General features: G+C 67.8%; 53 protein-coding genes (1 of these 53 running past the window's edge). 28 read left to right on the top strand and 25 right to left on the bottom strand.

Annotated features, from left to right (window positions below):
• The 3 genes in view from ACOMG5_RS10105 to ACOMG5_RS10095 are tightly spaced (each overlapping or abutting the next) and all read left to right on the top strand, a layout consistent with a single transcriptional unit that may run on beyond the window.
• On the top strand, positions 1-247 hold the 3' portion of the coding sequence (locus ACOMG5_RS10105) for a TatD family hydrolase (protein WP_420343675.1). The gene continues 551 nt to the left of window position 1, outside the view; the window shows 247 of its 798 coding nt (coding positions 552-798); its start codon lies off the left edge, out of view; it ends in the stop codon at positions 245-247.
• Positions 244-1,044 (top strand): MBL fold metallo-hydrolase, encoded by an 801-nt coding sequence (locus ACOMG5_RS10100; RefSeq protein ID WP_420343674.1) that lies wholly within the window; start codon positions 244-246, stop codon positions 1,042-1,044. The genes ACOMG5_RS10105 and ACOMG5_RS10100 overlap by 4 nt, the downstream gene beginning before the upstream one ends.
• The gene (locus ACOMG5_RS10095; RefSeq protein WP_420343673.1) at positions 1,041-1,985 is read left to right on the top strand and encodes an AEC family transporter; all 945 of its coding nucleotides are present in this window, start codon (positions 1,041-1,043) and stop codon (positions 1,983-1,985) included. The genes ACOMG5_RS10100 and ACOMG5_RS10095 overlap by 4 nt, the downstream gene beginning before the upstream one ends.
• Here ACOMG5_RS10095 and ACOMG5_RS10090 read toward each other — a convergent pair.
• Positions 1,982-2,200: a hypothetical protein gene (locus tag ACOMG5_RS10090; RefSeq protein WP_420343672.1), complete on the bottom strand. Its 219-nt coding sequence runs from the start codon at positions 2,198-2,200 to the stop codon at positions 1,982-1,984. The genes ACOMG5_RS10095 and ACOMG5_RS10090 overlap by 4 nt on opposite strands.
• A 385-nt stretch (positions 2,201-2,585) precedes the next feature.
• Here ACOMG5_RS10090 and ACOMG5_RS10085 point away from each other — a divergent pair, with 385 nt between their 5' ends.
• Positions 2,586-2,849, top strand: a complete 264-nt coding sequence (locus tag ACOMG5_RS10085; RefSeq protein WP_420343671.1) for a hypothetical protein — start codon at positions 2,586-2,588, stop codon at positions 2,847-2,849.
• A 169-nt stretch (positions 2,850-3,018) separates the two neighbouring features.
• Here ACOMG5_RS10085 and ACOMG5_RS10080 read toward each other — a convergent pair whose 3' ends face one another.
• Together ACOMG5_RS10080 and ACOMG5_RS10075 are read right to left on the bottom strand one after the other, a co-directional pair.
• Positions 3,019-3,702: a YjbF family lipoprotein gene (locus ACOMG5_RS10080; protein ID WP_420343670.1), complete on the bottom strand. Its 684-nt coding sequence runs from the start codon at positions 3,700-3,702 to the stop codon at positions 3,019-3,021.
• Positions 3,702-5,855: a YjbH domain-containing protein gene (locus ACOMG5_RS10075; protein WP_420343669.1), complete on the bottom strand. Its 2,154-nt coding sequence runs from the start codon at positions 5,853-5,855 to the stop codon at positions 3,702-3,704. Before ACOMG5_RS10075 ends, ACOMG5_RS10080 begins: the two co-directional genes overlap by 1 nt.
• Positions 5,856-6,086: 231 nt before the next feature.
• Between ACOMG5_RS10075 and ACOMG5_RS10070 the strand changes: the two genes are divergently transcribed.
• Positions 6,087-6,434 carry a DMT family protein gene (locus tag ACOMG5_RS10070; protein ID WP_420343668.1) on the top strand — a complete coding sequence of 116 codons (348 nt, stop codon included), beginning with the start codon at positions 6,087-6,089 and terminating at the stop codon, positions 6,432-6,434.
• Between the two features lie 62 nt (positions 6,435-6,496).
• Here the strand turns inward: ACOMG5_RS10070 and argF are convergent, their stop codons facing one another.
• Both argF and ACOMG5_RS10060 read right to left on the bottom strand, forming a co-directional pair.
• On the bottom strand, positions 6,497-7,423 hold the full coding sequence (argF, locus tag ACOMG5_RS10065; protein ID WP_420343667.1) for an ornithine carbamoyltransferase: 927 nt from the start codon (positions 7,421-7,423) through the stop codon (positions 6,497-6,499).
• Between the two features lie 8 nt (positions 7,424-7,431).
• A complete protein-coding gene (locus ACOMG5_RS10060; protein WP_420343666.1) occupies positions 7,432-8,607 on the bottom strand; it encodes an aspartate aminotransferase family protein in 1,176 nt (391 codons plus the stop codon).
• A 276-nt stretch (positions 8,608-8,883) separates the two neighbouring features.
• Between ACOMG5_RS10060 and ACOMG5_RS10055 the strand changes: the two genes are divergently transcribed.
• Positions 8,884-9,753 (top strand): 50S ribosomal protein L11 methyltransferase, encoded by an 870-nt coding sequence (locus tag ACOMG5_RS10055; RefSeq protein ID WP_420343665.1) that lies wholly within the window; start codon positions 8,884-8,886, stop codon positions 9,751-9,753.
• A gap of 127 nt (positions 9,754-9,880) precedes the next feature.
• Here ACOMG5_RS10055 and ACOMG5_RS10050 read toward each other — a convergent pair whose 3' ends face one another.
• On the bottom strand, positions 9,881-10,069 hold the full coding sequence (locus ACOMG5_RS10050) for a DUF1127 domain-containing protein (protein ID WP_420343664.1): 189 nt from the start codon (positions 10,067-10,069) through the stop codon (positions 9,881-9,883).
• Positions 10,070-10,407: 338 nt separating this feature from the next.
• Here ACOMG5_RS10050 and ruvC point away from each other — a divergent pair, with 338 nt between their 5' ends.
• From ruvC to ACOMG5_RS10030, 4 genes are all read left to right on the top strand, one after another.
• Positions 10,408-10,980, top strand: coding sequence for a crossover junction endodeoxyribonuclease RuvC (gene ruvC / locus ACOMG5_RS10045; protein WP_420343663.1), 573 nt, complete (start codon positions 10,408-10,410; stop codon positions 10,978-10,980).
• On the top strand, positions 10,977-11,624 hold the full coding sequence (gene ruvA, locus ACOMG5_RS10040) for a Holliday junction branch migration protein RuvA (protein ID WP_420343662.1): 648 nt from the start codon (positions 10,977-10,979) through the stop codon (positions 11,622-11,624). The genes ruvC and ruvA overlap by 4 nt, the downstream gene beginning before the upstream one ends.
• 1 nt (position 11,625) lies before the next feature.
• Positions 11,626-12,654, top strand: a complete 1,029-nt coding sequence (gene ruvB, locus ACOMG5_RS10035) for a Holliday junction branch migration DNA helicase RuvB (protein ID WP_420343661.1) — start codon at positions 11,626-11,628, stop codon at positions 12,652-12,654.
• Positions 12,655-12,791: 137 nt separating this feature from the next.
• A complete protein-coding gene (locus ACOMG5_RS10030) occupies positions 12,792-13,202 on the top strand; it encodes a group III truncated hemoglobin (RefSeq protein ID WP_420343660.1) in 411 nt (136 codons plus the stop codon).
• Between the two features lie 22 nt (positions 13,203-13,224).
• Here the strand turns inward: ACOMG5_RS10030 and ACOMG5_RS10025 are convergent, their stop codons facing one another.
• Positions 13,225-14,226 carry a YcjF family protein gene (locus ACOMG5_RS10025; RefSeq protein WP_420343659.1) on the bottom strand — a complete coding sequence of 334 codons (1,002 nt, stop codon included), beginning with the start codon at positions 14,224-14,226 and terminating at the stop codon, positions 13,225-13,227.
• Positions 14,223-15,626 carry a YcjX family protein gene (locus ACOMG5_RS10020; RefSeq protein WP_420343658.1) on the bottom strand — a complete coding sequence of 468 codons (1,404 nt, stop codon included), beginning with the start codon at positions 15,624-15,626 and terminating at the stop codon, positions 14,223-14,225. Before ACOMG5_RS10020 ends, ACOMG5_RS10025 begins: the two co-directional genes overlap by 4 nt.
• Positions 15,627-16,070: 444 nt before the next feature.
• Between ACOMG5_RS10020 and truA the strand changes: the two genes are divergently transcribed.
• A complete protein-coding gene (gene truA / locus ACOMG5_RS10015; protein WP_420343657.1) occupies positions 16,071-16,835 on the top strand; it encodes a tRNA pseudouridine(38-40) synthase TruA in 765 nt (254 codons plus the stop codon).
• Between the two features lie 232 nt (positions 16,836-17,067).
• On the opposite strand, the gene ACOMG5_RS10010 is transcribed toward truA, so the two are convergent.
• The 3 genes from ACOMG5_RS10010 to ACOMG5_RS10000 form a co-directional block, all read right to left on the bottom strand.
• Positions 17,068-18,993 carry a polysaccharide biosynthesis protein gene (locus tag ACOMG5_RS10010; protein WP_420343656.1) on the bottom strand — a complete coding sequence of 642 codons (1,926 nt, stop codon included), beginning with the start codon at positions 18,991-18,993 and terminating at the stop codon, positions 17,068-17,070.
• A 127-nt stretch (positions 18,994-19,120) separates the two neighbouring features.
• Positions 19,121-19,726, bottom strand: coding sequence for a sugar transferase (locus ACOMG5_RS10005; RefSeq protein WP_420343655.1), 606 nt, complete (start codon positions 19,724-19,726; stop codon positions 19,121-19,123).
• Positions 19,723-20,553, bottom strand: coding sequence for an NAD-dependent epimerase/dehydratase family protein (locus ACOMG5_RS10000; protein ID WP_420343654.1), 831 nt, complete (start codon positions 20,551-20,553; stop codon positions 19,723-19,725). Before ACOMG5_RS10000 ends, ACOMG5_RS10005 begins: the two co-directional genes overlap by 4 nt.
• Before the next feature lie 138 nt (positions 20,554-20,691).
• Here ACOMG5_RS10000 and ACOMG5_RS09995 point away from each other — a divergent pair, with 138 nt between their 5' ends.
• From ACOMG5_RS09995 to ACOMG5_RS09935, 13 genes are all read left to right on the top strand, one after another.
• The gene (locus tag ACOMG5_RS09995) at positions 20,692-21,816 is read left to right on the top strand and encodes a polysaccharide biosynthesis/export family protein (RefSeq protein ID WP_420343653.1); all 1,125 of its coding nucleotides are present in this window, start codon (positions 20,692-20,694) and stop codon (positions 21,814-21,816) included.
• A 91-nt stretch (positions 21,817-21,907) separates the two neighbouring features.
• A complete protein-coding gene (locus ACOMG5_RS09990; protein ID WP_420343652.1) occupies positions 21,908-22,774 on the top strand; it encodes a branched-chain amino acid aminotransferase in 867 nt (288 codons plus the stop codon).
• 64 nt (positions 22,775-22,838) lie between these two features.
• Positions 22,839-23,294: a universal stress protein gene (locus tag ACOMG5_RS09985; RefSeq protein ID WP_420343651.1), complete on the top strand. Its 456-nt coding sequence runs from the start codon at positions 22,839-22,841 to the stop codon at positions 23,292-23,294.
• Positions 23,295-23,370: 76 nt separating this feature from the next.
• Positions 23,371-23,928, top strand: a complete 558-nt coding sequence (locus tag ACOMG5_RS09980) for a NifU family protein (RefSeq protein WP_420343650.1) — start codon at positions 23,371-23,373, stop codon at positions 23,926-23,928.
• The gene (tsaB, locus tag ACOMG5_RS09975) at positions 23,915-24,526 is read left to right on the top strand and encodes a tRNA (adenosine(37)-N6)-threonylcarbamoyltransferase complex dimerization subunit type 1 TsaB (protein ID WP_420343684.1); all 612 of its coding nucleotides are present in this window, start codon (positions 23,915-23,917) and stop codon (positions 24,524-24,526) included. Before ACOMG5_RS09980 ends, tsaB begins: the two co-directional genes overlap by 14 nt.
• Complete coding sequence (gene rimI / locus ACOMG5_RS09970; RefSeq protein WP_420343649.1) at positions 24,526-24,957, top strand: ribosomal protein S18-alanine N-acetyltransferase; 432 nt, start codon at positions 24,526-24,528, stop codon at positions 24,955-24,957. Before tsaB ends, rimI begins: the two co-directional genes overlap by 1 nt.
• 161 nt (positions 24,958-25,118) lie before the next feature.
• Positions 25,119-26,105, top strand: a complete 987-nt coding sequence (locus ACOMG5_RS09965) for a BMP family lipoprotein (RefSeq protein ID WP_420343648.1) — start codon at positions 25,119-25,121, stop codon at positions 26,103-26,105.
• Positions 26,105-27,661, top strand: a complete 1,557-nt coding sequence (locus ACOMG5_RS09960) for an ABC transporter ATP-binding protein (RefSeq protein ID WP_420343647.1) — start codon at positions 26,105-26,107, stop codon at positions 27,659-27,661. Before ACOMG5_RS09965 ends, ACOMG5_RS09960 begins: the two co-directional genes overlap by 1 nt.
• A gap of 34 nt (positions 27,662-27,695) precedes the next feature.
• Positions 27,696-28,778: an ABC transporter permease gene (locus ACOMG5_RS09955; RefSeq protein ID WP_420343646.1), complete on the top strand. Its 1,083-nt coding sequence runs from the start codon at positions 27,696-27,698 to the stop codon at positions 28,776-28,778.
• Positions 28,778-29,746, top strand: a complete 969-nt coding sequence (locus ACOMG5_RS09950; RefSeq protein ID WP_420343645.1) for an ABC transporter permease — start codon at positions 28,778-28,780, stop codon at positions 29,744-29,746. The genes ACOMG5_RS09955 and ACOMG5_RS09950 overlap by 1 nt, the downstream gene beginning before the upstream one ends.
• Positions 29,730-30,533, top strand: coding sequence for a purine-nucleoside phosphorylase (locus ACOMG5_RS09945; protein ID WP_420343644.1), 804 nt, complete (start codon positions 29,730-29,732; stop codon positions 30,531-30,533). The genes ACOMG5_RS09950 and ACOMG5_RS09945 overlap by 17 nt, the downstream gene beginning before the upstream one ends.
• 88 nt (positions 30,534-30,621) lie before the next feature.
• Complete coding sequence (locus ACOMG5_RS09940) at positions 30,622-31,539, top strand: sulfite exporter TauE/SafE family protein (protein ID WP_420343643.1); 918 nt, start codon at positions 30,622-30,624, stop codon at positions 31,537-31,539.
• Complete coding sequence (locus tag ACOMG5_RS09935; protein ID WP_420343642.1) at positions 31,539-32,306, top strand: TIGR02186 family protein; 768 nt, start codon at positions 31,539-31,541, stop codon at positions 32,304-32,306. Before ACOMG5_RS09940 ends, ACOMG5_RS09935 begins: the two co-directional genes overlap by 1 nt.
• Here ACOMG5_RS09935 and ACOMG5_RS09930 read toward each other — a convergent pair.
• From ACOMG5_RS09930 to ACOMG5_RS09915, 4 genes are all read right to left on the bottom strand, one after another.
• Positions 32,303-32,539 carry an Lrp/AsnC ligand binding domain-containing protein gene (locus ACOMG5_RS09930; RefSeq protein ID WP_420343641.1) on the bottom strand — a complete coding sequence of 79 codons (237 nt, stop codon included), beginning with the start codon at positions 32,537-32,539 and terminating at the stop codon, positions 32,303-32,305. The two genes, ACOMG5_RS09935 and ACOMG5_RS09930, sit on opposite strands and share 4 nt — an antisense overlap.
• Positions 32,540-32,594: 55 nt before the next feature.
• Positions 32,595-34,133: an ATP-dependent DNA helicase gene (locus ACOMG5_RS09925; protein ID WP_420343640.1), complete on the bottom strand. Its 1,539-nt coding sequence runs from the start codon at positions 34,131-34,133 to the stop codon at positions 32,595-32,597.
• 40 nt (positions 34,134-34,173) lie between these two features.
• Positions 34,174-36,147 carry a methylmalonyl-CoA mutase family protein gene (locus tag ACOMG5_RS09920; protein WP_420343639.1) on the bottom strand — a complete coding sequence of 658 codons (1,974 nt, stop codon included), beginning with the start codon at positions 36,145-36,147 and terminating at the stop codon, positions 34,174-34,176.
• A gap of 77 nt (positions 36,148-36,224) precedes the next feature.
• Positions 36,225-36,833, bottom strand: a complete 609-nt coding sequence (locus ACOMG5_RS09915; protein WP_420343638.1) for a VPLPA-CTERM sorting domain-containing protein — start codon at positions 36,831-36,833, stop codon at positions 36,225-36,227.
• Positions 36,834-37,051: 218 nt separating this feature from the next.
• On the opposite strand from ACOMG5_RS09915, the gene ccrA reads away from it, so the two are divergent.
• Positions 37,052-38,347 carry a crotonyl-CoA carboxylase/reductase gene (gene ccrA, locus ACOMG5_RS09910; protein WP_420343637.1) on the top strand — a complete coding sequence of 432 codons (1,296 nt, stop codon included), beginning with the start codon at positions 37,052-37,054 and terminating at the stop codon, positions 38,345-38,347.
• Between the two features lie 119 nt (positions 38,348-38,466).
• Here ccrA and ACOMG5_RS09905 read toward each other — a convergent pair whose 3' ends face one another.
• The 6 genes from ACOMG5_RS09905 to ACOMG5_RS09880 all read right to left on the bottom strand — a co-directional run bounded on the left by ACOMG5_RS09905 (position 38,467) and on the right by ACOMG5_RS09880 (position 44,395).
• Positions 38,467-38,868, bottom strand: coding sequence for a F0F1 ATP synthase subunit epsilon (locus ACOMG5_RS09905; protein ID WP_420343636.1), 402 nt, complete (start codon positions 38,866-38,868; stop codon positions 38,467-38,469).
• Positions 38,869-38,878: 10 nt separating this feature from the next.
• Entirely contained in the window at positions 38,879-40,297 is a 1,419-nt protein-coding gene (gene atpD / locus ACOMG5_RS09900; protein ID WP_420343635.1) for a F0F1 ATP synthase subunit beta, read from the bottom strand.
• 18 nt (positions 40,298-40,315) lie between these two features.
• Positions 40,316-41,191, bottom strand: coding sequence for a F0F1 ATP synthase subunit gamma (locus tag ACOMG5_RS09895; protein ID WP_420343634.1), 876 nt, complete (start codon positions 41,189-41,191; stop codon positions 40,316-40,318).
• Between the two features lie 21 nt (positions 41,192-41,212).
• Entirely contained in the window at positions 41,213-42,742 is a 1,530-nt protein-coding gene (atpA, locus tag ACOMG5_RS09890; RefSeq protein ID WP_420343633.1) for a F0F1 ATP synthase subunit alpha, read from the bottom strand.
• Positions 42,742-43,302, bottom strand: coding sequence for a F0F1 ATP synthase subunit delta (locus tag ACOMG5_RS09885; RefSeq protein WP_420343632.1), 561 nt, complete (start codon positions 43,300-43,302; stop codon positions 42,742-42,744). The genes atpA and ACOMG5_RS09885 overlap by 1 nt, the downstream gene beginning before the upstream one ends.
• A 334-nt stretch (positions 43,303-43,636) precedes the next feature.
• On the bottom strand, positions 43,637-44,395 hold the full coding sequence (locus ACOMG5_RS09880) for a methyltransferase domain-containing protein (protein ID WP_420343631.1): 759 nt from the start codon (positions 44,393-44,395) through the stop codon (positions 43,637-43,639).
• 101 nt (positions 44,396-44,496) lie between these two features.
• On the opposite strand from ACOMG5_RS09880, the gene gloB reads away from it, so the two are divergent.
• A complete protein-coding gene (gloB, locus tag ACOMG5_RS09875; RefSeq protein WP_420343630.1) occupies positions 44,497-45,264 on the top strand; it encodes a hydroxyacylglutathione hydrolase in 768 nt (255 codons plus the stop codon).
• A 313-nt stretch (positions 45,265-45,577) separates the two neighbouring features.
• On the opposite strand, the gene ACOMG5_RS09870 is transcribed toward gloB, so the two are convergent.
• Complete coding sequence (locus tag ACOMG5_RS09870) at positions 45,578-46,891, bottom strand: chloride channel protein (RefSeq protein WP_420343629.1); 1,314 nt, start codon at positions 46,889-46,891, stop codon at positions 45,578-45,580.
• A gap of 271 nt (positions 46,892-47,162) precedes the next feature.
• On the opposite strand from ACOMG5_RS09870, the gene clpA reads away from it, so the two are divergent.
• Positions 47,163-49,484, top strand: a complete 2,322-nt coding sequence (gene clpA, locus ACOMG5_RS09865; RefSeq protein WP_420343628.1) for an ATP-dependent Clp protease ATP-binding subunit ClpA — start codon at positions 47,163-47,165, stop codon at positions 49,482-49,484.
• 273 nt (positions 49,485-49,757) lie between these two features.
• The gene (locus tag ACOMG5_RS09860; protein WP_420343627.1) at positions 49,758-51,035 is read left to right on the top strand and encodes a DUF3422 family protein; all 1,278 of its coding nucleotides are present in this window, start codon (positions 49,758-49,760) and stop codon (positions 51,033-51,035) included.
• Between the two features lie 1,143 nt (positions 51,036-52,178).
• Here ACOMG5_RS09860 and ilvD read toward each other — a convergent pair.
• The 3 genes from ilvD to ACOMG5_RS09845 all read right to left on the bottom strand — a co-directional run.
• A complete protein-coding gene (gene ilvD / locus ACOMG5_RS09855) occupies positions 52,179-54,011 on the bottom strand; it encodes a dihydroxy-acid dehydratase (RefSeq protein WP_420343626.1) in 1,833 nt (610 codons plus the stop codon).
• Between the two features lie 109 nt (positions 54,012-54,120).
• Positions 54,121-54,816, bottom strand: a complete 696-nt coding sequence (locus tag ACOMG5_RS09850) for an energy-coupling factor ABC transporter ATP-binding protein (RefSeq protein ID WP_420343625.1) — start codon at positions 54,814-54,816, stop codon at positions 54,121-54,123.
• Positions 54,813-55,274: energy-coupling factor transporter transmembrane component T family protein (locus ACOMG5_RS09845; protein WP_420343624.1), on the bottom strand; the 462-nt coding region annotated here is incomplete at its 5' end. The genes ACOMG5_RS09845 and ACOMG5_RS09850, both read right to left, overlap by 4 nt.

Here is a 55,274-nt window from a genome sequence, read left to right as displayed (position 1 = left end):
CATCGCCACCTTCCCAAAATCGCAGGAGCTGCGCGACATCTTCGCCGCCGCCCCCCTGGACCGGATCCTGGTGGAGACCGACAGCCCCTACCTCGCCCCGCCGCCCCATCGCGGCCGGCGCAACGAGCCCGCCTATACCGCCTTGACCGCCCGCATCGGCGCCCAGGTCTATGGCCTCGACTACGCCGATTTCGCCGCCCATACCCGCGCGAATTTCGACCGCCTGTTCTGGAAGGCCAAGCCATGAGCCGGCTGCGTTTCACCATCCTCGGCTGCGGCTCCTCGGGCGGCGTGCCGCGCATCGGCAACATGTGGGGCGATTGCGACCCCGCGAACCCGAAGAACCGGCGGCTGCGCTGCTCGATGCTGGTCGAGCGCATCACCCGCAGCGGCACCACCCGGGTGCTGATCGACACCACCCCCGACATGCGCGAGCAGCTGCTGCGCGCAGGCGTGGGCGAGCTCGATGCCGTGGTCTATACCCACAGCCACGCCGACCATACCCACGGCCTCGACGACCTGCGCCAGATCACCTTCAATACGCGCCGCCGCCTGCCGGTCTGGGCCGATGCCGATACCCAGGAATCGCTGATCTCCCGCTTCGGCTATGCCTTCGTGCAGCCCCCCGACAGCAACTACCACCCGATCTGCGACCTGCGCGGCATCCATGGCCCGTTCGAGATCACCGGCGCGGGCGGCACCATCGGCTTCACCCCGTTCCGCGTGGTGCATGGCAATATCGACGCGCTCGGCTTCCGCATCGGCGGGCTGGCCTATCTGCCCGATGTGAACGAGATCCCCGAGCCGGTCTGGGCGCATCTGCAGGGGCTGGATTGCTGGGTGCTGGACGCGCTGCGCCGCACCCCGCACCCGACCCATGCGCATCTGGCCCTCGCGCTGGAATGGATCGCGCGGGCAGAGCCCGCCTCGGCGATCCTCACCAACATGCACATCGACCTCGACTACGACGCCGTCGATGCCGAAACCCCCGATCATATCCGCCCCGCCTACGATGGCCTGACCCTGGAATTCCCGGCCCCATGAACACGCTCTTCAACGTCCTGCTGCCGGTCTTCCTCGTGATGGGGTTCGGCTATCTGGCGGCATGGCGGGGGCTGTTCAACGAAGGCGCCATTGCCGGGCTGATGAAATTCGCCCAGGCCTTCGCGATTCCGGTGCTGCTGTGCATGCAGATGGCCCGGATCGACGTGCTCGCGAGCTTTCATCCGGGGCCGCTGCTGGCCTTCTATACCGGTGCCTTCCTGTCCTATGCGATCGGGATGGTGCTGGCGCGGCTCTGGCTGAAGCGCTCGCCCGCCGATGCCGCAGCGATCGGCTTTTGCTGCCTGTTCTCGAACTCGCTCCTCCTCGGCATCCCGATCATGGAGCGCGCCTATGGCCCGGGCTCGCTCGATGGCAATATCGCCATCATCGCGATCCACTCGCCGCTGCTGTTCACCGTGGGCATCCTGATGATGGAAATCGCGCGCAACCGCGGCGGCGGCATCGGTGCGGTCGCGCTGAACGCGATCAAGGGCGTGTTCCATACGCCCATGGTCATCGGCATCCTGTGCGGCTTCGTGCTCAATGCCGGCATCTCCCTCACCGGCCACGACCTGCCGGAGCCGATCTGGGCCGCGATGAAGATGATCGGCGGCGCGGGTGTGCCGGCGGCGCTCTTCGGCCTCGGCGGCGTCCTGCACAAGTACAAGCCCGAGGGCGACGGCCGCGCCATCGCCATGGTCGTGATCTGCTCGCTGATCGTGCATCCGGGCACGGCCTATGTCCTCGGCCGCTGGGGCGCAGGGCTCGACAGCGCCGGGCTGCGCTCGGCCGTGCTCACCGCCTCGATGGCGCCCGGGGTGAATGCCTATCTCTTCGCCGATATGTACGGCGCGGCCAAGCGCGTGGCCGCCTCCTCTGTCCTGATCGCCACGGCCGTCTCGCTGCTCACGATCTGGGCCTGGATCGCGATCCTGCCCTAGGGCGCCGGGCACACCGCCTCGAACACGGCGATGAACCGCGCGCCGGAGGCCAGCGTCTGCGCCGTATCCCGGCGCGACCAGCTCGGCAGATCCGCGCGCAGCTCGCGGCAGATGGTATGCTCAGTCGCGGAGCCGTCCGGCCTCGCGCAGCCGCTCCACAGGAGCGGCAGGAGCAGCGCGGGCAGCATCCGCCCGAACCTCGATCTTGCGTGCATTGCGTCGGTCCTCCTCGCTGATCCGGGCGCTGGCCGCCCGGTCCCCGTCGCGCCGCCCGAGCCCCCATGCCGCCACGAGCGACATCAGGAAAACCAGCGCCCCCGCGGCGGCGCGTGCAATCGTGTTCAGGAACATCGCGACTCCCCCCGGGCCCAGGCCCTTCGATCCGGTGACGGCGCCGATCCTGACAGAGCAATCCCAGCAAGCGGTTAGCGCAGCGCGCGCCGGTAAATCGCCTGAAAACAGAACTTTGGCGGATCCGTGCCGGTAATGCGGCATTTTCCCGGGCCAATCGTGCTATTCTGCAACAGTCAGCCGCGCCCCAAGGCCGCAGGGCCAAATTCTCTCTTTGATTTTACCGCTCTCTGTGCAACCCTCTCCCTGATGCTGCTGGCATGGCGGCTGTCTAAGCAAATGACGGAGATCATCATGAAGAAACTCGCTACTATCGCCCTGGCCCTCGGCCTGTCGGCTTCGACCGCTTTCGCTGGTGGCTACACCGCTCCGGTCGTGGAAGCCGAGCCGGTTGTCGTGAAGTCGGCCTCGTCGTCGACCCCGGCGATCGTGATCCCGGCGCTGCTGCTGGTCGCTCTGGCCGTCGCCGCTTCGGACTCGTCGTCGGACTCCTCGTCCTCGTCGACCAACTGATCGGGTCTGGGGCCGATCCGGCCCCATCGCCACCCGGCCATGATATTTCCGGTCTGCCGCCCCTTCGGGCGGCAGACCTTTTTCATGCCCCCTCTTATCCCCCACGCCCCGCAGCGGCATGAAAAAAGGCGGGCCGAAGCCCGCCCCCAATCATAAGCCTGCGGCCCGCTCAGGGCCGGACGGTCTGGATCGTCAGATAGCCCACCTGCGGCATCAGATACTGCCGCGACGCGAGAATCGCGCCCTGCGCCGAGACCACATAGCTGTTGGCATAGCTCACGCCATGGCCTTCGCAGCGCTCCACCACCTGCTGCCCGGACCAGGTCTTGCCGATGAACGGATAGCTGGTCATCGGCCCCGGCGTCACCGTGCAGCTCAGCGGCAGCGGCCGCTCCAGCCCGAGCCCGTCGAGATACCGCGCCACCTTCTGCGCCGTCCCCGCCTTGCGCCCGTGAATGAGCCGCCCGACCTCGCCCACCTCGGTCGACATCACGTCATAGCCGAAGCCCCGCGTCCCCGCGAGCAGCCCGTCGCGCAGGATGATCGCGCGCTGGCCCGGCGAATTGTAGGTCCGCATGGTGCCGTTCTCGCCGACCATGCCGAAAATATCGGTATAGCCGGTCTCGAAGCTCGCCAGGATCAGCGGCCCCTTGTTCAGCTCCAGCGCGCTCTTCGCCATCGCCTCGCCATCCACCGTGCCCGGCACCGGCTTCGGCTTCCAGAACATCGCCATCTCGGCCACCGCCGAGGCGGTTTCCTTCATCAGGTTCGACGTCGCGAGCTCCTCGTTCTGAGATCCGCACCCCATCAGGGCCGCCGCAGCCAGCCACAGCCCCGTCCTGCGCAGGGACATCATCTCCAGAACCTCCCCCAGCCGTCATAGAGATCGCCGGCATGGGCGCTCCGGACGGTGTCATAAAGCCGCCCGTCGATATCCAGCCGCGCGCCGCCATCGCGTTGCAGCGGCCGCACGATCGCGGACACATTGCTGATCGAGGGCTTGCCCGTCGCCCAGGCGATCGGGATCTCGAGGGTGATGCCCTTGTCGAACGAGCCCTCGCCGTAATCCTTCGCCGACATGTCGGTGACCGTGGCGAAAGCGCCGACCTTCCAGCCGTTCTCGAACACGCGGTCGATGGTGATCGTCGTGCCCCAGTCCTTGGCCAGGTAGCGTCCCATGGCGACTTCGGCAGTATAGCCCAGCCCCATGTCATAATAGATCGAGGCGTGGCCGGTCACCGTCTGATAGTCGCGGAAGGCGAAGCGCTGCTCGAACTCGCGCTGCTGCACCCAGGCCGCCTCGACCCCGAAGCCCCAGCGGCTGTCCACCGGCTTCCACAGCACCTCGCCCGACACCCCGCCATACATCCGCTCGAGCAGACCGGCCGTGACCCGCGTATAGATGTCGTCCATCGGATGCGCGTACCAGGCGCCCTGCAGCCGCTGAATGGTCAGATCGCCGTTCTGGTTGTATTCGGTCAGGTCCGAGCGCACATGCGGCACCTGCGAATTCGAGGACCGGTCGCTCTGGTCGCGGTTGCCCGCGATCTTCTGCTGCACCACGCCCGAGAGGATGAGCCCCGGCGTCAGCTCGTAGCGCGCCGCGAACTGGGCGCCCACGTCGATCATGAACGGCTCGTCCGGGTCGAACAGCGACACCGCCGTATAGGGCGTCAGCGCCCATTGATAGCGCGGATAGAACCCCGGCGTGCGCACCAGCCGCGGATCGGGTTCGGCCGGCGCGATCGCGACGCGGTCGATCATGTCATAGGAATTGGTGTTCTCCATCCGCTCCACATCGGCGCGGCGGAAGGTCATCGACGAGAGCGGGATGCCGTTGCGCACCGGCGTCACCACGATGGTCTCCACCGAAGGCGGCAGCGCCCGCGTCGCCATCCGCACCACATGCCCCGTCGCCTGCGCCTGCGAGCCATAGGTCTGGTTGCGCACCCGCAGCTCCGCCCGCGTCGCGCTCAGCGACATCGATTCGAGCACCTGCCCGTCCTTGTGCAGCGCATCCGCCAGCACCTTCTGGATCGCGGGCTGCACTTCCGGGTCCGACGCCCAGGCCCCGGACCAGCCCTCCGGATCCTGCGACGGGCTCGGCCGCGGCCGCACCGGCAGCGGCGCCTTCTCCACCCCCGAGGGGAACGGCGGATCCTTCGGGTTCACGGTCAGCGCGAACTGGAAGCCCACGGTGCTGCCGTTCAGGTAATAGGCCTCCAGCGCGAAATTCTCGCTGAACTTGTAGCTCGCGCCGAAGTTCAGGTGGCTCTTGAGCTCGTAATGATCGCGCAGGACCTCCTGGTCATAGCCGTCCGACGAATATTCCGCCTTCAGCACCAGCGCGTCGCTGTATTGATAGGAAACCCCGGCAAAGGGCGCCACATCGCCGCGGAACCAGCTGTTGTCGTTGAACGTGCCGCCGTTCGAGCCATAGTCATAGGCCGGCCGCTCCCCGGTGGCGCCGATGCTGCCCGAAGAGCCGAGCCGCCCCCAGCCAAGGCCCGCAGTCGCCCGCAGCTTGCCGAAGCTCTTGGTCGCCACGATGTATTCGCCCGAATAGATCCCTGTGCCGATGAAATCGCGCAGGCCCACCGCAATCGCCGGCACCCAGGCGCTCTCGCCCACCATCTGCCAGTGAATATCGAACGAGCGGTCATAGAGCGGCCCGTATTCGCCGGGGTTCTCGCGCGAGGGCATCAGCTCCGGCACCCGCGAATAGCGGAACGCGCCCGTCACCCGCGGCGCAATCTGGAAGGTCAGGTTGTTGCGCTGCGTGCCGGGCCCGATCCGGGTCATGGCCACGCCGAAATCGCCATCGCGGCTGACTTCGGCCGTCGGCATGTCGATCAGGCCGGGCATGCCATAGGTGTTGCGCCCCTGCCCGATCAGGGTTTCCGCGTGCCCCGCCGGGACCGCCATCACCGCCGCCGAAAAGGCCCCGAATGCCCCGGAAATCCGGGCCCTGCGCTTGCGGCGCTTGAGCTTGAGCGAAGCCGTCACTGTTCCCTCCACGTCTTTGCCCAACTTATAGCGGCTTTCCCGGAGGGGGCGAGAGGGAAAGCCGCCTCGGTGCGCAAAACCGCGCATCTGAGGATCCAGAGTAACAGCCCGAATCCATGGCGAAAACCAAATCGCCGCCGCGCGGCGATCTGCCGGCGCACAAATGCGTCTGACTGGCGCTGCGCATCCGTCCGGACTAGATCTGGGAGGCCCAACCATACAGGCCTGCCCATGACCCTCCCAGCCCCCGTCCTTACCATTCTGCTGCTGACCGCCTCGAACCTGTTCATGACCATGGCCTGGTATGGCCACCTGAAGTTCCGCTCCGCGCCGCTGATCGTGGTGATCCTGGTCAGCTGGGGCATCGCCTTCTTCGAATACCTGCTGCAGGTGCCCGCGAACCGGATCGGCTATGGCACGCTCAGCGCGGCGCAGCTCAAAACCATCCAGGAGGTGATCTCGCTCACCGTCTTCGTCGGGTTCTCGGCCTTCTGGCTGGGCGAAGCGCTCACCTGGCGCACCGCCCTCGGCTTCGTCCTGATCGCCACCGGCGCCGGGGTCATCTTCACTGGAAAATAATAAATATCAAATCACTGAAAGCCAAAGCTCAGAAAATGAATGAAGCGCCCGAAGGCGCTTCCTCACTTGCCCAGGCACCAGCGCATGATCGCCTTTTGCGCATGCAGCCGGTTTTCGGCCTCGTCGAAAATCACCGAATGCGGGCCATCCATCACCGCGCTCGTCGCCTCGTCGTTGCGATGCGCGGGCAGGCAATGCATGAACAGCGCGTCGGCTTTGGCCTTCGCCATCAGCTCCTCGTTCACCTGATAGGGCCGCAGCTGGTTGTGCCGCCGCTCCTTCGCGGATTCCGGATCATGCATCGAAACCCAGGTATCGGTGACGACCAGATCCGCCCCCGCCACCGCCTTCGCCGGATCGCGCTCGATCTCCACATTCACCCCCTTGGCGCGGGCAAAGTCGATCCATTCGCGCTCCGGGTCCAGCGGCTGCGGCCCGGTGAAGGTCAGATCGAACCCGAACTGCCCCGCCGCCTGCAGGAACGAGGCGCAGACATTGTTGCCATCGCCCGACCACACCACCTTGCGCCCACGGATCGGGCCGCGATGCTCCTCATAGGTCATGATGTCGGCCATGATCTGGCACGGGTGGGTGCGGTTCGTGAGCCCGTTGATCACCGGCACCGAAGCATGCTCCGCCATCTCCAGCAGCGTCGCCTCCTCAAACGTGCGGATCATGATCAGGTCCACATAGCGGCTCAGCACGCGGGCGGTATCGGCAATGGTCTCGCCATGGCCGAGCTGCATCTCCTTGCCGGAGAGCACCATCGTCTGCCCGCCCATCTGCCGCACACCCACGTCGAAGCTCACCCGGGTCCGGGTCGAGGGCTTCTCGAAGATCAGCGCCACCATCATCCCCGCCAGCGGCTGCTCGTCATCCGCCGCGCCCTTCGGCCGGCCCATGCGCGCGTCCTTCATCGCCCGCGCGCCGTCGATCATCCGCCGCAGGTCCTCGGGCGTGGTTGCCGCAATATCCAGAAAGCTCGTCATCATGCCCCTCATGCCGCCGGGTTCAGCGTGGCGGCGGCCGCATCCAGCCGCGCCACGGCTTCGGCCATGTCGGCCTCGGAAATGTTCAGCGCGGGCAGGATCCGCACCACGTTGTCGGCCGCGCCCACGGTCAGCACGTTCTGCGCATAGCCCGCCTGCACCACATCGCCCGGCGCCACCTTGCAGCGCAGCCCGAGCATCAGCCCCTCGCCGCGCACCCCCTCGAACACGTCGGGATGCGCCGCGACCAGCCCCTCCAGCTTCTGCCGCAGGAAGGCGCCCTTCGCGGCCACCGCCTCCAGGAAGCCCGGCGCCGTCACCACCTGCATCACCCGCGCGCCCACCGCGCAGCCCAGCGGGTTGCCGCCATAGGTGGAGCCATGCGTGCCCAGCGTCATGCCCGAGGCCGCGGCCTCCGTGGCCAGCACCGCGCCCAGCGGGAAGCCGCCGCCGATGCCCTTCGCCACCATCATGATATCGGGCGCAACGCCGGGCCATTCATGGGCGAAAAGCCGCCCCGTCCGGCCGATGCCGCATTGCACCTCGTCGAAAATCACCAGCGCGCCATGGGTATCGGCAAGCGCGCGCAGCTCGCGCAGGAAGGCGTTGGAGGCCGGGCGGATGCCGCCCTCGCCCTGCACCGGCTCGATCAGGATCGCGCAGGTCTTCTCGCTCACCGCCGCGCGCAGCGCCGCAATGTCGTCCCAGGGCAGATGGGTGAAGCCCGGCAGCAGCGGGCCGAAGCCCTTCACCATCTTCTCGCTCCCCGCCGCCGCGATAGCCGCCGAAGAGCGGCCATGGAAGGCGCCCGCGAAGGTGATAATCTCGGCGCGCTCATCGCCCTTCTCGTAATGGTACTTGCGCGCCATCTTCACCGCCAGCTCGCAAGCCTCGGTGCCCGAATTGGTGAAGAACACCGTATCGGCGAAGGTACGCTCCACCAGCAGGTCGGCCAGCGCCTGCTGCTCCGGGATCTGATACAGATTCGAGACATGCCACAGCTTTTGCGCCTGCGCGCTCAGCGTCTCCACCAGCTCGGGCGCGGCATGGCCGAGCGCATTCACCGCAATCCCCGCCCCCAGGTCCAGATATCGCGTCCCGTCCGCGGTCTCCAGCCAGGAGCCCTGGCCGCGGACAAAGGCCAGCGGCGCGCGGTTGTAGGTCGGCAGGACAGAGGTGATCATGGTCGAACTCCAGCAATGGAAGGCCAAGGGGTGCCCGAGGCCCGGACAGGTGTCAACAGTAGCTTTGGGATTTTGCGTGGCTGTGTCACAGCCATGCGGGATCGGTCGTCAGGCGCGGTTGCGGCGACGTCGGATGGGCGCGATATGGGCGTTCCGTGCGATCATGAGCCGCGGGTAGCGCGCCCGGGCGCGCAAGTCAACCGTCTTGGTCGCCGCCCGACCTTGACGCAGCCCCGCCTTCGCGCCATGCCGGGGGCGCAACCGAGAGGATCCCGCATGCCCACTTTCACCGCCTTCGCCACGCTCGACGACCGCGACCGCGCCGATGCGCTGGCCGAGCTGATCGAGGATCTGGACCCCGCGCCCTATGGCGTCGGCGTGTTCGAGATCGAGGACGGCTCCGAACGCTGGGAGATCGGCGCCTATTTCCTCGAACGCCCCAATGACGTGGTGCTGGATCTGCTGGCGGCCGCGCATGGCGCCACCGCCTTCGTGATCTCCGAGCTGCCCGAGACCGACTGGGTCGCGCATGTGCGCCGCGAGCTCACCCCGGTGGTGGCGGGGCGCTTCTTCGTCTATGGCAGCCACGATGCCGACAAGGTCCCGGCCGGGAGCGTGCCGCTCCTGATCGAGGCCGCGATGGCCTTCGGCACCGGCCATCACGGCACCACGCTCGGCTGCCTGAGCGCGCTCGACCGGCTGGAGCGCGCGGGCCTGCGCGCACAGCGGGTGGTGGATATCGGCTGCGGCACCGCCGTTCTCGGCATGGCCGCGGCGAAGCTCTGGCCCGAGCCCGTCCTCGCCTCCGACATCGACCCGGTGGCGGTCGAAACCGCTGCGGCCAATGTGCGCGCGAATGGCCTCGCAGGCCGGGTGACCTGCCTCGAGGCCGCGGGCTTCGGCCATCCGGATCTCCTCGCCGCCGCGCCCTTCGACCTGATCTTTGCCAATATCCTGAAAGCGCCGCTGATCGCGCTCGCACCCGACATGGGCCGCCACTGCGCCCCGGGCGGCCATGTGATCCTCTCGGGCATCCTGCACGAGCAGGCCGACGAGGTGATCGCGGCCTACCTGGCGCAGGGCTTCACTCTGGTTTCGCGCGATGCGTTCGGAGACTGGACCACGCTGGTGATGAAGCGCAGCTAATCCGAAGGCGCCCGGCTTTAGGGCGCCTTACGCGCGCCTCTGCCCGCTTCCGGCGCACTCCGCCCCGAAACGCAAAGGGCCGCGCGGGATGCACCCGCGCGGCCCTTGCAAGCCGGTAGAGGAGGGATTACCGGCCCAGATGGTCCGCTTCGTAGCGGCTCAGGCCGATGTCGGCCAGTTCGCGGTCGCTCAGCTTGGCGAGGGCGTTGCGCGTCACGCGCAGCTCGTTCCAGGCGGCGAGCGCATCAAAGAAGCGGCCGAACAGACCCGAGCGGTCCGAGGCGGCGATCATGCGGTTCGTGTCAAAGGCGGCCATGATGATATCCTTTATTCTTGCGTTCTGTTTGCGTTTACTTGGTGCATTTCCGGTGGGCTCTCTGCCCTCTGGAGCGCACATAGATCGGGCAGTTTGTGAAAACAACAGCCGCCCAAGCAGTCCCGCCATGCAGTTTTCGCATGTCTTGCCAGAGTTTTACCGGGCCTTCACAAACAGGCTCCAAATCGCTTGACCAATCGGTCAAAATGCAGCGAAACCGACGGTTCGCGTGACAGTTTCGCCGGTGCGGGCGCCGCACCCCCTGCAGGGCCTTTCCTGTTTGCGATGTTCTCTTTTCGTGCTAACCGTGGAAAAAATGCCACAACAAGGCGAGCAGCATGCGCGTGATCGGAATCGACCCGGGGCTTCGCAACCTCGGATGGGGGGTGATCGAGATGGAGGGCTCCCGGCTGCGCCATGTCGCGAATGGGATCATCCATTCCTCGGGCGACGATCTGGCGCTCCGGCTGGTGGTGCTGCATCGCGGCCTGACCGAGGTGATCGCCTGCCATGCGCCCGATGCCGCCGCGGTGGAGCAGACCTTCGTGAACAAGGACGCGGTGGCCACGCTGAAGCTCGGCCAGGCGCGGGGGATCGCGCTGCTGGTGCCGGCGCAGGCGGGGCTGGCGGTGGGGGAATATGCGCCCAATGCGGTCAAGAAGGCAGTCGTGGGCGTCGGCCATGCCGACAAGGGCCAGGTGCAGCATATGGTGCGCCATCAGCTGCCCGGCGTGGTCTTCGAGGGGGCCGATGCCGCCGATGCGCTGGCGATCGCCATCTGCCACGCCCATCACCTGCAATCCGCGCATCGGGCCAATGCCGCCATGCTCGGGCGCGATGCGTTGGCCATGGGGGCTGCGGCGGCGGGCAAAAGCAAGGCCGCGCCTGCGGGCCGGGGGGCGCGGCCATGATCGGGCGCATCGCCGGCACGATCCTGCACCGGGCGATGGATCATGTGCTGATCGACGTGCGCGGCGTGGGCTATATCGTCCATGTCTCGGCGCGCACGGCGCAGGCGCTGCCGCCGGTGGGCCAGGCCTGCGCGCTTTATACCGATCTTCTTGTGCGCGAGGACCTGCTGCAGCTGTTCGGCTTCCCGACGCTGCTGGAGAAGGAATGGCACCGGCTGCTGACCTCGGTGCAAGGGATCGGGGCGAAGGCCTCGCTCGCGATCCTGGGCACGCTCGGGGCCGATGGCGTCGGCCGGGCGATCGCGCTCGGAGACTGGAACGCGGTGCGGCGCGCGCCGGGCGTGGGCCCGAAGCTCGCGCAGCGGGTGGTGATGGAGCTCAAGGACAAGGCGCCGACGGTGATGGCAATGGGCGGCGCGCTCACGGTGGATGCAGCGCCCGGCGATGAGGTGATCGAGGCGCCCCGCCCCGCTGCCGCGCCGAAAGCGAATTTCACTGCCGAGGCGCTGAGCGCGCTGACGAACCTCGGCTATGGCAGCGCGGAGGCCGCGCAGGCGGTGGCGCAGGCGGCCGAGAGCCCGGAGGCCACCGATACCGCCAAACTGATCCGCACCGCGCTGCGGCTGCTGGCGCCGAAGGACTGAGATGGAACCCGATCCCACGCTGCGCCCCGACCGCCTGCCCGAGGATGCCGACCGCGCCCTGCGGCCGCAGAGCCTCGAGGATTTCGTGGGCCAGGCCGAGGCGCGCGCGAACCTGCGGGTGTTCATCGAAAGCGCGAAAATGCGCGGCCAGGCGATGGACCACACCCTGTTCCACGGGCCGCCGGGGCTGGGCAAGACCACGCTCGCGCAGATCATGGCGCGCGAGCTCGGGGTGAATTTCAAGATGACCTCCGGCCCGGTGTTGGCCAAGGCCGGCGATCTGGCCGCGATCCTGACCAATCTGGAGGCGCGCGACGTCCTGTTCATCGACGAGATCCACCGGCTCAATCCGGCGGTGGAGGAGGTGCTCTATCCGGCGATGGAGGATTTCGAGCTCGACCTGGTGATTGGCGAGGGCCCGGCCGCGCGCACCGTGCGCATCGAGCTGCAGCCGTTCACGCTGGTCGGCGCCACCACGCGGCTCGGGCTGCTGACGACGCCCCTGCGCGACCGCTTCGGGATCCCGACGCGGCTGCAATTCTATACAGAGGACGAGCTCGAGCTGATCGTGTCGCGCGGCGCGCGGCTCCTTGGCCTGCCGGCGGAGCCCGCGGGCACGCGCGAGATCGCCCGGCGGGCGCGCGGCACCCCGCGGATCGCCGGGCGGCTCCTGCGCCGGGTGGTGGATTTCGCGCTGGTGGAGGGCGACGGGCGGATCACCCGCGCGCTCGCGGACCGGGCGCTGACGCGGCTCGGGGTGGATGACCTCGGCCTCGACGGCGCGGACCGGCGCTACATGATGCTGATGGCCGAGCATTACGGCGGCGGCCCGGTGGGCGTCGAAACGCTCTCGGCCGCGCTCTCGGAGAGCCGCGATGCGATCGAGGAGGTGATCGAGCCCTATCTGCTGCAGCAGGGCCTGATCCAGCGTACGCCGCGCGGGCGGATGCTCGGGCAGCGCGCCTGGCGGCATCTGGGGCTGGAGGCGCCACGCGCCACCCCGCCGCAGGGGGAGCTGTTCGACGGCTGAGACGATTGAGGCGTCCGGCACACCCCCGAAAGATGGCCCTCCGGCGGCTTCTCCGCGTTGCGTGCAGCGCTGTCGTGTCGCGGGGCCATGGCCGCAGCCCGCTTGCCCTACGCGCCGCCTGGGCTTATCTGAGGGGCATGAGCACCCTGCCCCCGCCCCGTTTCGCCATCACCGAAGCCGAGATCGACGCCGTCGTCGCGCGGTTCTATGCCCGCGTGCGGGTTCATCCGGTGCTGGGGCCGGTATTTGCAGGCCATGTGCAGGACTGGCCCGCGCATGAGGCGAAGATCGGGCGGTTCTGGAAGGGGGCGATCCTGTTCCAGCCGGGCTATGAGGGCTCGCCGATGATGGCGCATCGCCGCGCGGGCGATGTGGCGCCGGGGCATTTCCCGGCCTGGCTTGCGACCTTCGATGCGACGCTGCATGAAATGCTGCCGCCCGACACTGCGGCGGGCTGGTCGGCGCTTGCGCACCGGATCGGGGCCGGGCTGCGCATGGGGGTGGCCGATATGGGCCAGGCGCCCGGCACCATCCCGAGCCTGCGCTAGCCCGCGCGCGCCGGGGGCTGCGCTAGGCCTCCTCGGGCGTTTTGCGGTCGAACACGCCCGCAAGCGCGCGCCCGGTAAGCCGCGTCACCCGCGGCTTCGGCAGCGCCCGGAACGGCATCGGCCGGCAGACCTCCATCGCCGCGATGCCCACCCGCGCGGTCAGCGCGCCGTTCACCACCCCCTCGCCGAACCGGCGCGAGAGTTTGGCGAAGATATGCCCGCCGGTGACGGTTTCGACCAGATCGTCGCCCGCGGCGACCGCGCCGGTCGCGACGAGATGGGTCAGCACTGTGCGCGCGAGCCGCATCGAGCCCAGCGTGCCCGCGCGCCCGCCATAGACCTCGGCCACGCGCCGGATCATCCGCACATTCGCCGTGAGCGCCGCGGCCACATCCGCGAGCGCAAGCGGCACCAGCGCGGTGACGGTGGCAACTGTGCGCACCGCGGCCTCCACCTCGAGCCGGGCCGCAGCATCGAGGGGCGTCATCAGCTCGGTCTCGGCCAGCGTGAGCAGGGTCTGGGTATCGAGCTGATCGGGCGCCTGCGCCTTCAGCCGGTCGAGCGACCAAGCCATTTCGGCGCGCCCGGCATAGAGCCCCGCGACATGAACCACCACCTTGCGCGCCCGGGCGAGATCGTCGGCCTGCGCGGCCTCCAGCACCTCGCGGTGCACATGGTCGAGCCGCGCCAGCCGCGCGAAGGCCGACAGCTCGCGCGCCGCGATCAGCAGCGCCGCGAGCAGGAACAGCCCGAACAGCACCGCCGCCACCCAGCCCAGCAGCGGATTGGCCGCAAACAGCCCCTCCACGAAGCGCCAGGCCGCGACCGAGGCGATGAAGCTCAGCAGCGCGCCCGCCGCCCACCAGAAGAACCGCCCCAGCCGCGAACGCGGCCGCGCCGCCAGCCGCGCCGCGATCTGCATCGCGCGGCCCTCGGGCGCCTCGGGCGGTGGCGCATCCAGCACCGGGGGCGCCTCCGCAGGCGAAGGGGCATCGTCCAGCTCTATGATCAGCGGCTTCTTCACAGCTTGTCTCCGATCAGGAATTCGGCGGCGCGGTCCATCCGGATATGCGGCGGCCCCTCGCCCGGGCGCAGGGTGACGGGCGCGGGCGCGAAATCCATCACCGCGAAATCGCCATCGAGCCATTTTTCGGCGCCGCCCCGCGCGGGCGCCAGAAGCTGCGCCGGGTCCTCGGGCAGTTCGCCCGGGTAGAAGGCCACGGAGCGGCCATCGGCCAGCCGCCCGCGCACGGCGGGCAATGCGCCGCTCTCCTGGGCCAGCATGTCCTCGGTGGTGGTGCGCAGGGCCGCAAGCGAGAGCGCGAGCGTCCGCGCCCCGGAGAAATCCGCCCGGTCCTTCGCCTCGCGCAGGAGCGCGCCGGTGATCGCGGTGAGCCGGGCATGGGAGCTATGATGCAGGTAATCGGCCTTGGTCGCGGCAAACAGGATCCGCTCCACCCGCTTCGTACCCAAGAGCGAGGCGAGGAAACCCGCCGTCCCGGGGCGGAACGCCATCAGGATCTGCGCCATTGACTGGCGCAGATCCTCAAGCGCCGCCGGGCCGGAATGGATCGCGCCCAGCACATCCACCAGCACCACCTGCCGGTCGATCCGGGCGAAATGATCGCGGAAGAAGGGCTTCACCACCTGCGCCTTGTAGGCACCGTAGCGGCGCGCCATTTCGCGCCCGAGCGTGCCGCGAGCGTATTCGGCGGACGGCACCGGCGCGAAGGTAAGGACCGGCGAGCCCTCCATTTCGCCCGGCAGCAGAAACCGCCCCGGCGAGCAATCGGACCATCCCGCCGCCCGCGCCGCGCGCAGATGGCGGGTGAAAGCATCGGCCAGCGCCTTCGCGGCGGGCTCCTCCAGCCGGGCTGTCAGATCCGTGGCGGCCAGCAGGCGCAGATACTCCGCCCCGCCCGGCCGCGCGGGCATCCGCGCCAGCACGCCTTCGGACCATTGCGCGAAGCTGCGGTCGATCAGCCCGAGGTCCAGCAGCCATTCGCCGGGGTAATCCACGATATCGAGGTGCACGGTTTTCAGCCCGCGCAGGCCGCCCAGAACCCCGCGCGGCGCGACCCGGAAGCTCAGCCGCAGCTCCGAGACCGCGCGGGTACCCTCGGGCCAATGCGGCGCGGGGCCGGTGAGCGCGGCCAGATGGCCCTCGTAGTCGAAGCGCGGCACGGTATCGTCGGGCTGCGGCTGCAGGAAGGCGGAGCGGATATTGGCCGCGCCCGCCAGCGCCGGCATCCGCCCGCGGTCGAGCAGGTTCGCGACCAGCGAGGTGATGAACACGGTCTTGCCCGCCCGTGACAGGCCCGTGACCCCAAGCCGGATCACCGGTTCGAACAGCGCCCCGTTCACCGAGGCGCCCAAGGATTCGATGCTGCGGCCGAGGCCGTCGGCGATGTCGGAGATCCCCAAGACACTGCTCCCTCTTATCTTTCCGAAGATAGGACCTGCGGGCGGGCTTTCACAGAGGGTATTCGGCACGATCCGCAGCACCTCTGGCCGTAATGGGCCGGCGGCCCGCTCCCGCGGCGCCGGATGCAGCCCGCCCGGGAGGCCGCACGGCGGGACGCCCGCCCGAGCCTCGGGAGTGAGCGCCGGGAGTAAGGCCCCCCGCGCGGGAGGGCGGACCGGGAGGCTACGCGGGGGGGCCGGAGGCGCCGTCCGCTGCGGGCCGCCCTGACCCGGGGCGCGAGGATCAGCCGTCCGCCGCTCCCTCGCCCCTGACGCGACGCGCATTCGCCCGCACCCGCAGCCCCCCGCTGTGGAGACCGAGGAACCCGCCCGGATGCGCCGCGTACCGCGCATAGTGCGCTTCCCGGGATTGCCAAGCGGCGCGCGTCCGCGTAGGCCCGGAGCATGCCGAGATTTGCGTTCAGGATCGAATATGACGGCGGCCCCTTCGCGGGCTGGCAGCGCCAGGCCGGGCAGGCTTCGGTGCAGGGCGCGGTGGAGGCTGCGCTGGCGCGGCTGGAGCCGCGGGCCCATACCATCGCCGCGGCCGGGCGCACCGATGCCGGGGTGCATGCCACCGGCCAGGTGGCGCATGCCGATCTGGCGCGCGACTGGGACCCGTTCCGTCTCTCGGAGGCGCTGAACCATCACCTGAAGCCTGCGCCGGTGGCGATCACCGCCTGCGCCCGGGTGCCCGGGGAATTCCACGCCCGGTTCTCCGCGCAGGAGCGGCGCTATACGTTCCGGCTGGTCGCGCGACGCGCGCCGGTGGTACACGACCGCGGGCTGGTGTGGCAGGTGCAGAACCCGCTCGATGCCGAGGCGATGCGGGCGGGCGCGGCACATCTGATCGGGCACCATGATTTCACCACCTTCCGTTCCAGCATGTGCCAGTCCGCCAGCCCGGTAAAAACGCTCGATGAAATCCGGATCACGGAGTTCGCGACGCCGGGCGGGCGCGAGTACCGCTTCCACCTGCGCGCGCGCAGCTTCCTGCACAATCAGGTGCGCTCGATCGTGGGCACGCTGGAGCGCGTGGGCGCGGGCTCCTGGGCGCCAGAGGACGTGCGCGCCGCGCTGGAGGCACGCGACCGCGCCGCCTGCGGGCCGGTCTGCCCGCCGCAGGGGCTGTATCTCACCGGGGTGGGCTACCCGCAGCCGCCGTTCTGAGCGGGGCGGTTGCGCGGAAGCCATCGCGCCGCAGTCTGAGGCGGAGCGTTCCGAAGGGCGGCATCGGGGGCGCGCTCCTGCATGTCGCGTGAGACTTCGCGCGCTATTCTGAGCAGGCCGCGCAGGAGGACAGCGCCGTACGGCGCTTTCGCATAAGGTTTTGTTCCATCGCAGCGTCTATTGAGCCATGCTTTCCTGCTCCGCATGCCCCTGGGCGGGGCATCTGAGGCGCCTATTCCGCCGGGCGTTCGGCGGCGCGGCGCTCCTGCACGATGCGGCACTGCATCGCCGTCTCCGGCAGGCTCTGCGGCGCATATTCGCGCACCGCCCGCGCGACGACCGCGACTACGCCTTCCTCGTCGCCCAGCTCCACCGCATCGCGCAGATCGCGCAGCGCGGCCGCCATCATCAGCTCCGAGAGGTGGTCTTCACGGACGCGGATGATCTTGGGGTGCGCCGTCGCCTGCGCGCCCTTGCGCACCATCAGCTCCTCATGGAGCTTCTCGCCGGGGCGCAGGCCGGTGATGACGATCTCGATATCGCCCGCGGGGTTCTCGGCGTCGCGCACGGTGTGGCCCGCAGCCTCGATCATGCGCCGCGCGAGATCGACGATCTTCTGCGGCGTGCCCATATCGAGCACATAGACTTCGCCGCCGCCCGCGAAGGAGCCTGCCAGCAGCACCAGCCGCGAGGCCTCCTCGATGGTCATGAAATAGCGCGTCACCCGGTCGTCGGTCACCGTGACCGGGCCGCCCCGGGCGATCTGCTCCTGAAAGCGCGGGATGACCGAGCCCGAGGAGCCCATGACATTGCCGAAGCGCACGATGGAGAAGCTCGTCTCGGGCGAACGGGTGGCCAGGTCCTGCACGATCAGCTCGGCCATGCGCTTCGAGGCGCCCATCAGGTTGCCGGGCCGCACGGCCTTGTCGGAGGAGACCAGAACGAAGCGCCGCACCCCGGCCTCGCGCGCAGCCCGCGCCAGCACCGCTGTGCCGAGCACATTGTTCGCCATGCCCACGCGCGGGTTGGTTTCCACGAGCGGCACATGCTTGTAGGCGGCAGCATGCAGGACCACATCGATCTTCTGCGCCGCGAGCACCTGCGCCACATGCACTGCATCGCAGATGGAGCCGAGAACCGGGACGATTTCGGCGCCGCAGGTCTCGGCCAGAACGCGCATTTCGGCATCGGCATTGTAGAGCGCGAATTCGGAATGCTCGAGCAGCACCAGCCGCGCCGGCGCGCAGGCGATGACCTGGCGGCAGAGCTCGAGCCCGATCGAGCCGCCCGCCCCCGAGATGAGCACATTCGCGCCCTCATAGGCCGTGCAGCCCGCCACCATCGTGTCGTTGAGCGGATCGCGGTGCAGCAGCATCGCGGGCCGCGCGGGCGTCAGCCGGCCCATCAGCTCGGCGCCGCCATAGAACTGCGTGAAGGCCGGCAGCGTCTGCACCTCCATCCCCAGCTTTTCGAGCTTGCGCGAGATGAAGGTCTGCTTGTCGACCGAGAGCGAGGGCATCGCCAGGATCACGCGGTTGATCTTGTACTGCTCCTTCACCCGCGCCGCATGGACGCCCGAATAGATCGGCAGGCCGTTCACATTCATGCCCGAGAGCGTCGCGTTGTCGTCGAGGAAGGCATAGACGACCAGATCATTGGCCTTGCGCAACTCCCGCGCGAGCGCCATCCCGGTGCGTCCGGCGCCATAGATCGCGACCCGGGTGAACACCGGCGAGCGGCGGTACATTTCCGTCAGCACCCGCACCAGCATCCGCCGCCCGACGAAGAAGCCCGCGAAATAGACCAGGGCGAAGATGATGTGGAAGCCCGTCGGCAGCCCGGTCTGGAACAGCCGCGACAGCGCTGCCGCCACGATCCCCAGCAAGGCCGCGACCAGCATCGAGCGGGTGATGGCGTCGCCCTGGAAATCCTTCAGCTTCTGCCGGTTGATGCCGCTGGCCCAGACGCTGAACGCCGCGACGCCCATGAGCGCCACGACCAGCGCCCCATGCCGCATCATCAGCGCGTGGATCATCTCGGGCTGCATCCCGAGCAGCAGCAGCGAGGCCCCGAGCGCAAGAGGAACCAACGCCACATCGAGAAGGAGAAGGATGAAAACCTTCTGCATCCGACTGAGCGAGATGATCGTCTTGAGCATGTAACTGTCCGTCGGCCCCATATCAGGTGGGTCTTTTCAGTGATACCTGCGGGTTCCCCCCCCAGGCAACTGCGCCCGCAGCATTTGATCCCAGAAATAGGAGTAGCACGGCATTAATCCGCCGTATCTAGCGAATTACCTTCCGAATGGTGCGAAAAATCAACACCAGATCAAAGCAGACACTCGCCTGGGCTGCATAAAGCCGGTCCAGCCGCGCCTTCGCGGGAATGCAGCGGGCGCAGTAGACGGCATCCGTCTGCTCCGCCGTGGTGCAGCGCGCCAGCAGCCATTCCTCGTGCCGGTGATAGTGGATCGAGGCGAGGCCGGTGACGCCGGGGCGCATCCGCAGCACCTCGAGATAGATTTCCGGGAAGCGCTCGACATATTCGCGCAGCGGCGGGCGCGGACCGACGAAGCTGATATCGCCCTTCAGGATGTTCCACAGCTGCGGCAGCTCATCGAGCCTGGTGCGGCGCAGCACCCGCCCGGCCGGGGTGATGCGCGCGGCCTTGTTCGCCCCCGAAACGCCCTGATCGGCCGCGACCACCGTCATCGTGCGGAATTTCCACAGCCGGAAGGCGCGGCTCGGGGTCTGCATCCGCTCGGCGCCGTAGAACAGGGGCCGGCCCTGGGTGAGCGCCAGCAGCACCAGCACGCCGAGGAACAGCGGCCCGACGAGCGGCAGGATCAGGAGCGCGAAGAGGATATCGAACAGGCGCTTGGACGGGGTCATGGCGCGGCCCCGCGCAGCGAGGCCAGATCGGCCACGATCACTGCGGCCCGCGCCGGGGCCTCGGGCACCAGCCCGAGCGCCACCGCCCGGCGCACATCGAGCGCGACGACCGGGATCACGCCTTCGGGCGCGGGGCGCGGAGCCCAGCCCTCGCCCGCGGCCAGAAGCAGCGCATCCATGCCCACCGCGCCGGGCAGCGCGAGATTGATCCGCCCCGGCAGCGCCGCCCCCGCCGCCGCGAGCCGCGCGAGCCTGGCCAGCGCAAGGAACAGCGCGCGCGGCCCGATGAAGCTGCGCCGCGGCGCCTGGCCCCCCGGCAGAATAGCGAGGACGCGCGCGCCGGGCGCGCACCGCTGCCCGAGAAGCGAATCCGCCCCCGCCACATTGCCGATGCGCAGCAAGACCGCATCGGCCCGGCCGCGCGCCTGCACCGCCTGCTCCATCTCCAGCTTCGCCTGCCCATAGGGCGCCATCGGGGCGGGCGTGTCGTCCTCATGGCTCGGGCCTGCGCCATAGACGGCCGCCGAAGAGGCGATCAGCACCGGGCCCGGCGCCGCATCGAGCACCGCCTCGGCGAGGATACGGTTGCAGGCCAGCACCTCGGGCGGGCCGGAGGTCGCCCCGGCGAGGCACAAAACCACATCCGCGGCCCGCGCCGCCGCCCGCAGCGCGGCAGGTTCGGCCAGCGGATCGAAGACCAGATCCGGCCCGCCCTGCCCGGGGAAATCACTGTCGCGCCGCGCCTGCCAGACCCAGCCCGAGGCCGCATCCTCCGCCACCGCCGCGCGCCGGAGCAGCGTTCCGAGCCGCCCGGATCCGCCGATCACGAGAATGCGGGGATTCTTCGGCTTGAGAATTGATTGGTTTCTCATCATAGACGGAGGGAAGAAGATGCTGAGGGTGACTCGGGCTGCCACCGCAAGCCTTAGCATCAGGCGCACAGGCGCGAAACGGGGGATGTGTGAATGAGAACGATGCGCCGCCTTTCGGTCGCAGCGCTTTTGGCAACGACGGTCGCGGGCTGTACCCTGCCGCGCGGCGCTGCCTTGCAGAGCGAGATCCTGACGCAGCAGGACGTGCAGAACCCCGGCTTCGCGCATTACCCGATCGACGCGCAGCTGCTTCCTGCCGTGCAGAGCTGGCCCGCGGCACGCGGCACGCCGGCGCCGCGGGGCTGGCCCAAGGGCGGCGGCGGCGCCCCGGGGCAGGTTCTGGCGCGCGGCGACGTGGTGCAGCTGGCGGTCTGGGAAAGCGGAGAATCGAAACTCCTGACCAACCCGGGCGCGCCCAATACGCAGATCCAGCCGACGCAGATCTCGCCCGCGGGGAACCTGTTCGTGCCCTATGTCGGGCCGGTGAAGGTCGCGGGGCTCTCGCCCGAGGCCGCGCGCGAGAAGGTGCAGCTGCAGGTTTCGGCGCTGGTGCCCTCGGCGCAGGTGCAGCTGGACGCGCGCCCCGGCAGCGAGAATTCGGTGGATCTGGTGGGCGGCGTGGCCAATCCCGGCCGGGTGCCGCTGATGGACCGCTCGATGACCGTGCTCGGGCTGATCTCGCAGGGCGGCGGGCCGCGGCCCGATATCGAGAACCCGCAGATCCGGCTGATGCGCGGCGGCAAGGCCTATGGCATGTCCATGCAGCGGCTGCTGGACGAGCCCACCCTCGATACCGCGCTGCGGCCGGGCGACAAGGTCTCGGTCGACCGCGACCGGCGGCATTTCCTGTCGCTGGGCGCGGCGGGCAAGCAGACCATGGTCGCCTTCCCGAAGGACGAGCTGAATGCGCTCGAGGCGCTGACCATGGTCGGCGGCGTGAATGCGGGGCGGGCAAACCCGAAGGGCGTGCTGGTGCTGCGCGAATACCCCGCCTCCGCGGTGCGCCCCGACGGCATCGGCGGGCCGAGCCAGCGCCGGGTGGTATTCTCGATCAACCTGACCACGACGGACGGGCTGTTCTCGGCGCAGAACTTCAGGATCCAGCCCGACGACGTGGTGCTGGCGACGGAAAGCGCCGTCAACGATACCCGTACGATCCTCGGACTGGTTGGCACGATGTTCGGCATCGTCAACACCGCGAACGACATCGGCAACTGACGCCCGCTCGGCCTGACACCGATACAATCGCGCTTCTGGACCTTTCCGGGGCGGCGTGCTTAACCTGCGCGCCTCGGTAAAGGAGGCCAAAATGTCGTTCGGCAAGAACATCCGCACCTACTTCGAAGGCCAGTGGCACGAGGGGGACATTCCCGTCATGCGCGCCGCCGACCATGGCATCTGGCAGGGGTCTTCGGTCTTCGATGGGGCCCGGCTGTTCGACGGGCTGGTGCCCGACCTGGAGGCGCATTGCGCGCGGGTGAACCGTTCGGCCGAGGCGCTGATGATCACGCCCAGCATCGAGACCGGCGCGATGGTGGAGATTGCCCGCGAGGGGCTGCGCAAATATGCGCAGGGGGCTGCGGTCTATGTGCGCCCGATGTACTGGGCGATCAACGGCTCCGAGCTGGGCGTGGCGCCGGCGCCGGGCGTGACCGGCTTCGCGCTCTGCCTGGAGGAGGTGCCGATGCCCGATCCGGACGCCGCGACCACGCTGACCACCACCTCCTTCCGCCGCCCCGTGCTGGCCGACAACGTGTGCAATGCCAAGGCGGGCTGCCTCTATCCGAACAATGCGCGGATGCTGGTAGAGGCGCAGCGCAAGGGCTTCGGCAATGCGCTGGTGCAGGATGCGATGGGCAATGTGGCCGAAACCGCCACGGCCAATGTGTGGATGGTGAAGGACGGCGAATTCTTCACCCCCATCGCCAACGGCACCTTCCTCGCCGGCCTGACCCGGCGGCGGCACATGCAGAACCTGCGCGCGGCGGGCTACAGCGTGACCGAAGCCGTACTGACCCTTGACGACTTCCGCGCCGCGGATGAAGTGTTCCTGACCGGCAATTTCGCCAAGGTGACCCCGGTCGCCCAATTCGACGACGTGGCCTATTGCGCGCGTCCGCTCACCCGCAAGGCGCGCGAGATCTATATGGACTGGGCGCTCTCGAGCCCGCTCTGAGGCTTGCCCGAAAGCACCTTTCGCGCCAACACTGCGCCAAGACCGCTGCGGCAAAGGAGAACCGATGCGCAAGTTCCTGGTCGTCCTGGACGACACCCGCGAATGCCTGAACGCGATGCGCTATGCCGCGATGCGCGCCGCCCATACCGGGGGCGGCGTGACCATCGTCTCGGTCATTCCGCCGGAGGAGTTCCAGCACTGGATCGGCGTGTCGGAGATCATGCGCGCCGAGGCCCGCGAGCGCATCGAGGCGCATTTCGAGGTGTTTGCGAAATGGATGCGCGACCGGCAGGGGGTGAACCCGGAGCTGGTGATCCGCGAGGGCGAACCCGCGACCGAGATCCTCGACGTGATCCACAGCGACCCGGAGATCGGCGTGCTGGTGCTGGGCGCGGGCACGGAGAAATCCGGGCCCGGGCCGCTCGTCACGCAGATGAGCCGCAATTCGGGCTCGTTGCCCTGCCCGCTCACGGTGGTGCCGGGGGACATGTCCAAGGAGCGGCTGGAATCGATTACCTGAGCCCGGCTTGACGCGCCGGGATCGCGGCGCCATATCAGGCCCAACTGCCCGTATGCAGCCCCCGAAGGAGGCGCCGATGTTCATCCAGACCGAAACCACGCCGAACCCCGCGACGCTGAAATTCCTGCCCGGCCAGGCCGTGCTGGAGCTTGGGACCGCGGATTTCCCCTCCGTGGACGCGGCGGCGAAATCGCCGCTGGCGAAGCGGCTGTTCGGCGTGCCCGGGGTGAGCGGCGTGTTCTTCGGCTCGGATTTCATCACCGTGACCAAGGATGCCGAAACCGACTGGGCCCATGCGAAGCCTGCGATCCTCGGCGCGATCATGGAGCATTTCCAGTCCGGCGCGCCGGTGCTGGAGGGCGACGGCGGCCCGGCGCATGCCGAGCATGACGGCGAGGATGGCGCCATCGTCAGCCAGATCAAGGAGCTGCTCGATACCCGCGTGCGCCCGGCCGTGGCCCAGGACGGCGGCGACATCACCTTCCACGGCTTCGAGCGCGGCGTCGTCTATCTGAACATGAAGGGCGCCTGCGCGGGCTGCCCCTCCTCGACCCTCACGCTGAAGATGGGGATCGAGAACCTGCTGCGCCACTATATCCCGGAAGTGACCGAGGTGCGCCCTGTCTCGCTCTGAGGGATACGTTCTGGCCTTCGACACATCGGCCGCGCATTGCGCGGCCGCTTTGCTGCGGGGGGCGGAGGTGCTGGCCGAATGCCGCGAGGACATGGCGAAGGGCCAGGCCGAGCGGCTGATGCCGCTCTTGGAGGAGGTCTTGCGCGCCGCGGGGCTCGGCTGGAGCGACCTCAGCGCGATCGGGGTGGGGATTGGCCCCGGGAATTTCACCGGGGTGCGGATTGCGGTCTCGGCCGCGCGGGGGCTGGCGCTGGCGCTCGGGATCCCGGCGATCGGGGTAAGTACTCTGGAGGCGCTGGCCGAAGGGGGGCCGCGGCCGCTCACCGTGCTGGAGGACGCGCGCCGCGGCGAGGCCTATTGCCAGCATTTCCCGGAGGGCGCGCCGGAGCTGCGCACACTCGCGGACTTGCCAGTCACGGGGCCGGAAATCGGCTCGGCCGCGCGCGGGGGGCTTGCGCCCGCCCTGCCCCTGGCCACGGCCATCGGCCGCATCGCCGCGCGCCGCGCCGATCTGCCGCAGCCGCGCCCGGCGCCGCTCTATCTGCGCGGGGCCGATGCCGCGCCGCCTTCGGACCCGCCGCCGGTGATTTTGGACTGATGCGCCCCGCAGCCCTCGCCGCGCTCCATGCCCACTGCTTCACCACGCCCCGGCCGTGGTCGGAGGCCGAATTCGCGGAGCTTCTGGAAAGCCCGCATGCGTTCCTGGTCACCGCGCCCGGGGGCTTTCTGCTGGGGCGCGTGATCGCGGGCGAAGCGGAGCTTCTGACCGTGGCCGTGGCGCCCGAAAGCCGCCGCAGGGGCACCGGGCGCGCGCTGCTGCAGGCATTTTCCGAGGCCGCCCGCGCGCGCGCCGCAGACACCGCCTTCCTGGAGGTGGCCGAGGACAATGCGCCCGCCCGCGCGCTCTACCGGGCGGCGGGCTGGGCCGAGGCGGGGCGGCGCCGGGGCTACTACCACGCCCCGGGCGGGCGCGCCGTCGATGCGCTGATCCTGACGCTGCCGATGCGCCCGGCGCCGCTCTGCCCGTGATGTGACCGGCTGGCCGGAAACCGGCAAGCCCAGCCACTCCTTACCGGAATCCCGCTTGACCGGCGGCGGACTCTCGGCGCTAATCGGGGCGGTCCGCGGGCCAGACCGGCCCGCCAAAAGCAATCCGACGACGGATGCGCAACACTGACCGGGAGTGACCAATGACCCTGACGAAACTGTTCCTCGGCGCCGCGGCGCTGGCACTCGCAGCGGGTGCGGCCTGCGCCGAACCGGCCCTGATCTTCGACCTGGGCGGCAAATTCGACAAATCGTTCAACGAAGCGGCCTATGCCGGCGCCGAACGCTGGGCCAAGGAAACCGGCGGCACCTACAAGGAGCTGGAGATGCAGTCCGAGGCGCAGCGCGAACAGGCGCTCCGCCGGCTGGCCGAATCCGGCGCCAACCCGATCGTGATGACCGGCTTCGCCTTCGGCGACGTGCTGAACGCGGTGGCCCCGGAATATCCGACGACGAAATTCGTCATCATCGACGCGGTGACCGAACAGCCGAACGTGCGCTCGGTGGTCTTCACCGAGGAACAGGGCTCCTACCTGACCGGGATGCTGGCGGCGATGGCCTCCAAGAGCGGCACCGTCGGCTTCATCGGCGGCATGGACATTCCGCTGATCCGCAAGTTCGGCTGCGGCTATGCCCAGGGCGTGAAGGCTGCGAATCCGGGCGCCAAGGTACTGACCTCCTTCACCGGCACAACCCCCTCGGCCTGGAACGACCCGGTCAAGGGCGGCGAGCTCGCGAAGGCGCAGAAATCGCAGGGCGCAGACGTGATCTATGCCGCCGCGGGCGCGACCGGCATCGGCGTGCTGCAGGCGGCGGCCGACGAGGGGATCCTGTCGATCGGCGTCGATTCGAACCAGAACCACCTGCATCTGGGCCAGGTCCTGACCTCGATGATCAAGCGCGTGGACAATGCGGTCTATGATGCGTTCAAGGATGGCGGCGAGCTCGCGACTGGCGTCCAGGTGCTGGATCTGGCGCATGAGGGCGTGGGCTATGCGCTCGACGAGAACAACAAGGATCTGATCACCCCCGAGATGAAGGCTGCGGTGGATGCGGCAGCGGAGAAGATCAAATCCGGCGAGATCAAGGTCCACGATTACATGGCCGACAATACCTGCCCGGTGGAATGATGACGACGCGGACGGAGGGGCGGCAGGCGACTGCCGCTCCGGCGATCGAACTGCGCGGCATTTCCAAGGCCTTCGGCCCGGTGAAAGCCAATCGCGACATCTCGATCCGGGTGATGCCGGGCACGATCCACGGCATCATCGGCGAGAATGGCGCGGGGAAATCCACGCTGATGTCGATCCTCTACGGCTTCTACCGGTCGGACGCGGGCGAGATCCTGATCCACGGCCGGGAGACCACCATCCCCGACAGCCAGGCCGCGATCCGCGCCGGGATCGGGATGGTGTTCCAGCATTTCAAGCTGGTGCAGAATTTCACCGTGCTGGAGAATATCGTGCTCGGGGCCGAGGATGGCGCGCTGCTCCGGCCATCGCTCTCGAAGGCGCGCAAGGAGCTGAAACGGCTCGCGAAGGAATATGAGCTGGAGGTGGACCCGGATGCGGTGGTGGAAGAGCTTTCCGTCGGCCATCAGCAGCGGGTGGAGATCCTGAAGGCGCTGTATCGCGCGGCCGATATCCTGATCCTGGACGAGCCGACCGGGGTGCTGACGCCCGCGGAGGCCGACCACCTGTTCCGGATCCTTGCCAATCTGCGCAGCCAGGGCAAGACCGTGATCCTGATCACCCACAAGCTGCGCGAGATCATGGAGATCACCGATACGGTGAGCGTCATGCGCCGCGGCGAGATGACCGCGACGGTGCAGACGGCGGAGACGACGCCCGAGCAGCTGGCGGAGCTGATGGTCGGGCGCAAGGTGCTGCTGCGGGTCGACAAGGCACCGGCGCGGCCGGGCCGGATCATCATGGAAATCAAGGGCCTGAAGGTCAAAGATGAGACGGGGGTTGAACGCCTGAAGGGCATCGACCTGGCGCTGCGGGCGGGGGAGATCGTCGGTATCGCCGGGGTGGCAGGCAATGGCCAGTCCGAGCTTCTGGAGGTTCTGGGCGGGTTCGCCGCGGCCACGGGCAGCGTGACGATGAATGGCCAGCCGCTCGATCTCGGCCCCCGCGCCGATGGCCAGAGCCGCCGCCGCGCAGGCATCGCCCATGTGCCGGAGGACCGCCACCACCTCGGGCTGATCCTGGATTTCGCCGCCTGGGAGAACGTGGCGCTCGGCTATCATGCCGACCCGGCCTACCGGCGCGGCCCGCTGATGGACAATGCCGCGATCGTGCAGGACACCGAGGGCAAGATCGCCCGCTTCGACGTGCGCCCGCCGAATGCGATGCTGCCCGCGCGCGGCTTTTCCGGCGGCAACCAGCAAAAGATCGTGCTGGCGCGCGAGATCGAGCGCAACCCCGATGTGCTCCTGATCGGGCAGCCGACGCGGGGGGTGGATATCGGCGCGATCGAATTCATCCACAAGCGCATCGTGGAGCTGCGCGACGCGGGCAAGGCGGTGCTGCTGGTCTCGGTGGAGCTCGACGAGATCATGTCGCTCTCGGACCGGATCGCGGTCATGTTCGATGGCCGGATCATGGGCGAGCGCCGCGCTGCGGATACCAACGAACGCGAGCTTGGCCTGATGATGGCCGGCATGAGCGGAGCCGCGGCATGACCGCCCGGCCGCAGACCTTCTACGGACGAAGAAAATGACCCGCCTTCCGAAATGGGCCGATCTGGTCCTCGTGCCGGTGATCTCGCTGCTGCTGGCGGCCGCGATCTCGGCGATCGTCATCCTACTGATCGGCGGTGACCCGGCCGAGGCGGTCAAGGTCATGGTCGATGGGGCGCTCGGCTCGCCCTACGGCTGGGGCTACACGCTCTATTACGCGACCTCGTTCATGTTCACCGGGCTCGCGGTGACGGTGGCCTATCATGCCGGGCAGTTCAACATCGGCGGCGAGGGCCAGGCGCAGCTTGGCGGCTTGGGCGTGGCGCTGGTGTGCCTGGCGCTGCCATGGCCGCACTGGGCGCTGGCGCTGCCCGCGGCCGCCATCGCGGCGGCGCTCTTCGGTGCGGCCTGGGCCGCGATTCCGGCCTGGCTGCAGGCGAAGCGCGGCAGCCATATCGTCATCACCACGATCATGTTCAACTATATCGCCGCGGCGCTGATCGTGTATCTGCTGGTCGAGGTGCTGCGCCCGGTGGGCCAGATCTCGCCGGAATCGGCGCGGTTCGGGCCGGCGGTGGCGCTGCCGAATTTCAGCCAGATCCCGGGGCTGAACCTGATCTTCACCAAGAAGGTGCCGGCGAATGTGACCTTCCTCATCGCGCTCGCGGCCTGTGTGGGGGTCTGGGTGCTGCTGTGGCACACGCGCCTTGGCTACGAGATCCGCGCCTTCGGCAAATCCCAGAGCGCCGCGCGCTATGCCGGCATTTCGGCGGTGAAGGTGATCATGCTGTCGATGCTGATCTCGGGCGGGCTCGCCGGGATGATGTCCATCAACAATGTGATGGGCGAGGCCGGGCGGCTCTTGCAGAACTCCTCGGAGGGCGCGGGCTTCATCGGCATTGCTGTGGCGCTGATGGGGCGCAACCATCCGGTGGGCGTATTCCTCGCGGCGCTCCTGTTCGGCTTCCTGTATCAGGGCGGGGCGGAAATGGGGCTCTGGACCTCGATCCCGATCGAGCTGCGGCTGCTGATGCAGGGCCTGGTGATCCTGTTCACCGGGGCGCTCGACACGATGGTGCGGATGATGCTCGCGCCGTTCTTCCGCAAAGGAGCGCGCTGATGGACATCGACATGCTGATGCAGATCCTGGCCTCCACGCTGCGGCTCGGCACGCCGCTGCTGCTGGCCTGTCTGGCCGGGCTCTATTCCGAGCGCGCGGGGATCTTCGACATCGGGCTCGAGGGCAAGATGCTGATGGCGGCAATGGCCTCGGGCGCGGTGGCCTGGGCCACGGGCTCGGCCTGGGCCGGGCTCGGCGCGGGGATCCTGGCCGCGCTGGTGCTTGCGGTGGTGCACGGGCTCGCCTCCATCACCTTCCGCGGCAACCAGTTGATCTCGGGGGTGGCGCTGAATTTCATCGCCGCCGGCGCCACGGTGCTGATCGCGCAGACCCTGTTCAAACAGGGCGGCCGCACGCCCGCGCTCGATGGCGGCGCGCGCTTCGGCGCCATCCATCTGCCCTTCGCCGATGTGCTGCATGGGGTGCCGCTGATCGGGCCGTTCTATCGCGATGTGCTCTCGGGGCAGTCGATGCTCGTCTATATCGCGCTGTGGTGCGTGCCGGTAACCTGGTGGGTGCTGCATCGCACGCGCTTCGGGCTCAGGCTGCGGGCGGTGGGCGAAAATCCGGAATCGGTCGATACGGCGGGGATTTCGGTGGTGCGGCTGCGCTTCGCGGCGGTGGCCATCACCGGCATTCTGTGCGGGCTGGCTGGCACCTATATGGCCACCTCGCTGCAGGCGGGCTTCGGGCGCGACATGACGGCGGGGCGCGGCTATATCGCGCTCGCCGCGCTGATCTTCGCGAAATGGCGGCCCTGGCATGCGCTCTGGGCCACGATGCTCTTCGGCTTCCTGCAGGCGCTGGCGCTGCGCCCCGATGTGATCTCCGGTGTGGCGCATGTGTCGATCCCGGTGCCGGTTCTGGACGCGCTGCCCTATATCCTGACGGTCATCGTGCTGGCAGGGTTTGTCGGCAAGGCAATCCCGCCCCGCGCCGGAGGAGAGCCCTATGTCAAGGAACGCTGACGATCTGGTCCGGCGGATCCGGGCGCGGGCGGGCGATGCGGCCCCGCGGCTCGGGCTGGTGCTCGGCTCCGGGCTCGGGCATCTGGCGGGCGCGGTGGACGGCGTGGCGATCCCCTATGCGGATCTGCCGGGGTTTCCGCATGCCGGGGTTTCGGGGCACAATCCGCAGCTGGTGATCGGCGATCTGGAGGGGGTGCGGGTCGCCATTTTCGGCGGCCGCGCGCATTACTACGAGCGCGGCAACCCGGCCGGGATGCGGCTGCCGCTGGAGGTGCTGCGGGGCCTGGGCTGCGAGGCGCTGCTCCTGACCAATGCGGCGGGCTCGCTGCGCGCGGAGATGCCGCCGGGCGGGCTGATGCTTCTGGAGGACCATATCGCCTTCGCGGGCAGCAACCCGCTGATCGGCGAGCCCACCGAGGCGCGTTTCGTGCCGATGACCGCGGCGCATGACGCCGCGATGCGGGCGGGCCTGCGCGCTGCCGCAGCGGCCGAGGACATCGCCCTGCCCGAAGGGGTCTATTGCTGGTTCTCGGGGCCCTCCTTCGAGACCCCGGCCGAGATCCGCGCGGCGCGCATCCTCGGCGCCGATGCGGTGGGCATGTCCACCGTGCCGGAGGTGATCCTCGCGCGCTTTCTCGGGCTGCGGGTGGCGGCGGTCTCGGTGATCACCAACATGGGCGCGGGCCTCTCCTCGGAGGCGATCAGCCACGCGCATACCAAGGCGATGGCCCCGCTGGGCGCGGCGAAATTCGAGCGCATCCTCCGACGATACCTGCGCGGACTGTAACGCCGCGGAAGCGTTATTTGACACGGGCCACGCGCCGGGCAACAGTGCGAAAGGCCAGCCCTGACAGCCCCTTACCTTCGGATCGCCGATGCAGATCTATCTCCCCATCGCCGAGGTTTCGGTCAACGCCTTCATCCTGCTGGGGCTCGGGGGGATCGTGGGGCTCCTGTCGGGGCTGTTCGGGGTGGGAGGCGGCTTCCTGATCACGCCGCTGCTGTTCTTCATCGGCATTCCGCCGGGCATCGCGGTTGCCACCGGGGCGAACCAGGTCGTGGCCTCCTCCATCTCCGGGGTTCTGGCGCAGTTCAAGCGCAAGGCGGTCGATGTACCGATGGGGCTGGTGCTGCAGGCGGGCGGGCTGATGGGATCGGGGATCGGCATCTGGATCTTCAACCGGCTCACCGCGATCGGGCAGATCGACGTGGCGGTGCAGCTGTCCTATGTGGTGTTCCTGGGCTCGGTCGGGCTGCTGATGCTGCAGGAATCGGTGCGCGCGATGCACAAGTCGCGCCGCGGCGCCCCGCCGAAGGTGAAGCGCCACCAGCATGGCTGGGTGCAGAAGCTGCCGTTCAAGATGAAGTTCCGCGCCTCCGGCCTCTATATTTCGGTGATCCCGCCGGTTCTGATCGGGATGGGCATCGGCATCCTCGGCGCGATCATGGGCGTGGGTGGTGGCTTCATCATGGTGCCCGCGATGATCTATCTGCTCGGCATGCCGACCAAGGTCGTCATCGGCACTTCGCTGTTTCAGGTGATCACGGTATCGGCCTTCACCACGCTGATGCATGCGATCACGAACCAGTCGGTGGATATCGTGCTGGCGCTTCTGCTCATACTGGGCGGGGTGATCGGCGCGCAGATCGGGGCGCAGCTCGGCGGGCGGCTGAAGGCCGAGCAGCTGCGCATTTTGCTCGCGCTCCTAGTGGTGGCGGTGGCGCTGAAGCTGGCGCTCGACCTGCTGATCGAGCCGCGGGAGCTTTTCAGCGTATTTGCGGGGAGCAACTGATGCGCCTTGCCGCCGTCCTCGCCCTTGCGCTCACCCTTGCCCTGCCCGCGCGCGCGGCGGAGGAGACGGTCGTCGCCGGGCTCAGCCACGACAATATCGGCATCACCGCCGCCTTCACCGGCTCCGAAGTCCTGATCTATGGCGCGGTACGGCGGGAGGCGCCGGAGCCCGCAGGGCCGCCAATGTCGGTGATCGTCACGCTGGAGGGGCCCTCGCAGCCGCTGGTCATCCGCCACAAGTCCCGCGAATGGGGGATCTGGATCAACACGTCCAAAGTCCGGGTGGCGGCGGCGCCGAGCTATTATTCGGTGGCCACCAGCGGCCCGATCGAATCCGTCCTGAGCCAGAAGGCGGACCTGACCCACCGGATTTCGGTGCCAACCGCGATGCGCGCCTTCGAGGGGCCGCTGGAGGTGGAGGATGCGCGCCCCTTCACCGGCGCGATGATGCGCCTGCGCGAGCAGGACGGCACCTATTCGCTGCGCGAAGGCGCCGTGCGGATCGTGGAGGACACGCTTTTCCGCGCCGATTTCAGCCTGCCGGCCAACCTCGTCGAGGGCGATTACAAGACCCGGATCTTCCTTTTGCGCGGCGGCGAGGTGATCGACAGCCATACGGCCGCGATCCAGGTGCGCCGGGTCGGGCTGGAGCGGTGGCTGTTCATGATGTCGCGCGAGCATTCGGCCATTTATGGCGTGATGGCGCTGGCAATGGCGGTGCTCGCGGGCTGGGCGGCAGCGGCCGGGTTCCGGCTGATCCGGCGCTAGAAGGCCTTGAAGGTCATCGTGGTGAGGGTGCGCGCGATGCCCGGAATGTCGAACAGGTTCTCGCTCAGGTAATGGCCGATGTCGGTCTCCTCCGGCACATAGACCTTGGCGATCAGGTCGTATTCGCCGGAGGTGGAATAGAGCTCGCTGACCAGTTCGCGCTCGTAGATGGCATCGGCGACCTCATAGGTCTTGCCGGGGGTGCAACGGAACTGGACGAATACGCAGCGCATCAGGGCCTCCTGTTTGGCGCCAGACTAGGCCCTGCCGCGGCGGAGGGGAAGCCCCTCACTCCTCCTCCACCTCGAGCTTCAGCGCCGCCGGACCGGCCGGAAGATCCTCGATGGACAAGGGCTCCGAGGGCCGCGCCAGCCGCGCCCGCGTCACCCACAGCAGGCGGTGTTCGGCGCGGGTGATCGCCACATAGGCCAGCCGCTTCCAGAGCGGGATCCCCGCTTCGGTGCGCCCGGCGCGGGAGGCCGCATAGATATCGGGGGCGAAGACCTGCACATCGGGCCACTGGCTGCCCTGCGCCTTGTGGATCGTGACCGCGGCGCCATGCAGGAAGGCCGCGCCCATCCGCGCCGCATAGGGAATGAAGGGCTCCTCCTCGTCTGGCAGCTCGATCTTGATGATCGAGGCGGCCGAAAGCCGCGGATCCTCCGCCCCCATCACATGCAGGCGCGAAAAGCCGGGCTTGCGGCCGGGGCCGAGATAGATCACCTGCGCGCCCTTGATCAGGCCGCGGGCCTCCAGGTCGATGCGTTTCTTGCGGTGCTTGAGCGGCAGCTCGATCCCGTCGCAGATCAGCGGCTCGCCGGGCAGGAGCGCATCGGCCGGCGCCCCATGTGCGGCGCGGAACGCCTGGATCAGCCGGATCCGGGTGGCATTGCGCCAGACCAGCACCGGGCTGCGCGCCATCAGGTCGCTCTCCACCCGCTCCGCCCAGACCACGCGGCTGTCGGCTCTGGCGCGGTCCTGGATCATGCGCTCGAAGGCCTCGAAGGTCAGGCTGTCATCGGCCAGGGCATGAGCGAGGTCGAGGATCGGGTTGTCCTCGGTCTGGCGATGGATCCGGTGCAGCACATGTTTGGAGGCCGCAGGCAGGCGCTCGAAGCACATCTCGCCCGACTGGTTCACCGGGGCGAGCTGCGCCGGATCGCCAAACAACACCAGCGTCGGGAAAATCTCGCGCAGGTCGTCGAACTGGCGCTCGTCGAGCATGGAGGCTTCGTCGACGAAGCCGATATCGAGCGGGTCTTCGCGCCGCTTCCAGCCCTGGATGAAATCCGAGCCGCGCAGCCCCGCCGAGGCCAGCGCGCCGGGAATGGATTTATGCAGGTCGTAGAAGGCCTTGGCGCGATCGAGGACCTCCTCCGTCAGGCCCATTTCGCCCAGAAGGTCGGGCTTCGGGCGCTCACCCTGCCCGGCCAGCCATTCGGCGATGCGCTCATATTCCGGGTCGTAGACGGGGGTATAGAGGATGCGGTGGATCGTGGTCGCGGGCACCCCGCGCGAGCGCAGCACCGAGGCCGCCTTGTTGGTGGGCGCAAGGATCGCGAGCGTGCGGCGTTCGCGGCGCTTGCGGCTCTCGAAATCGCTCGAGACGATATCGACCCCGGCCTCCTCCAGCGCCCGGTAGAGCGCAGCAAGCAGCATGGTCTTGCCCGAGCCCGCCTTGCCGATGACCGACAGCACCCGGTTGCCGCCGCCATCGGGCGCGAGCGAGCCATCCAGGATATCGACCCCGGCCGCCTCCAGCGCCGCTGCCACAGCATCCCAGGCCTCGGCCTGATCCTCGGAAAAAGTGATCGCAGGGGTCGTCATGCGCGCGACCATACAGGGCGCGCATGACGGGGGGAAGGGCTCAGGCGGCCGCCGGTTTCGGCGCGGCCAGCGCGACGATATCCATCATGATCCGGTTCAGCTCGAAGTCCTTCGGCGTATAGACCCGCGCGACCCCGAAGCCCACGAGGCGCGCGGCGTCATCGTCGGGGATGATCCCGCCCGCGACCACCGGGATATGGCCAAGCCCGGCCGCCCGCATCCGCTCCATCAGTTCCTCGATCAGCGGCAGATGCGAGCCCGACAGGATCGACACGCCCACCACATGCGCCTCGGTCTCCAGCGCCTGAGCCACGATCTGCTCCGGCGTCATCCGGATGCCCTCATAGGTGATGTCCATGCCGCAGTCGCGGGCGCGGAAGGCGATCTGCTCGGCGCCGTTGGAATGGCCGTCCAGCCCAGGCTTGCCGACCACGAAGGTGAGCCGGCGGCCCAGCTGCGCCGAGGCCGCATCCACCGCCTCGCGGATTTCCTCGAGCCCCTCCGTCCGGTTCGAGGGCGAACGGCTGACCCCGGTCGGGCCGCGGTATTCGCCATGGACCGCCCGCATCACGCCGGCCCATTCGCCGGTGGTGGCCCCGGCCTTCGCGGCTGCGATGGAGGCAGGCATGATGTTGCGCCCGGCGCGGGCATCGGCAGAGAGCGCCTCCAGCGCCCGCTTCACCGCCGCTTCGTCGCGCGCCGCGCGCCATTGCTGCAGCCGCGACACCTGATCCAGCTCCACCGCCGGATCCACCACCATGATCCCGCCATCGCCCGCGGTCAGCGGCGAAGGCTCGCCCTGCTGCCAGCGGTTCACGCCGACGACGATGGTCTCGTTCGATTCGATGCGGTTGATGCGCTCCGCATTGGATTCGACCAGCCGCGCCTTCATATAGTCGATCGCGGCGATCGCCCCGCCCATGGCATCAAGCGTTTCCAGCTCCGCCCGCGCGCCCGCCTTCAGCGCCTCGACCTTGCGCGTGATCGCCGGATTGCCGTCGAACAGGTCCTCATATTCCAGCAGGTCGGTCTCGTAGGCCATGATCTGCTGCATCCGCAGCGACCATTGCTGATCCCAGGGCCGCGGCAGGCCGAGCGCCTCGTTCCAGGCTGGCAGCTGCACCGCCCGCGCCCGCGCGTTCTTGGAAAGCGTCACCGCCAGCATCTCGATCAGGATGCGGTAGACGTTGTTCTCCGGCTGCTGTTCGGTGAGCCCGAGGCTGTTCACCTGCACGCCATAGCGGAAGCGGCGGTAGCGCTCGTCGGTGATGCCGTAGCGCTCCAGGCAGATCTCGTCCCAGAGCTCGGTGAAGGCGCGCATCTTGCACAGCTCGGTCACGAAGCGGATCCCCGCATTCACGAAGAACGAAATCCGCCCCACCATCGCCGGGAAGCCCTCCGGCGGCACCTTGGTCTTCAGATCGTCCAGCACGGCGATGCCCGTGGCCAGAGCGAAGGCCAGCTCCTGCTCCGGCGTCGCGCCCGCTTCCTGCAGGTGATAGGAACACACGTTCATCGGGTTCCATTTCGGCAGGTGCTCGCGCGTATAGGCGGCAACGTCGGTGATCATCGCAAGGCTGGGTTTGGGCGGGCAGATATAGGTGCCGCGGCTCAGGTATTCCTTCACCAGATCGTTCTGCACCGTGCCCTGCAGCAGCGAGACATCGGCGCCCTGCTCCTCCGCCACGGCGATATAGAGCGACAGCAGCCAGGGCGCCGTCGCGTTGATCGTCATCGAGGTGTTCATCTGTTCGAGCGGGATCTGATCGAACAGGGCCCGCATATCGCCCAGATGGCAGATCGGCACGCCGACCTTGCCGACCTCGCCCCGCGCCAGCACATGATCCGAATCATAGCCGGTCTGGGTCGGCAGATCGAAGGCCACCGACAGACCGGTCTGCCCCTTGGACAGGTTCATCCGGTAGAGCGCGTTCGATTTTTCCGCCGTGGAATGGCCCGCATAGGTCCGGAACAGCCAGGGTTTCTCCTTCACGGGGCGGATGGTCTCGTTCATGGTCTCTCTCCGGGGCGGGCTACGGATTGGCAAGATTGTTGCCGTCGAGACCTAATATTGGCAATAATATGCGCCTGTCAATTCTCTGCATTGCGGCACGCGCCGGTTCTGCCGCTGCGGCGCCGCGCCCAGGCGAAGGCGGCCATGCCAGAGGCCAGCAGCACCGCTGCCGCCGGCAGCGGCACCACGGTGGGCAGGTCTCGGGTGTCGAAGCTCAGATTGTCGGCATAGACGTTGTTCTGCCCCTGCCAGCCCGCGCCATAGAACACGACCGAGGCGATCTCGGCCTCGGTGCTCAGGCTCAGGCGCCGCATGCCCGCGGTGTACCAGGGCAGATAGCTCGTGGTCTGGGCGAGCAGGCTGCCCGCGGCATCATAGGCCCGCAGGAACAGGTGATCCTCGTCCATGCCCCAATCCCCGAGATCGACGGAGACGGCCGTCACTCCGCGCAGGGTAAAGCGCGCGCGGAACGGGGCCGTATAGCTGCCGTCGTTCGAGGACAGGAGCGCCCGGCTGCCCTCGGGGCCGATATGCACGAAGGCGCCGCTGTCGAAGACCGCACCGCCGAGATCCACGCCGGTCAGGCTAGAGGACAGCGCCGCATCGTCAAAGCCGATGCTGTAATGCGCCGCCGATGCCAGGCTGGCGGCGGTGCAGAGGATGGCGGAGAGAAGCAGGGCCTTCACGGGACACTCCGGAACAAAGATACGTCTTTCCAGCCTTATAGCGGCCGCCCTGCCCTGCCGCCAACGGGGCACCGACAGTTCAGGTAAACGGCGCCACGCGTCGCGACAGAAAATTTCAATTTTGTGACGACAGTCATTGCAAAGTTGCGCGCGCAAGATTATTTCAATCCCGGAGACCCGCCCGATTCTGCGGCGCGGCGAGGCAACAGGAGAGTAGGATGGCCCTCGACGTGAACACCGGCATCGCACCTTACGAAGCGCCGGAAAAGGATCTGTACGAAATCGGCGAAATGCCGCCCCTCGGCTATGTGCCTAAGAAGATGTACGCATGGTCGATCCGCCGCGAGCGGCATGGCGAGCCCGAGAAGTCGTTCCAGGTCGAGGTTGTCGATACCTGGGAGATCGACTCGAACGAGGTGCTCGTGCTGGTGATGGCCGCGGGCGTGAACTACAACGGCGTCTGGGCCGGGCTCGGCGTGCCGATCAGCCCCTTCGACGGCCACAAGCAGCCCTATCACATTGCAGGCTCCGATGCCTCTGGCATCGTCTGGAAGGTGGGCGAGAAGGTCACCCGCTGGAAGGTGGGCGACGAGGTCGTGATCCACTGCAACCAGGACGATGGCGACGACGAGGAATGCAACGGCGGCGATCCGATGTTCTCGCCGAGCCAGCGGATCTGGGGCTATGAGACCCCCGACGGCTCCTTCGCGCAGTTCACCCGTGTGCAGGCGCAGCAGCTGATGCCGCGGCCGCGGCACCTGACCTGGGAGGAAGCCGCCTGCTACACGCTGACGCTGGCCACCGCCTACCGGATGCTGTTCGGCCACGAGCCGCATGACCTGAAGCCCGGCCAGAACGTGCTGGTCTGGGGCGCCTCGGGCGGCCTCGGCAGCTTCGCGATCCAGCTGGTGAATGCGGCGGGGGCTTCAGCGATCGGGGTGATCTCCGATGAATCGAAGCGCGACTTCGTGATGAGCCTCGGCGCCAAGGGCGTGATCAACCGCAACGAATTCAAGTGCTGGGGCCAGCTGCCCAAGGTGAACAGCACCGAATACAACGACTGGCTGAAGGAAGCGCGCAAGTTCGGCAAGGCGATCTGGGACATCACCGGCAAGGGCGTGAACGTCGATATGGTGTTCGAGCACCCGGGCGAGGCCACCTTCCCCGTCTCCACCCTGGTGGTGAAGAAGGGCGGCATGGTCGTGATCTGCGCCGGCACCTCGGGCTTCAACTGCACCTTCGACGTGCGCTACATGTGGATGCACCAGAAGCGCCTGCAGGGCAGCCACTTCGCCCACCTGAAGCAGGCATCGGCCGCGAACAAGCTGATGATCGAGCGCCGGATCGACCCCTGCATGTCGGAGGTCTTCCCCTGGGCGGAAATCCCGCTCGCGCATACCAAGATGCTGAAGAACCAGCACAAGCCGGGTAACATGGCGGTTCTGGTGCAGGCGCCGCGCACCGGGCTGCGCACGTTTGAGGACTCGCTGGAAGCAAGCCGCGAAGGCAAGTAACCCGCCCCGGAATATGATTACGCAGCCGCCCTTCGGGGCGGCTGTTTGCATTCGTGGTCCGGCGTCAAGCGAAAGGCCCCAGAGGTTTCCCTCCGGGGCCTTTGCTGTAGATCCTGCGATCAGGCGTTGATGTGGTCGCCCAGGGCTTCCATATCGGCCAGCAGCTTCACCGCCGCATCGACCGCATCCGGCACGGCCTCGTCCACGGCCTTCTTCGCCTCGGCGACATATTCCGCGACCAGCGCCGCAGTCAGCTCCGCCTTCGGCACGCCGCGTTCGGCCAGCAGGTTCACGCTCTCGCCGGTGATCTCGGCGAAACCGCCGGTCACCCCGAACTCGTAGCTCGACCCATCGGCGCCGACGACCGTGACGATCCCCGGACGCAGCGTGGTGATCAGCGGCGCATGGCCGGGCATCGCGGTCAGGTCACCCTCGGTGCCCGGAATCCGCACCTCGCGGACCGGGACGGAAGACAGCTTCCGTTCCGGCGTCACGAGGTCGAACTGCATCGTATCGGCCATCTCTGCCCCCTTACGCCGCAGCGGCGAGCTTGGCGGCCTTCGCGATCACGTCGTCGATCCCGCCAACCATGTAGAAGGCGGCTTCCGGCAGGTGGTCGTATTCGCCGGCCACGACAGCCTTGAACGACTTGATCGTGTCTTCCAGCGGAACCTGGACGCCATCCGAGCCGGTGAAGACCTTCGCCACGTCGAACGGCTGGCTCAGGAAGCGCTGGATCTTGCGCGCGCGGGTCACCGTCAGCTTGTCCTCTTCGGACAGTTCGTCCATCCCGAGGATGGCGATGATGTCCTGGAGCGACTTGTAGCGTTGCAGGATCCCCTGAACCGCACGGGCGGTGTCATAGTGCTCCTGGCCGACCACTTGCGGATCGAGGATCCGCGAGGAGGAGTCGAGCGGGTCCACGGCCGGGTAGATCCCGAGTTCCGAGATCGCGCGGCTGAGAACGGTGGTCGCGTCGAGGTGGGCGAAGGAGGTCGCCGGCGCCGGGTCGGTAAGGTCGTCGGCCGGAACGTAGATCGCCTGCACCGAGGTGATCGAGCCCGCCTTGGTCGAGGTGATGCGCTCTTGCAGCGCGCCCATGTCGGTCGCGAGCGTCGGCTGGTAGCCCACGGCCGAAGGGATCCGGCCGAGCAGCGCCGACACTTCCGAACCGGCTTGCGTGAAGCGGAAGATGTTGTCGACGAAGAACAGAACGTCGGTGCCCGACTGGTCGCGGAACTGCTCGGCCAGCGTCAGGCCGGTCAGCGCGACGCGCGCACGCGCCCCCGGAGGCTCGTTCATCTGGCCATAGACCAGCGCCACTTTCGACTCGTCGAGCTTCTCGGTGTTGATAACGCCCGACTCGATCATTTCGTGATAGAGGTCGTTGCCTTCACGGGTCCGCTCGCCCACACCGGCGAACACGGAGAAGCCCGAGTGCACCTTGGCGATGTTGTTGATCAGTTCCATGATCAGAACCGTCTTGCCCACGCCGGCGCCGCCGAACAGGCCGATCTTGCCGCCCTTGGAATAAGGCGCCAGCAGGTCGATGACCTTGATGCCGGTCACGAGGATCGCGGTTTCCGTCGCCTGTTCGTCGAACTCGGGCGCCGGCTGGTGGATCGCGCGGGCTTCGGTCCTGATGACCGGGCCCTTCTCGTCCACCGGCTCGCCGATGACGTTCAGGATGCGGCCCAGCGTCGCGTTGCCCACCGGCACGGTGATCGGCGCGCCGGTATCGGTCACGACGGCACCGCGCACGAGGCCTTCGGTCGCGTCCATGGCGATGGTGCGCACGCTGTTCTCGCCGAGGTGCTGGGCCACTTCGAGGACCAGCGGCTTGCCGTTGTTGGTGGTTTCAAGGGCGTTGAGGATCGAGGGCAGGCCGTCTTCGAACTGCACGTCGACGACGGCGCCGATGATCTGGGTCACTTTGCCTTTGCTAGCCATTATCTGTCTCCGGTTCCGTCAGAGCGCCTCGGCGCCCGAAATGATTTCGATGAGCTCTTTGGTGATCGCAGCCTGACGCGAGCGGTTATACTCGATCGTCAGCTTGTCGATCATGTCGCCCGCATTGCGCGTCGCGTTGTCCATCGCCGACATCTGCGCCCCGTTGAAGGAGGCGTTGTTCTCCAGAAGCGCCGCGAAGATCGCCGTGGCCACACCGCGCGGAAGCAGATCCGCCAGGATCGCCTCCTCGCTCGGCTCATAGTCGAAATCGGCCGTGGCGCCATGGCCCGCAGCATCCTCGAACACTGCCGGGATGAGCTGCTTCGCGGTCGGGATCTGGCTGATCACGCTCTCGAAGCGGGAGAAGAAGAGCGTGGCGACATCGTATTCACCGGCGGCGAAGCGCGACAGGATGTCCTTCGCGATCGCCTGGGCGTTCGAATAGCCGAGCTTCTTCACGTCGCTCAGGTCGATATGGCCGATGAAATACTGGCCCAGGTCGCGGCGCAATGCGTCGCGGCCCTTCTTGCCGACGGTGAGGATCTTCACCGTCTTGCCGTTTGCCAGCAGTTCCTGGGCCCGCGCGCGGGCGAGCTTGGCGATGTTGGCGTTGAAGCCGCCGCAGAGGCCGCGCTCGCCGGTCATCACCACCAGCAGATGGGTCTTGTCAGCCCCCGTCCCGGCCAGAAGCCGGGGCGCGGAGGCCGAGCCGCCCACACCTGCCGCGAGGCTCGACATGACCGCCGTCATCCGCTCGGCATAGGGCCGGGCGGCTTCGGCAGCCTCCTGGGCGCGACGGAGCTTGGCCGCCGCGACCATCTGCATGGCCTTCGTGATCTTACGGGTGTTCTTGACACTCGTGATCCGGTTCTTGAGGTCCTTAAGGCTGGGCATGTCCCTGTCCTTTCAGGCCGATCAAGCGAAGGTCTTGGCGAATTCTTCGATCGCGGCCTTCAGTTTCGCTTCGGAGTCACCCTTGATCTTCGGATCGTCCTTGGTGAGCCACTCGAGTATGTCCTTGCGGGTGCCGCGCAGATAGGCCAGCAGGCCCGCTTCCCAGCGGCCGACATCCTTCACCGGAACGGCATCGAGGAAGCCTGCGGTGCCGGCATAGATGACCGCAACGATTTCCGCGTTGGTGAGCGGCGAATATTGCGGCTGCTTCATCAGCTCGGTCAGGCGCGCGCCGCGGTTCAGCAGCTTCTGCGTCGCGGCGTCGAGGTCCGAGCCGAACTGCGCGAAGGCCGCCATTTCGCGGTACTGCGCCAGCTCCAGCTTCACCGGGCCTGCGACCGACTTCATCGAGTTGGTCTGCGCCGAGGAGCCCACGCGCGACACCGACAGACCGGTGTTCACGGCCGGGCGGATGCCCTGATAGAACAGTTCGGTTTCGAGGAAGATCTGGCCGTCGGTGATCGAGATCACGTTGGTCGGGATATAGGCCGACACGTCGCCCGCCTGGGTTTCGATGATCGGCAGCGCGGTCAGCGAGCCCGAGCCGAAGTCCTCGTTCAGCTTCGCCGAACGCTCCAGCAGGCGCGAATGGAGGTAGAACACGTCGCCCGGATAGGCTTCACGCCCCGGCGGACGGCGCAGCAGCAGCGACATCTGACGGTAGGCCACGGCCTGCTTCGACAGGTCATCGTAGATCATCAGGCCGTGCATGCCGTTGTCGCGGAAGTATTCCGCCATCGCGGTCGCGGTATAGGGCGCGAGATATTGCATCGGCGCCGGGTCCGAAGCGGTCGCGGCGATGACGGTGGTGTATTCCATCGCGCCGGTTTCTTCGAGCTTCTTCACCAGCTGGGCCACGGTCGAACGCTTCTGGCCGACGGCGACGTAGAAGCAGTGCAGCTTCTTCTCCGGGTTGGCGGCGTTGTACGACTTCTGGTTCAGGATGGTGTCGAGCGCAATCGCGGTCTTGCCGGTCTGACGGTCCCCGATGATCAGCTCGCGCTGTCCGCGGCCGATCGGGATCATCGCGTCGACCGATTTCAGACCGGTCGACATCGGCTCGTGCACCGATTTCCGCGGGATGATGCCCGGGGCCTTCACGTCGGCGACGCGGCGTTCGGTCGCGGCGATCGGGCCCTTGCCGTCGATCGGGTTGCCGAGCGCGTCGACCACGCGGCCGAGGAGCGCCGGGCCCACCGGGACGTCCACGATCGCGTTGGTGCGCTTGACGGTGTCGCCTTCCTTGATGTCCCGGTCGGAGCCGAAGATAACGATACCGACGTTGTCGGTCTCGAGGTTCAGCGCCATGCCGCGGATGCCGCCGGGGAATTCGACCATTTCACCGGCCTGGACGTTGTCCAGACCGTAGACGCGGGCGATGCCATCGCCAACCGACAGCACGCGGCCGATTTCGGCCACCTGGGCGTCCTGCCCGAAATTCTTGATCTGCTCCTTGAGGATCGCAGAGATCTCAGCTGCTTGGATGCCCATTATCCGACCTCTTTCATGGTATTTTGCAGGGAGGCGAGTTTCGCGCGGATCGACGTGTCGATCATCTGCGACCCCAGCCTGACAATCATGCCGCCGATCAGGCTTTCATCGACGGTGACATTGAGTTTGACGGTCTTGCCGGTCTTTTCGCTGAGCGCGGCCGCCAGATCCGTGGTCTGCGCCTTGGTCAGCGCGGCCGCGGAGGTGACATCGGCCGTCATCTCGCCCTTCGCCTCGGCGATCAGGGCGGACAGCGCGCTCAGGAGCTGCGGCAGCGCGAACAGACGGCGCTTCTCCGCCATCAGCGTCAGGCCATTGGCCAGCGGCGCGGAGAGCTTCATCGTCTTGGCCAGCGCGGCAACCGCGCGCGTGGCTTCCTCGCGGCCATAGATCGGCGATGCGATCACGTCGCGCAGCTCGGCCGAGGCCGAGAGGGCCGCGCCGACCGCCTCCACGTCCGCCTCGAGCGCGGGGACGGCTTTCGCCTCCTGCGCCAGTTCGAAAATAGCCGAGGCGTAGCGCCCGGCAATGGCTGCGGAAATCGAAGCTGGTTCGGACACGTCCACCCTTCCGATGTTCTGCCCCCTGCCGGCGGCCCTGTCGGACCGGGCGGAGGTCCCCCGTTATCGGTGCAGCGGCCCGCCGGCCCTTGCACCATATTCGGCGTTGCGTGTAGCAGAGCGCCCCCCCCCTCGCAACCGTCTTGGACAACAGAATGTGATAGACGGGCACCTATTTTGCCCTGTCCTGCCCATGCCCGCCGAGTTCACCCGCTAACATCACAGAACTGTGGATTTCGCTTTGCGATCAGGGCCCGGAAAACCCGAGTAAATCCATCTGCCGGGCGGCGCGGGCGGCGGCGGTGATTCTATACGCGCGCCGCAGCGTGCCCGCTCAGACGGGGCCGGCCGCGGCCTGCCCCACCCCCTCCAGCACCGACATCGGCCGGCGCACGGTGGCGCCGAGCCCGGGGCGGCGGGGCGCATGCACCTGCTTGGACAATTCGAGCATCAGCACGCCCGCGGCAATGAGGCCGGTCAGGCGCCCGCCGAAGCGCTCCCACATCGAGGCCGAGCGCAGCCAGAAGCGGCGGTGCGAGGGCGGGATATAGAGCGCGGCGGCATGGCGTTCGGGCACGAAGCCCGCGCGGCGGCACTGCATGTCGAGCTGGCCGAGCGTATAGGGCCGGCCGAAGCCGAAGGGCGTGGTCTCGCGCGGCGCCCAGAGGCCCGAGCGGTTCGGCACGATGAGCATCGCCCGCCCGCCCGGCCCCAGCACGCGCCAGCATTCCTCGAGCAGCAGATCGGGGTTGTCCGAGACTTCGAGCCCGTGCAGCAACACCAGCCGGTCCGCCATGCCGGTTTCGAGCGGCCAGCGCGCCTCCTCGCACAGCACCGAGACATTGGGCATGCCCGCAGGCCAGGGCATCACGCCCTGATCGGAGGGCATCAGCCCGATCACCCGGCGCGCCGTTGCAAGGTAGGGGCGCAGGAGCGGCACGGCGAAGCCATAGCCCACCACCGTCTGCCCCGCCATCTCGCCCGGGGTGGCGGGCCACAGCTCCGTCAGCCTGTCGCGGATCGCCTTCTGTGCGGCGCGGCCCAGCTGCGTGCGGTAGTAGAAGTTGCGCAGGTCGAGCACGTCGAGGTGCATTGCGTCACAGGTCTCCTTCGGCGATGCTCTGGCGCCAGTAGCTTAACCAGTATCTGGCCCCCGTATCAGACCCGAGCATAGAGCAACGCGAGCGAAACGCCATGACCCTTGAACTGACGATCGTTCCCTGCCTGTCCGACAATTACGCCTGGATCATCCATGAGCAGGCGACGGATACCACCGCCGTGATCGACGTGCCCGATGCGGCGCCGATCCTCGACGTGCTGAAGGCTCGTGGCTGGCGGCTCAACCATATCCTGATCACCCACCATCACGACGACCATATCGCCGGGGTGGAGGCGCTGGCGCAGATGACCGGCGCGCGGGTGATCGGCGCGGCGCAGGATGCCGCGCGGCTGCCCGCGCTGAGCGATGCCGTAGCGCCCGGAGACCGGTTTCCGCTCGGGATCCAGACTGTGGAGGTGATCGACGCGCCGGGCCATACGCTGGGCCATGTGGCCTATTACCTGGCGGAGGCGGGGCTGCTGTTCTCGGGCGACAGTCTGATGAGCTGGGGCTGCGGGCGGCTGTTCGAGGGGACGCCCGCGCAGATGCATGCCACGCTGCGCCGTCTGGCCGCGCTGCCACCCGAAACGCGGATCTGCTCCGGGCACGAATATACCGAGGCGAACGGCCGCTTTGCGCTGGCGCTGGAACCCGGGAGCCCGGCGCTTGTGGCGCGGATGGCGGAGGTTCGGGCGCTGCGGGCCGAGGGAAAGCCAAGCCTTCCGCCGACGCTGGCGCAGGAGCTGGCCACGAACCCGTTCCTGCGCGCCGACGACGGGCTGCGGCGGGCGCTCGGCCTGCCGGAAGGCGCGAGCGCACTCGAGCTTTTCACCGAGGCCCGGGCACGCAAGGACCGCTTCTAGCGCCGGCCTGCCCCCGGAGCGGCCGCTGGGGCATAAGCCAGGCCGGGGGTGATAGCGATGGCCGGGCGACACGCGCGGGGGCGGCCCCGAAGCCCGGGATGCATCGTGGAACATGGGTCTTCCGGGCGCCAGCTCCCTCCGCGCGGGCCGGTGAATACCCGCCGCCTGTGACACAGGCGGCGCGGCGGACGATCGGGCCCGATCCCCTATGGCCTGCGGCGGAAGGCTGCGGGTCCTCTCTGGCCTGCGCAGCGCTGCGGGCGGGGCCTAGAGGCCGCATGGCCTGCACTGACGGTTTATGCCTTCCGGCGCGCTAAGCCCCACGATCCTCCGAGCGGTAGCGCCGGAGCGCATCGGCGATGAACAGCCGCGAGAGCGCATGATACAGCGTCTCGGGCGAGATCACCCGCGCGGTGCCATAGCCCAGCATGGCCGAGGCCATCACCGGCACGATATTGCCGTGGTTTCCGGTCATCTCGACGATGATCACGATCGCGGTCAGCGGCGCCTGGGTGACCCCGGCAAAATAGCCCGCCATTCCGAGAATGGCCGCGAGCCCCACCTGCCCCCCGATCAGCCCGGCGAGCATCGCTCCAAGCCCCGCGCCCACCGAAAGCGACGGCGCAAACAGCCCGCCCGGAATACCCGATACCGTGGCCGCCAGCGTGACCAGCAGCTTCGCCACGAAGAAATGCGCCTCGGGGGCTTCGCCCTCGATCGCCGCGCGGGCCTGTTCGTAGCCGGTGCCCCAGGTCTCGCCGCCGGTGAGGATGCCGACCACGGCCGTAATCAGCCCCGCCACCAGCGCCACGATCAGCGTGCGCTGCAGCGCGGGCATGGCCCGGACCCGGCGCAGGCGCCGCGTGATCCAGATCACGGCGCGGGAAAAGGCCGCGCCCATCAGCCCGCCGCAGATGCCGCAGGCGCCGACGAGGAGCCAGTCCTTCAGCGTGCCGAAGGTGGCATGCGACACGCCGAAATAGGTATAGCTGCCGAGGAGCCAGAGCGAGGCGATCCCCGAGATGATCACCGTCGTCAGCACCACGCCATTGGTGCGCGCCTGGAACGAGCGGCCCATTTCCTCGATGGCGAAGACGATGCCCGCGATCGGCGTGTTGAAGGCCGCGGCGATCCCGGCCGCAGAGCCCGCGAGGATCAGCCCGCGCATCCGCACCATGTTGCCGTAGCGCCCCGCGGCCATCATGATCGAGGCGCCGATCTGGACCGTCGGGCCCTCGCGCCCGATGGAGGCGCCGCAGGCCAGCCCCGCGACCGTCAGCAGGACCTTGCCGAAGGCGATGCGCAGCGACAGCACCCCGCCGCGCCCCGGAAGGTGGCACAGCTCGCGCGCGGCGATGGCCTGCGGAATGCCCGAGCCCTGCGTGCCCGGAAACAGCCGCGCCGCAGCCCAGGCGCTGAGCACGAAGCCCGCAGGCGTGATCAGCAGCGGCAGCCAGCGCCGCCAGCCATCGCGCGTGGCGGCCAGAAACAGCTCCTGCGCATGATCGGCGGCAATCGCGAAGCCGACGCTGACCAGCCCGATGGCCAGCGCCCCGCTCCAGAAGACCAGCCGGGCCGCGATGTGCCGGCGCGTCACCATGGCACGCGACCGGCGCAGCATCGCCATCCGCCGAATCCTCAAGGACCCCATCTTTTGCCCCGCTCTGCGCTTTTCTTTCCCATGGACTGCGCTATCCCTTGTTGCAAGTGCAGAGCGTTCCTAACTGAGCTGCCCTGCCCGGTGATTTTGCCCATGCGGCATGATCATTTTTTGGGCGCAACGCAAAGTTTGAACGATTTTTGCGCAGATGGGGCTTGAAGAGTGGCGAAATCCACCGAACTTTAACCTCATGAGGCCAATGTCGGCAGGACACCCCCGCCGAAGAAAGGAGCATCAGATGCCGTCGTTCTCGACCACGCTCGAACAAGCCATTCATGGGGCGCTGGCACTTGCCAATGCGCGCAAGCATGAGCTGGCCACGCTCGAACACCTGTTGCTCGCCCTGATCGACGAGCCCGACGCCGGCCGCGTGATGCGCGCCTGCGGCGTGAACCTCGACGAGCTGCGACAGACGCTGACCGAATTCATCGACGACGATCTCTCGACCCTGATCACCGAGGTCGAAGGATCCGAGGCCGTGCCGACTGCCGCCTTCCAGCGCGTGATCCAGCGCGCAGCGATCCACGTCCAGAGCTCGGGGCGCACCGAAGTCACCGGGGCCAATGTGCTCGTCGCGATCTTTGCCGAACGCGAGAGCAATGCCGCCTTCTTCCTGCAGGAGCAGGACATGACCCGCTATGACGCGGTCAACTTCATCGCGCATGGCGTGGCGAAGGACCCGTCCTTCGGCGAGCCGCGCCCGGTCGTCGGCTCCGACGAGGAACCCAAGCAGGAAGCTCAGGCGACCCACGCGGAGAACAAGGAATCCGCGCTCGGCAAATATTGCGTCAACCTCAACGTCAAGTCGCAGAAGGGCGATATCGACCCGCTGATCGGGCGCGAGGAAGAGGTGGAGCGCGCGATCCAGGTGCTGTGCCGCCGGCGCAAGAACAACCCGCTGCTGGTGGGCGACCCGGGCGTGGGCAAGACCGCCATCGCCGAGGGCCTGGCGCTGAAGATCGTGCGCGGCGAGACGCCGGAGATCCTGGCCAAGGCCATGATCTTCTCGCTCGACATGGGCGCGCTGCTGGCCGGGACGCGGTATCGCGGCGATTTCGAAGAGCGGCTGAAGGCGGTGGTGAAGGAGCTGGAGGATCATCCGAACGCGATCCTGTTCATCGACGAAATCCACACCGTGATCGGCGCGGGGGCGACCTCGGGCGGGGCGATGGATGCATCGAACCTGTTGAAGCCAGCGCTCGCGGGCGGCAAGCTGCGCTGCATGGGCTCGACCACCTACAAGGAATACCGCCAGCATTTCGAGAAGGACCGCGCCCTGAGCCGCCGGTTCCAGAAGATCGACGTGAACGAGCCCTCGGTGGCGGATTCGATCAAGATTTTGATGGGGCTGAAGCCCTATTTCGAGAAGCACCACGACCTGCGCTATACCAATGACGCGATCAAGGCGGCGGTGGAGCTGTCGGCGCGCTACATCAACGACCGCAAGCTGCCTGACAAGGCGATCGACGTGATCGACGAAGCGGGTGCTGCGCAGCATCTGCTCTCGGCTTCGAAGCGGCGCAAGACGCTGGGCGAGAAGGAGATCGAGGCGGTGGTTGCCAAGATCGCCCGGATCCCCCCGAAGAACGTGTCGAAGGACGATGCCGAGGTGCTGCGCGACCTGGAGAAAACGCTCAAGCGCGTGGTCTTCGGGCAGGACAAGGCGATCGAGGCGCTGTCTTCGGCGATCAAGCTGGCGCGCGCAGGTCTGCGCGAGCCCGAAAAGCCGATCGGCAACTACCTGTTTGCAGGCCCCACCGGCGTCGGCAAGACCGAAGTCGCGAGCCAGCTGGCGAAGATCCTCGGTGTGGAACTGCTGCGCTTCGACATGTCGGAATACATGGAGAAGCATGCGGTCAGCCGGCTGATCGGCGCGCCTCCGGGCTACGTCGGCTTCGATCAGGGCGGGATGCTGACCGATGGCGTGGACCAGCATCCGCATTGCGTGCTGTTGCTCGACGAAATCGAGAAGGCGCACCCGGATGTGTATAACATCCTGCTGCAGGTGATGGACCACGGCAAGCTGACCGACCACAATGGCCGGCAGGTGGATTTCCGCAACGTGATCCTGATCATGACCTCGAATGCGGGTGCATCGGACATGCAGAAGGCCGCGATCGGCTTCGGGCGCGACAAGCGCGAGGGCGAAGATAAGGCCGCGATCGAGCGCACCTTCACGCCCGAATTCCGCAACCGTCTGGATGCTGTCGTGTCCTTCGCGCCGCTGCCGCGTGAGGTGATCCTGCAGGTGGTGGACAAGTTCGTTCTGCAGCTGGAAGCCCAGCTGATCGACCGTAATGTCCATATCGAGCTGAGCCCGGAGGCGGCCGACTGGCTCGCCGAGAAAGGCTACGACGACAAGATGGGCGCGCGTCCGCTGGGCCGCGTGATTCAGGAGCAACTGAAGAAGCCGCTGGCCGATGAGCTGCTATTCGGGCGGCTGACGAAGGGTGGCGTCGTGCGCGTGACGGTGAAGGACGGCACGATCCAGCTCGACATTTCCGAGCACGGCAAGCCTCGGCTGACGCGCACGAAACCGCGCCTCCTGCCCGCCGGGTGACACGGCAAACGACCACAGAGGCCCGCCACCCGGCGGGCCTCATTCTATTTGCGGCGCCATGAATGCGAATCCCCCCAAGCGGACCACCGGAAGCCAGAGCTTTGCCGCCAGCCCTTGAGCACCAGCATGCCATTCGGTTTCGTCGGCTATGGACTGGGCGCAGCCCTCTCGCGGCATACAGTTGTATTCCGCAAATATCTGGCATTACACAATTTTTTAGATTGCCTTCAGGAAAGCATCGGCTAAGGAGAATTATCCTGCAGGAGTTCCGGCATGCCCCTGATCGAAGATCATCCCCTTCGCCACGCGCTGGTTAACGAGCTTCACGCCCGCCCTTTCCCTGCGATTCAGGCGCCGGCACAGGTCGCCTATGTGGCGATCAAGGACCCGGTTGATGCCGCAAACCGGAACCGCGCGCGCGATCACGCGCATCTGTGCGACCTGCTCGAGAGGAACGGGAGCTTCCTGCCGACGCTGGACGCGACCCATCACGCAGCGCCGCTTGGCCGGTCGCATCTGGCCTGGGAGAGCCACACCGAATTCGTGACCTATCTGGCCCATGCGCAGGGAGTTTCCGCGCGCGCCTTCGACCCGGCCGAAACCGAAGTCTTCCCGGCGGACTGGCTCGCCGCCGCCCCCGGAAAGCGCATTGCCGCAGTGCAGGTCCGTATCGAGCCCCTGCCGGAAGACCCGGATGCGATCATCCCCATGATCGAAGACTGGTTCGTCGCCGAAAGCCTGGTCTGCGCCTGGGTTCTGGACGGGGCTGCGATCGTCGCCACCGATTTTCGCATCGACGCCAACGGTCAGATGCGCTTCGCCCTGTTCCCGCACCGCGGCACCGGCCCGGGCCGGATCGGCCGCATCGTGCAGTGGCTGTGCGAAATGGAAACCTATCGGGCCATGTCAATGCTTGGGCTGGGCCGCGCGCGCGGGCTGACCCGCCGTCTGAACGAACTCGAGCCGCGCCTTTCAGAGGTCGTCAACGGTATGGGCGGAGGCGTGGCCGAAGACACGCTGCAGCGGCTGCTCACGATTTCGGCCGAACTGGAGGCTCTGGCCGTCGGCCATTCGTTCCGCTTTGGCGCGACCGGCGCCTATGCCGCCATCGTGCGCGAAAGGGTCGATGTGCTGCGCGAAAGCCGTGTGCAGGGGCGTCAGAAATTCGGGGAATTCATGCTGCGCCGCTACGAACCGGCGATGCGCACGGTGATTTCCGCAGAAGCCCGGCTTCAGGCCATGGTGGAACGCGCCTCCCGCGCCGCGGAATCTCTGCGCACCCAGGTGGAGGTTGCCCGCCAGTCGCAGAACCAGAAAGTGCTCGAGAGTATGGACCGCCGGGCCGATCTGCAGCTGCGGCTGCAGCACACGGTCGAAGGGCTGTCGGTCGTGGCGATCAGCTATTATGCGGTGAGCCTTGCGGGCTATTTGAGCTATCCCCTCGCGAAGCATTTCGGCCTGTCGAAAGAGATGGCGATTGCCGGCCTGACACCGCTGGTCATCCTTGGTGTCTGGCTGATGATCCGGCGGATCCGCAAGGGTTTTCACTAAGCCGTTCCGCAGCGCGCTGTGCGTGCTGCGGACTAATATCCACATGTGGATCAGGAGTTCACGCCGATGGCAGCCCCCCACCGCGGGCGTGGGCCCCGGCACGAGAGGCCAGCCGAAGCGCGAGTCGGGCCTTGGCAAAGGAGTCTGCTGCCGCGTCGGGCCGATGGGCTTTCCGCGCGCCTGGCACACCCTCTGTCGTCAAATCACAGGCCGCCGCACAGCGATTTCATGGCAATCACTCCGCCGCCCCTCGATGGGTCAGCGTACCTATGCGCCGTATAGATGAGCGCGACCCTCCGCCGCCTCGTCTCCCCTTGGCGCAGTGGCGATGGTATTCCTGAGGCCACGAGGGGGCATCGACGATACGGCCGGGGTGCAATCGTCGATGAGACCACGCGGGGCGAGGCGGAACTGTCCACTCCGGGCAGCGGGCCTCAATAGCTTTTCCCAGAGCGGCTTCCTGCGCGCGATCCGTTCTTACGCGTCGCGCCCTGCCCGACTGCTCTCCCGCCTGATCGCGCTCTTGGGATGGCTGTCTCGGTCTGGGGAGCAGTCGGCAGCCGGTCACCCCGAGCGGGCGCTGAAAATTCTGCAATCGGGCCATCCAAAGGCGCGGCGCAGAGAAACGACCGAAGGGCTCAGGTCGTCGTTGGATGTAAGCTCAGTGGCAGTCCGGATTGCCAGCGGAGAGCGGCCCGGCGGGAGGCTGACAGGGGCGCTCGGAAGGTCCTGCCGGCGCCCCCGCAAAGACTTGAGCCGCCCCGTTCGGCGCCCGCGCGCCGCGCAGTCCAGCCCCCTTATCAGGGGCGGAAACTGGCACGTTCTGAAAAGCGCTCCTCCGCGCTGCCGACACCCGCAAAGGACGCGCCTACAGGCATCGCCATAGAGGCAGGGCCCGTCCCTGAAGTTACGGCCGGGCCTCCCGGGCGAGAAATTTCCGCCGCATGACCGGGCCAGGGCGCTGAGCGATGCGCCAATCCCTCACGGCCGCTCTGCACCGATTGCGCCTCAGGGCAAACGCCACCCGCGGCGCCCCGGGGAGGAAATCGGCCCCTTGCAGCCGAACCCTTCGGCGCAAGGGGCGAGATCAGCACTCCGGCAGCCCCCGCGGGCCTCGCGCGAGACGGCCGGGCAACCCTGCCCTCAGGGCAGTATACGCACGCCCCCCTTGGCTGCCGAGGAGGCCAGCATCGCATAGGCCTTCAGTGCGGTGGAGACCTGCCGGCTGCGCGGCGCGCTCGGGGTCCAGGGCAGCGGGCCCTTCGCGGCGCGGCGCGCCTCGAGCACATCCGCAGCCACCGCGAGGTTGATCGTCCGGTTCGGAATGTCGATCTCGATCCGGTCGCCGGTTTCCACCAGCCCGATCAGGCCGCCCTCCTCCGCCTCCGGCGAAACGTGCCCGATCGAGAGACCCGAGGTACCGCCCGAGAACCGGCCATCCGTGAGCAACGCGCATTTCGCGCCCAGCCCCTTCGATTTCAGGTAGCTCGTCGGGTACAGCATTTCCTGCATCCCCGGCCCGCCGCGCGGCCCCTCGAAGCGGATCACCACCACCTCGCCTTCCTTCACCTTGCCGGTGAGGATACCCGAAACGGCATCGTCCTGGCTCTCGAACACCTTGGCAGAGCCCGAGAATTTCAGGATGGAATCGTCTACGCCCGCGGTTTTCACGATGCAGCCGTGCTCGGCGATATTGCCAAACAGCACCGCGAGGCCGCCGTCCTTGGAAAACGCATGCTCGGCCGCGCGGATCACGCCCTTGGCGCGGTCGCGGTCCAGTTCCTTGTAGCGGTTGCCGGTGGAGAAGGCCTGGGTGGTGCGCACGCCGCCGGGCGCCGCGCGGTAGAATTCCTCCACCGCCGGGTCATTCGCCGTGATCACATCCCATTTCGCAATCGCCTCGCCCAGCGTCGGCGCATGCACGGTGCGCACGCCCGCATGGATCAGCCCGGCGCGGTTCATCTCGCCGAGGATCCCCATGATGCCGCCCGCGCGGTGAACGTCCTCCATGTGCACGTCCTGCTTCGCGGGCGCCACCTTGCACAGCACCGGCACCTTGCGGCTCAGCCGGTCGATGTCGTCCATGGTGAAATCGACCGCGCCTTCATAGGCGATGGCAAGCAGGTGCAGCACCGTGTTGGTGGAGCCGCCCATCGCGATATCGAGGCTCATCGCATTCTCGAACGCATCAAACGTGGCGATATCGCGCGGCAGCAGGCCGGCCTCCTCGCCCTCGTAATGGCGCTTGGTGATATCGACGATCCGGCGCCCGGCCTCCAGGAACAGCTCCTTGCGGTCCGCATGCGTGGCCAGCATCGAGCCATTGCCCGGCAGCGCGAGGCCAAGCGCCTCCGCAAGGCAGTTCATCGAATTCGCGGTGAACATCCCCGAGCACGATCCGCAGGTCGGGCAGGCGGCCTTCTCGATCGCCTCGACCTGTTCGTCGGTGTATTTGTCATCGGCCGCCACGACCATCGCATCGACCAGGTCGAGGTCATGCGCGATGATGTCGGGCGAGATCTTGCCCGCCTCCATCGGCCCGCCCGATACGAAGATCACCGGGATGTTGAGCCGCATCGCCGCCATCATCATCCCGGGGGTGATCTTGTCGCAGTTGGAGATGCAGACCATCGCATCGGCGCAATGCGCATTCACCATGTATTCCACACTGTCGGCGATCACCTCGCGCGAGGGCAGCGAATAGAGCATCCCGTCATGGCCCATCGCGATGCCGTCGTCGATCGCGATCGTGTTGAATTCCTTCGCCACGCCGCCCGCCTTCTCGATCTCGCGCGCGACCATCTGGCCCAGGTCCTTGAGGTGCACGTGCCCGGGGACGAATTGCGTGAAGGAGTTCACCACCGCGATGATCGGTTTGCCGAAATCGCTGTCCGTCATGCCGGTCGCGCGCCACAGGCCGCGTGCGCCCGCCATGTTGCGGCCGTGGGTGGATTTGCGGGAACGGTAGTAAGGCATCTGGCTCCTCCGGGTCGCTCCGCCCGAGTGGCGGTCTTGCGCCCTCTTACGCGCGCGCGCCGGAAATGCCAATGTTGTAAAGGGTCAGAACCCGTTACCCATGCGCCCGTCACCCGTGCGGATGCAGGTGCGGATGGCTGTGCAGATGCGGATGCGAATGGATCTCCGCCGGGATCAGCCGGCCCTCCTCGATCAGCATCGCCCGGCTCGCCAGCTCGGCCACGAAGCCCGCATCATGCGACACGAGGATCATCGCGCCCTCGAAGGCCGCGAGCGCCGCGCGCAGCCGCGCCATGTTTGCCGCATCGACACCATTCGTCGGCTCATCGAGCAGCAGCACATCGGGCCGCATCGCCAGCAGCCCCGCGAGGCACACGAGCCGCTTCTCTCCGCCCGAGAGCCGGTGCGTGACCCGCTCCGCCAGATGGCCGATCCCGAGTTCGGCCAGCACCTCCCGCGCCGCGGCCTCCGGATCACTCAGGCCGATATTCGCCGGGCCGAAGGCCACATCCTCCAGCACTGTCGGGCAGAAAAGCTGATCGTCGCTGTCCTGGAACAGGAAGCCCAGTCGCGGGCGCAGGGGCCGGAAATCGCGCTCGCGGCGGCAGTCCGTCCCGAAGAGGCGCACCGCCCCTTCGGCAGGCTCGAGCCCGGCGATGGCGCGCAGGAGCGTGGTCTTGCCCGCGCCATTCGGCCCGACGATGGCCAGCCGCTCGCGCGGCAAAAGACGCAGCGAAGCCCCCCGCAGCACCGCCGCCCCATCGCGCGAGACCGACACATCGCCGAGGGAAATCAACGGGATCACAGCCGGTCCACCGCCACAGCCAGCGCCCCGCAGAGGCACAGCGCCACAAAGCCCGCCCAATCCGCCGCCCGCGGCCGGGCGAAGGCCGCATGGGCGAAGCGGCCGCTGAAGCCGCGCATCCGCATCGCCTCTTCGACCCGCCGGGCGCGCTCCAGCGCGCGCACGAGCAGCATGCCCGTGAGGTTGCCATAGCTGCGCCAGGTGTGGCGGCCGGTGCCGGGCCGGAAGCCGCGCGCGCGCATCGCGAGGCGCAGCCGGGCGGCTTCGGCCCGGATCACCTCCAGATAGCGCGGCGCCAGCACGAAGACCCGCACCAGCGGCTCCGGCAGCCGCAGCGCATGGAGCGCCGCACCGAGCCGCGCCATCTCCACCCGGCCAAGGAGCGCCATCAGCAAAAGCGCCGCCGCCGTGACCTTGCAGCCCACCAGCCCCGCCCGCAGCAGCCCCTCGCGGCTGAG

Source organism: Paenirhodobacter sp. (assembly GCF_041916475.1).
Classification (GTDB): Bacteria; Pseudomonadota; Alphaproteobacteria; order Rhodobacterales; family Rhodobacteraceae; genus Rhodobacter.
Note: the sequence above shows the minus strand (reverse complement) of the source record. Positions and strands in the feature narration are given on the sequence as shown.

What these genes read in the sequence shown, in the direction of transcription:
- gloB (WP_420343630.1), top strand. Translation starts at nt 44,497, where the DNA reads ATGACCCTTGAACTGACGATCGTTCCCTGCCTGTCCGACAATTACGCC.
- ACOMG5_RS10030 (WP_420343660.1), top strand. Translation starts at nt 12,792, where the DNA reads ATGAGCACCCTGCCCCCGCCCCGTTTCGCCATCACCGAAGCCGAGATC.
- argF (WP_420343667.1), bottom strand. Translation starts at nt 7,423, where the DNA reads ATGACGAGCTTTCTGGATATTGCGGCAACCACGCCCGAGGACCTGCGG.
- ACOMG5_RS09870 (WP_420343629.1), bottom strand. Translation starts at nt 46,891, where the DNA reads ATGGCGATGCTGCGCCGGTCGCGTGCCATGGTGACGCGCCGGCACATC.
- ccrA (WP_420343637.1), top strand. Translation starts at nt 37,052, where the DNA reads ATGGCCCTCGACGTGAACACCGGCATCGCACCTTACGAAGCGCCGGAA.
- ruvB (WP_420343661.1), top strand. Translation starts at nt 11,626, where the DNA reads ATGGAACCCGATCCCACGCTGCGCCCCGACCGCCTGCCCGAGGATGCC.
- ACOMG5_RS09940 (WP_420343643.1), top strand. Translation starts at nt 30,622, where the DNA reads ATGCAGATCTATCTCCCCATCGCCGAGGTTTCGGTCAACGCCTTCATC.
- ACOMG5_RS09880 (WP_420343631.1), bottom strand. Translation starts at nt 44,395, where the DNA reads ATGCACCTCGACGTGCTCGACCTGCGCAACTTCTACTACCGCACGCAG.
- ACOMG5_RS09930 (WP_420343641.1), bottom strand. Translation starts at nt 32,539, where the DNA reads ATGCGCTGCGTATTCGTCCAGTTCCGTTGCACCCCCGGCAAGACCTAT.
- ACOMG5_RS10100 (WP_420343674.1), top strand. Translation starts at nt 244, where the DNA reads ATGAGCCGGCTGCGTTTCACCATCCTCGGCTGCGGCTCCTCGGGCGGC.
- ACOMG5_RS09960 (WP_420343647.1), top strand. Translation starts at nt 26,105, where the DNA reads ATGACGACGCGGACGGAGGGGCGGCAGGCGACTGCCGCTCCGGCGATC.
- ACOMG5_RS10080 (WP_420343670.1), bottom strand. Translation starts at nt 3,702, where the DNA reads ATGTCCCTGCGCAGGACGGGGCTGTGGCTGGCTGCGGCGGCCCTGATG.
- ilvD (WP_420343626.1), bottom strand. Translation starts at nt 54,011, where the DNA reads ATGCCTTACTACCGTTCCCGCAAATCCACCCACGGCCGCAACATGGCG.
- ACOMG5_RS09995 (WP_420343653.1), top strand. Translation starts at nt 20,692, where the DNA reads ATGAGAACGATGCGCCGCCTTTCGGTCGCAGCGCTTTTGGCAACGACG.
- ACOMG5_RS09985 (WP_420343651.1), top strand. Translation starts at nt 22,839, where the DNA reads ATGCGCAAGTTCCTGGTCGTCCTGGACGACACCCGCGAATGCCTGAAC.
- ACOMG5_RS09920 (WP_420343639.1), bottom strand. Translation starts at nt 36,147, where the DNA reads ATGAACGAGACCATCCGCCCCGTGAAGGAGAAACCCTGGCTGTTCCGG.
- ACOMG5_RS09950 (WP_420343645.1), top strand. Translation starts at nt 28,778, where the DNA reads ATGGACATCGACATGCTGATGCAGATCCTGGCCTCCACGCTGCGGCTC.
- ACOMG5_RS10070 (WP_420343668.1), top strand. Translation starts at nt 6,087, where the DNA reads ATGACCCTCCCAGCCCCCGTCCTTACCATTCTGCTGCTGACCGCCTCG.
- ACOMG5_RS10090 (WP_420343672.1), bottom strand. Translation starts at nt 2,200, where the DNA reads ATGCACGCAAGATCGAGGTTCGGGCGGATGCTGCCCGCGCTGCTCCTG.
- ruvC (WP_420343663.1), top strand. Translation starts at nt 10,408, where the DNA reads ATGCGCGTGATCGGAATCGACCCGGGGCTTCGCAACCTCGGATGGGGG.
- ACOMG5_RS10050 (WP_420343664.1), bottom strand. Translation starts at nt 10,069, where the DNA reads ATGGCCGCCTTTGACACGAACCGCATGATCGCCGCCTCGGACCGCTCG.
- ACOMG5_RS10055 (WP_420343665.1), top strand. Translation starts at nt 8,884, where the DNA reads ATGCCCACTTTCACCGCCTTCGCCACGCTCGACGACCGCGACCGCGCC.
- ruvA (WP_420343662.1), top strand. Translation starts at nt 10,977, where the DNA reads ATGATCGGGCGCATCGCCGGCACGATCCTGCACCGGGCGATGGATCAT.
- ACOMG5_RS09955 (WP_420343646.1), top strand. Translation starts at nt 27,696, where the DNA reads ATGACCCGCCTTCCGAAATGGGCCGATCTGGTCCTCGTGCCGGTGATC.
- atpD (WP_420343635.1), bottom strand. Translation starts at nt 40,297, where the DNA reads ATGGCTAGCAAAGGCAAAGTGACCCAGATCATCGGCGCCGTCGTCGAC.
- ACOMG5_RS09980 (WP_420343650.1), top strand. Translation starts at nt 23,371, where the DNA reads ATGTTCATCCAGACCGAAACCACGCCGAACCCCGCGACGCTGAAATTC.
- rimI (WP_420343649.1), top strand. Translation starts at nt 24,526, where the DNA reads ATGCGCCCCGCAGCCCTCGCCGCGCTCCATGCCCACTGCTTCACCACG.
- ACOMG5_RS09905 (WP_420343636.1), bottom strand. Translation starts at nt 38,868, where the DNA reads ATGGCCGATACGATGCAGTTCGACCTCGTGACGCCGGAACGGAAGCTG.
- clpA (WP_420343628.1), top strand. Translation starts at nt 47,163, where the DNA reads ATGCCGTCGTTCTCGACCACGCTCGAACAAGCCATTCATGGGGCGCTG.
- atpA (WP_420343633.1), bottom strand. Translation starts at nt 42,742, where the DNA reads ATGGGCATCCAAGCAGCTGAGATCTCTGCGATCCTCAAGGAGCAGATC.
- ACOMG5_RS10095 (WP_420343673.1), top strand. Translation starts at nt 1,041, where the DNA reads ATGAACACGCTCTTCAACGTCCTGCTGCCGGTCTTCCTCGTGATGGGG.
- ACOMG5_RS09965 (WP_420343648.1), top strand. Translation starts at nt 25,119, where the DNA reads ATGACCCTGACGAAACTGTTCCTCGGCGCCGCGGCGCTGGCACTCGCA.
- ACOMG5_RS09990 (WP_420343652.1), top strand. Translation starts at nt 21,908, where the DNA reads ATGTCGTTCGGCAAGAACATCCGCACCTACTTCGAAGGCCAGTGGCAC.
- ACOMG5_RS10010 (WP_420343656.1), bottom strand. Translation starts at nt 18,993, where the DNA reads ATGCTCAAGACGATCATCTCGCTCAGTCGGATGCAGAAGGTTTTCATC.
- ACOMG5_RS09860 (WP_420343627.1), top strand. Translation starts at nt 49,758, where the DNA reads ATGCCCCTGATCGAAGATCATCCCCTTCGCCACGCGCTGGTTAACGAG.
- ACOMG5_RS09895 (WP_420343634.1), bottom strand. Translation starts at nt 41,191, where the DNA reads ATGCCCAGCCTTAAGGACCTCAAGAACCGGATCACGAGTGTCAAGAAC.
- ACOMG5_RS10005 (WP_420343655.1), bottom strand. Translation starts at nt 19,726, where the DNA reads ATGACCCCGTCCAAGCGCCTGTTCGATATCCTCTTCGCGCTCCTGATC.
- ACOMG5_RS09945 (WP_420343644.1), top strand. Translation starts at nt 29,730, where the DNA reads ATGTCAAGGAACGCTGACGATCTGGTCCGGCGGATCCGGGCGCGGGCG.
- ACOMG5_RS10085 (WP_420343671.1), top strand. Translation starts at nt 2,586, where the DNA reads ATGCTGCTGGCATGGCGGCTGTCTAAGCAAATGACGGAGATCATCATG.
- ACOMG5_RS09925 (WP_420343640.1), bottom strand. Translation starts at nt 34,133, where the DNA reads ATGACGACCCCTGCGATCACTTTTTCCGAGGATCAGGCCGAGGCCTGG.
- ACOMG5_RS09935 (WP_420343642.1), top strand. Translation starts at nt 31,539, where the DNA reads ATGCGCCTTGCCGCCGTCCTCGCCCTTGCGCTCACCCTTGCCCTGCCC.
- truA (WP_420343657.1), top strand. Translation starts at nt 16,071, where the DNA reads ATGCCGAGATTTGCGTTCAGGATCGAATATGACGGCGGCCCCTTCGCG.
- ACOMG5_RS10060 (WP_420343666.1), bottom strand. Translation starts at nt 8,607, where the DNA reads ATGATCACCTCTGTCCTGCCGACCTACAACCGCGCGCCGCTGGCCTTT.